58 protein-coding genes and 4 tRNA genes (1 of these 62 only partly in view) are annotated in these 55893 nt (G+C 58.2%); 9 read left to right on the top strand and 53 right to left on the bottom strand.

Translation table 11 applies throughout. The features are described 5' to 3' along the window. The 7 genes from JUE30_RS02050 to JUE30_RS02020 all read right to left on the bottom strand — a co-directional run. Positions 1–1846, bottom strand: the 5' portion of a protein-coding gene (locus JUE30_RS02050) for an ATP-binding cassette domain-containing protein (RefSeq protein ID WP_203623391.1). 488 nt of this gene lie to the left of the window's left edge; the window shows 1846 of its 2334 coding nt (coding positions 1–1846); it begins with the start codon at positions 1844–1846; its stop codon lies off the left edge, out of view. Between the two features lie 202 nt (positions 1847–2048). Continuing rightward, a complete protein-coding gene (locus tag JUE30_RS02045; RefSeq protein WP_239061340.1) occupies positions 2049–2582 on the bottom strand; it encodes an Asp23/Gls24 family envelope stress response protein in 534 nt (177 codons plus the stop codon). A 60-nt stretch (positions 2583–2642) separates the two neighbouring features. Further along, on the bottom strand, positions 2643–3038 hold the full coding sequence (locus JUE30_RS02040; protein ID WP_203623425.1) for an Asp23/Gls24 family envelope stress response protein: 396 nt from the start codon (positions 3036–3038) through the stop codon (positions 2643–2645). 6 nt (positions 3039–3044) lie between these two features. Further along, a complete protein-coding gene (locus JUE30_RS02035) occupies positions 3045–3245 on the bottom strand; it encodes a hypothetical protein (protein WP_203623390.1) in 201 nt (66 codons plus the stop codon). A 16-nt stretch (positions 3246–3261) separates the two neighbouring features. Beyond that, the gene (amaP, locus tag JUE30_RS02030) at positions 3262–3801 is read right to left on the bottom strand and encodes an alkaline shock response membrane anchor protein AmaP (protein WP_203623389.1); all 540 of its coding nucleotides are present in this window, start codon (positions 3799–3801) and stop codon (positions 3262–3264) included. A 26-nt stretch (positions 3802–3827) separates the two neighbouring features. Next, positions 3828–4094, bottom strand: a complete 267-nt coding sequence (locus JUE30_RS02025) for a GlsB/YeaQ/YmgE family stress response membrane protein (protein WP_125757317.1) — start codon at positions 4092–4094, stop codon at positions 3828–3830. Positions 4095–4358: 264 nt separating this feature from the next. Continuing rightward, positions 4359–5042, bottom strand: coding sequence for a hypothetical protein (locus JUE30_RS02020; protein WP_203623388.1), 684 nt, complete (start codon positions 5040–5042; stop codon positions 4359–4361). A gap of 122 nt (positions 5043–5164) precedes the next feature. Here JUE30_RS02020 and JUE30_RS02015 point away from each other — a divergent pair. Further along, positions 5165–5238, top strand: a tRNA-Arg gene (locus JUE30_RS02015). 86 nt (positions 5239–5324) lie between these two features. Here the strand turns inward: JUE30_RS02015 and JUE30_RS02010 are convergent. The 3 genes from JUE30_RS02010 to JUE30_RS02000 form a co-directional block, all read right to left on the bottom strand. Next, the gene (locus tag JUE30_RS02010) at positions 5325–5750 is read right to left on the bottom strand and encodes a DUF3284 domain-containing protein (RefSeq protein ID WP_125757321.1); all 426 of its coding nucleotides are present in this window, start codon (positions 5748–5750) and stop codon (positions 5325–5327) included. A gap of 81 nt (positions 5751–5831) precedes the next feature. Then, positions 5832–7127 (bottom strand): DEAD/DEAH box helicase, encoded by a 1296-nt coding sequence (locus JUE30_RS02005; protein WP_203623387.1) that lies wholly within the window; start codon positions 7125–7127, stop codon positions 5832–5834. 8 nt (positions 7128–7135) lie between these two features. After that, positions 7136–8116, bottom strand: a complete 981-nt coding sequence (locus JUE30_RS02000; protein WP_203623386.1) for a Gfo/Idh/MocA family protein — start codon at positions 8114–8116, stop codon at positions 7136–7138. A gap of 126 nt (positions 8117–8242) precedes the next feature. Here JUE30_RS02000 and JUE30_RS01995 point away from each other — a divergent pair, with 126 nt between their 5' ends. Further along, positions 8243–8620: a DUF4828 domain-containing protein gene (locus JUE30_RS01995; protein ID WP_225419396.1), complete on the top strand. Its 378-nt coding sequence runs from the start codon at positions 8243–8245 to the stop codon at positions 8618–8620. Positions 8621–8683: 63 nt separating this feature from the next. Here the strand turns inward: JUE30_RS01995 and JUE30_RS01990 are convergent, their stop codons facing one another. Together JUE30_RS01990 and JUE30_RS01985 are read right to left on the bottom strand one after the other, a co-directional pair. Next, positions 8684–9040 carry a YxeA family protein gene (locus JUE30_RS01990; RefSeq protein WP_203623385.1) on the bottom strand — a complete coding sequence of 119 codons (357 nt, stop codon included), beginning with the start codon at positions 9038–9040 and terminating at the stop codon, positions 8684–8686. A gap of 80 nt (positions 9041–9120) precedes the next feature. Further along, entirely contained in the window at positions 9121–9855 is a 735-nt protein-coding gene (locus JUE30_RS01985) for a GH25 family lysozyme (RefSeq protein ID WP_203623384.1), read from the bottom strand. Positions 9856–10040: 185 nt separating this feature from the next. Between JUE30_RS01985 and JUE30_RS01980 the strand changes: the two genes are divergently transcribed. The 3 genes from JUE30_RS01980 to JUE30_RS01970 all read left to right on the top strand — a co-directional run bounded on the left by JUE30_RS01980 (position 10041) and on the right by JUE30_RS01970 (position 12048). Further along, positions 10041–10232: a hypothetical protein gene (locus JUE30_RS01980; protein ID WP_125757331.1), complete on the top strand. Its 192-nt coding sequence runs from the start codon at positions 10041–10043 to the stop codon at positions 10230–10232. Positions 10233–10276: 44 nt separating this feature from the next. Then, positions 10277–11200 (top strand): SPFH domain-containing protein, encoded by a 924-nt coding sequence (locus JUE30_RS01975; RefSeq protein WP_056989310.1) that lies wholly within the window; start codon positions 10277–10279, stop codon positions 11198–11200. A gap of 119 nt (positions 11201–11319) precedes the next feature. Continuing rightward, positions 11320–12048, top strand: a complete 729-nt coding sequence (locus JUE30_RS01970; RefSeq protein ID WP_203623424.1) for a glycosyltransferase — start codon at positions 11320–11322, stop codon at positions 12046–12048. Between the two features lie 157 nt (positions 12049–12205). Here JUE30_RS01970 and JUE30_RS01965 read toward each other — a convergent pair whose 3' ends face one another. Beyond that, complete coding sequence (locus JUE30_RS01965; RefSeq protein WP_203623383.1) at positions 12206–13159, bottom strand: aldo/keto reductase family oxidoreductase; 954 nt, start codon at positions 13157–13159, stop codon at positions 12206–12208. Positions 13160–13246: 87 nt separating this feature from the next. Here JUE30_RS01965 and JUE30_RS01960 point away from each other — a divergent pair, with 87 nt between their 5' ends. Then, entirely contained in the window at positions 13247–13813 is a 567-nt protein-coding gene (locus JUE30_RS01960; RefSeq protein WP_125757338.1) for a hypothetical protein, read from the top strand. Positions 13814–13895: 82 nt separating this feature from the next. On the opposite strand, the gene JUE30_RS01955 is transcribed toward JUE30_RS01960, so the two are convergent. From JUE30_RS01955 to JUE30_RS01855, 21 genes are all read right to left on the bottom strand, one after another. Beyond that, a complete protein-coding gene (locus JUE30_RS01955; protein WP_125757340.1) occupies positions 13896–14540 on the bottom strand; it encodes a nitroreductase family protein in 645 nt (214 codons plus the stop codon). A 90-nt stretch (positions 14541–14630) separates the two neighbouring features. Then, complete coding sequence (locus JUE30_RS01950; protein ID WP_203623382.1) at positions 14631–15227, bottom strand: TetR/AcrR family transcriptional regulator C-terminal domain-containing protein; 597 nt, start codon at positions 15225–15227, stop codon at positions 14631–14633. Between the two features lie 19 nt (positions 15228–15246). Beyond that, positions 15247–15735 carry a GNAT family N-acetyltransferase gene (locus JUE30_RS01945; protein ID WP_203623381.1) on the bottom strand — a complete coding sequence of 163 codons (489 nt, stop codon included), beginning with the start codon at positions 15733–15735 and terminating at the stop codon, positions 15247–15249. Beyond that, positions 15732–16553, bottom strand: a complete 822-nt coding sequence (locus JUE30_RS01940) for a Cof-type HAD-IIB family hydrolase (protein WP_203623380.1) — start codon at positions 16551–16553, stop codon at positions 15732–15734. The genes JUE30_RS01945 and JUE30_RS01940 overlap by 4 nt, the downstream gene beginning before the upstream one ends. Positions 16554–16656: 103 nt before the next feature. After that, entirely contained in the window at positions 16657–17310 is a 654-nt protein-coding gene (locus tag JUE30_RS01935) for a histidine phosphatase family protein (protein WP_203623379.1), read from the bottom strand. After that, positions 17310–18074, bottom strand: coding sequence for a phosphosulfolactate synthase (locus tag JUE30_RS01930; RefSeq protein ID WP_203623378.1), 765 nt, complete (start codon positions 18072–18074; stop codon positions 17310–17312). The genes JUE30_RS01935 and JUE30_RS01930 overlap by 1 nt, the downstream gene beginning before the upstream one ends. A 130-nt stretch (positions 18075–18204) precedes the next feature. Further along, the gene (rlmD, locus tag JUE30_RS01925) at positions 18205–19563 is read right to left on the bottom strand and encodes a 23S rRNA (uracil(1939)-C(5))-methyltransferase RlmD (protein ID WP_203623377.1); all 1359 of its coding nucleotides are present in this window, start codon (positions 19561–19563) and stop codon (positions 18205–18207) included. Between the two features lie 129 nt (positions 19564–19692). After that, entirely contained in the window at positions 19693–20721 is a 1029-nt protein-coding gene (locus JUE30_RS01920; protein WP_203623376.1) for a diacylglycerol kinase family lipid kinase, read from the bottom strand. Between the two features lie 16 nt (positions 20722–20737). Further along, the gene (gatB, locus tag JUE30_RS01915) at positions 20738–22168 is read right to left on the bottom strand and encodes an Asp-tRNA(Asn)/Glu-tRNA(Gln) amidotransferase subunit GatB (protein WP_203623375.1); all 1431 of its coding nucleotides are present in this window, start codon (positions 22166–22168) and stop codon (positions 20738–20740) included. Further along, positions 22165–23625 (bottom strand): Asp-tRNA(Asn)/Glu-tRNA(Gln) amidotransferase subunit GatA, encoded by a 1461-nt coding sequence (gene gatA / locus JUE30_RS01910; protein WP_203623374.1) that lies wholly within the window; start codon positions 23623–23625, stop codon positions 22165–22167. The genes gatB and gatA overlap by 4 nt, the downstream gene beginning before the upstream one ends. 3 nt (positions 23626–23628) lie before the next feature. Then, complete coding sequence (gene gatC / locus JUE30_RS01905; RefSeq protein WP_203623373.1) at positions 23629–23925, bottom strand: Asp-tRNA(Asn)/Glu-tRNA(Gln) amidotransferase subunit GatC; 297 nt, start codon at positions 23923–23925, stop codon at positions 23629–23631. Positions 23926–24049: 124 nt separating this feature from the next. Then, entirely contained in the window at positions 24050–25204 is a 1155-nt protein-coding gene (locus JUE30_RS01900; RefSeq protein WP_203623423.1) for a CamS family sex pheromone protein, read from the bottom strand. A gap of 16 nt (positions 25205–25220) precedes the next feature. Continuing rightward, on the bottom strand, positions 25221–27236 hold the full coding sequence (gene ligA, locus JUE30_RS01895) for an NAD-dependent DNA ligase LigA (protein WP_203623372.1): 2016 nt from the start codon (positions 27234–27236) through the stop codon (positions 25221–25223). A gap of 15 nt (positions 27237–27251) precedes the next feature. Then, complete coding sequence (gene pcrA, locus JUE30_RS01890) at positions 27252–29510, bottom strand: DNA helicase PcrA (RefSeq protein WP_374706424.1); 2259 nt, start codon at positions 29508–29510, stop codon at positions 27252–27254. Positions 29511–29674: 164 nt separating this feature from the next. Continuing rightward, on the bottom strand, positions 29675–30982 hold the full coding sequence (locus JUE30_RS01885; RefSeq protein ID WP_203623371.1) for a PolC-type DNA polymerase III: 1308 nt from the start codon (positions 30980–30982) through the stop codon (positions 29675–29677). A gap of 121 nt (positions 30983–31103) precedes the next feature. Then, the gene (gene purB / locus JUE30_RS01880) at positions 31104–32405 is read right to left on the bottom strand and encodes an adenylosuccinate lyase (protein ID WP_203623370.1); all 1302 of its coding nucleotides are present in this window, start codon (positions 32403–32405) and stop codon (positions 31104–31106) included. A 1-nt stretch (position 32406) separates the two neighbouring features. Then, positions 32407–33531 (bottom strand): ATP-grasp domain-containing protein, encoded by a 1125-nt coding sequence (locus JUE30_RS01875; protein ID WP_203623369.1) that lies wholly within the window; start codon positions 33529–33531, stop codon positions 32407–32409. Then, the gene (locus JUE30_RS01870; protein WP_203623368.1) at positions 33524–34873 is read right to left on the bottom strand and encodes a nucleobase:cation symporter-2 family protein; all 1350 of its coding nucleotides are present in this window, start codon (positions 34871–34873) and stop codon (positions 33524–33526) included. The genes JUE30_RS01875 and JUE30_RS01870 overlap by 8 nt, the downstream gene beginning before the upstream one ends. A gap of 9 nt (positions 34874–34882) precedes the next feature. Then, positions 34883–35458, bottom strand: a complete 576-nt coding sequence (locus tag JUE30_RS01865; protein ID WP_203623367.1) for a xanthine phosphoribosyltransferase — start codon at positions 35456–35458, stop codon at positions 34883–34885. Between the two features lie 273 nt (positions 35459–35731). After that, entirely contained in the window at positions 35732–36322 is a 591-nt protein-coding gene (locus JUE30_RS01860; protein ID WP_203623366.1) for a glycoside hydrolase family 73 protein, read from the bottom strand. After that, the gene (locus JUE30_RS01855) at positions 36322–36822 is read right to left on the bottom strand and encodes a hypothetical protein (protein ID WP_203623365.1); all 501 of its coding nucleotides are present in this window, start codon (positions 36820–36822) and stop codon (positions 36322–36324) included. Before JUE30_RS01855 ends, JUE30_RS01860 begins: the two co-directional genes overlap by 1 nt. Positions 36823–36930: 108 nt before the next feature. Here JUE30_RS01855 and JUE30_RS01850 point away from each other — a divergent pair, with 108 nt between their 5' ends. Further along, positions 36931–37563, top strand: a complete 633-nt coding sequence (locus JUE30_RS01850; protein WP_203623364.1) for a hypothetical protein — start codon at positions 36931–36933, stop codon at positions 37561–37563. Positions 37564–37706: 143 nt separating this feature from the next. Here the strand turns inward: JUE30_RS01850 and JUE30_RS01845 are convergent, their stop codons facing one another. The 17 genes from JUE30_RS01845 to JUE30_RS01765 all read right to left on the bottom strand — a co-directional run bounded on the left by JUE30_RS01845 (position 37707) and on the right by JUE30_RS01765 (position 53965). Continuing rightward, positions 37707–38321, bottom strand: a complete 615-nt coding sequence (locus JUE30_RS01845) for an ECF transporter S component (RefSeq protein ID WP_203623363.1) — start codon at positions 38319–38321, stop codon at positions 37707–37709. A 97-nt stretch (positions 38322–38418) separates the two neighbouring features. Beyond that, a complete protein-coding gene (locus JUE30_RS01840; protein WP_239061339.1) occupies positions 38419–38970 on the bottom strand; it encodes an alcohol dehydrogenase in 552 nt (183 codons plus the stop codon). A gap of 444 nt (positions 38971–39414) precedes the next feature. Continuing rightward, positions 39415–39500: transfer RNA gene (locus tag JUE30_RS01835), tRNA-Leu, on the bottom strand. Positions 39501–39569: 69 nt separating this feature from the next. Then, positions 39570–40040 carry a SprT family protein gene (locus JUE30_RS01830; RefSeq protein WP_203623362.1) on the bottom strand — a complete coding sequence of 157 codons (471 nt, stop codon included), beginning with the start codon at positions 40038–40040 and terminating at the stop codon, positions 39570–39572. A gap of 12 nt (positions 40041–40052) precedes the next feature. Further along, positions 40053–40811, bottom strand: a complete 759-nt coding sequence (locus tag JUE30_RS01825; protein WP_203623361.1) for an ABC transporter ATP-binding protein — start codon at positions 40809–40811, stop codon at positions 40053–40055. Beyond that, positions 40804–41703, bottom strand: a complete 900-nt coding sequence (locus tag JUE30_RS01820; protein WP_203623421.1) for an ABC transporter permease — start codon at positions 41701–41703, stop codon at positions 40804–40806. Before JUE30_RS01820 ends, JUE30_RS01825 begins: the two co-directional genes overlap by 8 nt. Before the next feature lie 2 nt (positions 41704–41705). Further along, a complete protein-coding gene (trpX, locus tag JUE30_RS01815) occupies positions 41706–42701 on the bottom strand; it encodes a tryptophan ABC transporter substrate-binding protein (RefSeq protein ID WP_203623360.1) in 996 nt (331 codons plus the stop codon). A 304-nt stretch (positions 42702–43005) separates the two neighbouring features. Then, positions 43006–43443: a hypothetical protein gene (locus JUE30_RS01810; RefSeq protein ID WP_203623359.1), complete on the bottom strand. Its 438-nt coding sequence runs from the start codon at positions 43441–43443 to the stop codon at positions 43006–43008. A 24-nt stretch (positions 43444–43467) separates the two neighbouring features. Further along, the gene (locus JUE30_RS01805) at positions 43468–46101 is read right to left on the bottom strand and encodes a cation-translocating P-type ATPase (RefSeq protein WP_374706483.1); all 2634 of its coding nucleotides are present in this window, start codon (positions 46099–46101) and stop codon (positions 43468–43470) included. A 234-nt stretch (positions 46102–46335) separates the two neighbouring features. Next, the gene (gene nadE, locus JUE30_RS01800) at positions 46336–47163 is read right to left on the bottom strand and encodes an ammonia-dependent NAD(+) synthetase (RefSeq protein ID WP_203623357.1); all 828 of its coding nucleotides are present in this window, start codon (positions 47161–47163) and stop codon (positions 46336–46338) included. A gap of 44 nt (positions 47164–47207) precedes the next feature. Beyond that, positions 47208–48668 (bottom strand): nicotinate phosphoribosyltransferase, encoded by a 1461-nt coding sequence (locus JUE30_RS01795; protein ID WP_203623356.1) that lies wholly within the window; start codon positions 48666–48668, stop codon positions 47208–47210. Between the two features lie 127 nt (positions 48669–48795). Beyond that, a complete protein-coding gene (locus tag JUE30_RS01790) occupies positions 48796–49497 on the bottom strand; it encodes a GntR family transcriptional regulator (protein WP_203623355.1) in 702 nt (233 codons plus the stop codon). A 113-nt stretch (positions 49498–49610) separates the two neighbouring features. Continuing rightward, on the bottom strand, positions 49611–50402 hold the full coding sequence (gene proC, locus JUE30_RS01785; protein ID WP_203623354.1) for a pyrroline-5-carboxylate reductase: 792 nt from the start codon (positions 50400–50402) through the stop codon (positions 49611–49613). Positions 50403–50621: 219 nt separating this feature from the next. Next, positions 50622–51440, bottom strand: a complete 819-nt coding sequence (locus tag JUE30_RS01780) for a metallophosphoesterase (protein WP_203623353.1) — start codon at positions 51438–51440, stop codon at positions 50622–50624. Between the two features lie 215 nt (positions 51441–51655). Beyond that, complete coding sequence (locus JUE30_RS01775; RefSeq protein ID WP_125757195.1) at positions 51656–53125, bottom strand: peptide MFS transporter; 1470 nt, start codon at positions 53123–53125, stop codon at positions 51656–51658. A gap of 268 nt (positions 53126–53393) precedes the next feature. Further along, a complete protein-coding gene (locus JUE30_RS01770) occupies positions 53394–53621 on the bottom strand; it encodes a hypothetical protein (protein ID WP_203623352.1) in 228 nt (75 codons plus the stop codon). After that, positions 53615–53965 carry a hypothetical protein gene (locus tag JUE30_RS01765; protein WP_203623351.1) on the bottom strand — a complete coding sequence of 117 codons (351 nt, stop codon included), beginning with the start codon at positions 53963–53965 and terminating at the stop codon, positions 53615–53617. The genes JUE30_RS01770 and JUE30_RS01765 overlap by 7 nt, the downstream gene beginning before the upstream one ends. 49 nt (positions 53966–54014) lie before the next feature. Here JUE30_RS01765 and JUE30_RS01760 point away from each other — a divergent pair, with 49 nt between their 5' ends. Further along, on the top strand, positions 54015–54440 hold the full coding sequence (locus tag JUE30_RS01760) for a hypothetical protein (protein WP_125757199.1): 426 nt from the start codon (positions 54015–54017) through the stop codon (positions 54438–54440). A gap of 136 nt (positions 54441–54576) precedes the next feature. Here the strand turns inward: JUE30_RS01760 and JUE30_RS01755 are convergent. Beyond that, positions 54577–54649: transfer RNA gene (locus JUE30_RS01755), tRNA-Thr, on the bottom strand. A 219-nt stretch (positions 54650–54868) separates the two neighbouring features. Here JUE30_RS01755 and JUE30_RS01750 point away from each other — a divergent pair. Further along, positions 54869–55660, top strand: a complete 792-nt coding sequence (locus tag JUE30_RS01750; RefSeq protein WP_239061338.1) for a DNA/RNA non-specific endonuclease — start codon at positions 54869–54871, stop codon at positions 55658–55660. 98 nt (positions 55661–55758) lie between these two features. Here the strand turns inward: JUE30_RS01750 and JUE30_RS01745 are convergent. Then, positions 55759–55830, bottom strand: a tRNA-Asn gene (locus JUE30_RS01745). Between the last annotated feature and the right edge of the window lie 63 nt (positions 55831–55893).

The raw sequence follows: 55893 nt of genomic DNA, 5'->3' as shown, positions 1-55893 counted from the left end.
TCCACTGGTCCAGGTAGCTGAGCACCTTGTCCTTGAGCTTGAAGGTGGTCGGATAAATCTGGATGGAAATCGGCGTGCTGGTGCCGCCCAAAGTCGTCAGCATCCCCGCGCGTGTCGCTTGATCCATCGGCTGGCCGGTCATAACATTGGTCTGGCTGGCTTTTTGGGCGGCGACGATCGCCGAGTTCTTGTTGTCATTCAGAACCTGCTTGGTCAAAGCTGAACTGTAAGCGATGCCTGAGGACAGCAACCCATCGGAATTCTTGGACTTGACCCGCACAATGCCGCGAATGGTCAGAGTCTTCGTCGACGGCGCCGTTGCGGCACTACTCAGATCCTGGTTAGGCAGGTAGGTCCCGGTCGGCAGCTTCATGTAGTAGTGGTCGTTAGTGACCAGCTTGACCGTGGTGCCAATCAAATCGTCGTAGTTAAACTTCTGCCCTTCCATGACCGTGAGGCCGAGGTTCTTCAGCGCGTTGATGTTGACGTTATTCTTCTTGTCGACCACCAGCACAATGTCTGTGGCCTTGGTGGGGTAACGCCCGGCGAGAACCTTGTAATAGGTCTGCAGGAAGGTCTTGCCCGAGCTGGTGCGGCGAACAGGGTAAACCGCGCCGCCGACGCCGGTGGACGCAGCCATCATCGAACCGTAATCAGCACTGCTGCTGTCGGGGTTGGCCGTCGAAAAGCTGACGGCCTTGTACTTGCCGTCAACCTGGCGAATCAGGTTCATGCCCGTGCCGTAAGAAACGGCAATATTGCGCGCGTCGGCCGTCGGCATTTTGTCCAGGTAGTCCAGGTAGGACTGGCTCAGCTTGTTGGTGTGCTGGGCTTTATCGGCCGCACTCTTTTCGGCCATCACCTGTTTCGACTTGGAAAAAGTCTTGGTGTCCGTCCCGGTCATCAGCGAGTTGGTGTCCGTCCCGGTTTGCGAAATCGTTACCGGCATGGAGGCCATCGCCTCGCTTTGCGTCTTATCGATCTGCTTTTGGAAGCCGTTGGACAAGGCCAGCACCACCGCGATGCCGATGATCCCGATGCTGGAGGCAAAAACGGTCAGGAACGTCCGCCCTTTTTTGGTGCGAATGTTGGTCCAAGACAGCTTGAGCGCGGTCAGGTAGCTCATCTTGGTGCGCTTGAGCTGAAACGCCTCGGCCTTTTCCGCCTCGACGTGCGGGTGCGAATCATGCATGATTTTCCCGTCGGCGAAGTTGATCACGCGGTCGGCGTACTTCTTGGCCAGATCCGGGTTGTGCGTGACCATGATGACCAGGCGCTCGCGCGACAGGTCCTGGATCAGCTGCATGATCTCCTCAGAGGTCTCCGAGTCCAGTGCCCCCGTCGGCTCATCGGCCAGCAAAATCTCCGGGTCGTTAGCGATGGCGCGGGCGATTGCCACGCGCTGCATCTGACCGCCAGACAGCTGGCTGGGCTGCTTGTGCATGTGGTCTTTGAGGCCGACACGGATCAAGGCGTCTTCGGCCCGCTTCTTCTTTTCCGCCGCCGGCACGCCGGACAGCGTCATCCCCATCTCGACGTTTTCGATGATCGACAGGTGGGTGATCAGGTTGTACGACTGAAAAATAAAGCCGACCGAGTTGTTCCGGTAAGCGTCCCAGTCTGAGTCCTTGAAATCCTTGGTCGAGCGGCCCTTGATCAGCAGGTCGCCGGAGTCGTAGCGGTCAAGCCCGCCGATGATGTTGAGCATCGTCGTCTTCCCCGAGCCGCTGGGGCCGAGAATGGCGACGAATTCCTGCTTGCGAAACGCAACGGACACGTCATCTTGCGCCTTGGTCAGGGTGTCACCGACGTGGTAGTACTTTTTAATGTGTTTGAGTTCGAGCACAATTTTGCCTCCTAGCCCTTGATGGTTCTAAGCATACGCGTTTGGCAAGGGGTGCGTCACCTTTTTTCGCCGCAGCGTCGATTACCCTCAGATTATTATGACGGTTCGTCGCATCTTCAGCGTCCGTCGCAAGCCCGATTCTTATTAAAAATTGAAAAAGCCGCGCAGGGGGCTGCGCGGCTCGGGTTGTGGAAAACGCGATTTAGGCCGGCTGCATATCGCGGTCTAAATCCTTGTCGTCCTTGCTTGCTTTGGCCTTTTCGGCCGCGATTTCATCGTCCGTCAGCATATCCTTGACCGTCATTTTCACTTCGGTCACATCCATGCCAGTCATTTGCTTCACGTTCTTGACGATTTCGTCAGTGGCCTGGTCAAACACCTTGGGCGCGTCTTCGCCGTAGCGCATCGTCGCGTCCAGTTCCACCTTGACCTTCTGGTTGTCGTCCACATTCACGGCAACGCCAGCTTTCGGGTCGGCATCCTTGCGCAAAAAGTCGGTCATGTCATGGAACATGCCGCCTTCCAGGCGCAGCAAACCGTCCACGTCGGCGGCGGTGATGCCGGCGATTTTTTGGATGACCGCATCGTCAAACCGCAATTCCTTCTTTAGTTCTAAGTCGCGGTCTTCATCTGCCATTTCCGGCTTCTTGGTGTCCTGCAGACCCTGATCGCCGTACAGATCCGTGGTGCTTTTATCTAAGCGGTTCAAGTGCTTCTTCATGTCTTCGTTAGTCATCTTGGCCTCCTTTGGCAGCGGCCGAATCAATCGGCCTGTCAACAGTGGTCGGGTAAAGCGTCAAGCCTGGTGCTTCTGCCACTCACTTCTGGTCAAAACATCCGCGACGTGCAAGTTGAGCTCGACCAGCTGCAGGCCGGTCATACGCAGCGCCGCAGCTTGCACCGCCGTGATCAGCGCCTCGTGCACGGCCTTGGCGTCAGCGTCGAACTCGAGTAACGCCGTCATGTCAACGGCGACCTGGTGCTCGCCCACCTCGGCCTTAATGCCCTTGGTAATTTTCTCATCGCGGCCCAGACTTTCGGCCATTTTGTCAACGACATTGCCGTCCATGGCGAGAATTCCCGGGATCTGCTGCGCGCAGATGCCGGCAATCTTCTCCAGGACGTAGGGTTCAAAGGTCAGTTTGGAGCTGGTCGCCGCCGTGGTGCTGGCAGGCGCGGGCGTAGTTTGCATTGGCAATCACCTCACCTCCCGCCGGCGGTTCACCGCCCCATTTTGGAAAAAGGCCATCAGATACGCGCGGCGAGGCCAAAGGTACTTTTCAACGGCCCAGCCGCCGGTCGCCATCAGCGCGACAAACAACATTCCCAGAAAACCGAAGCGCAGCCAGGCGAGGGCAATGCCGCCGCCAATCAGCGCGCCTGTCAGGTATTTTGGCATGGCGTCTCCTTTCTCACTACAGCACCCGGGCGGCATTGTCCGGGGCCTTCGTGCCAGGGTGAAGGTTGACCTTGATCTTCTTCACCGGAACGCCAAGCAGCCGCTCAAGCTTGCCTTGCGCGGTCGCCTCAATGCCTTCAACTTGCGTCTTCAAGTTGGTGGGCTCAAGGCTGTACGCATCAATGGTCGCCTGCTTGACCTGCGTCTTGTGCATTTTTGCATCCACGGTGACGCCTTTGACCGGATGCGCGGCGGCGACAGCCTTCGCCACCGCATTTTCGACCGCCTGCTTGGACACAGACAAGTCGCCGCGGTCATTGGCCAGCACCAGCTTAGTCGTCGTTGACGGCCTCAGCACGGCGACCAGCAGCATGATCAAAAACGCGAGGCCGACAAACGCAGCTAGGCCGAACAGGACCCAGTGCGCCGGCTGCCAGTACAGCAAAAGCCAGGTGCGAACCCCAGCGAGCGGCCAGGTCAGCGCCATGACGGCCAGGGCCTGGACAAGCCCGATGATGGCCACCATGCCGAGGCCTGCTTTGGTCAGTGGTCGCATCGTTTTCCCTCCTTCAGCCGCCGCGGTCAGGCGCGGTCACGCTTCTTGCCGAGGGTGCCGATCAGCAGCGAAACGATGAGCACGACCACAATTGCACCGATGATTGCCGGAATCACGGCCATCCCGGCGACATTCGGCCCCCAGTTGCCGAGCAGGCTGCCGCCCACCCAGGCCCCAACGAGCCCGCCGATGATATTCCCGATCCACCCACCTGGCAGATCGCGGCCGACGATCATCGAACCGATTGCACCAATCACTGCCCCAATAATGAGGACCCAGATCAGATGTAACATAGTTCCCACTCCCTTCAGTGGATTGTCGAGATGGCCGCACCACTCTGGCACTGCACCATCCAATGTCAACAATCGAGAGCGGCCGCCCGCGTTGCCTAGGACGAGCGCGGTCGCATTAGCACCGGAAAAGCGGCTCTTCCGGCTCCTCGGGGATACGTTGTGGCAGGGCTCTCCCCTGCCTAATATAAGCGTAACTGAATATATCGGCCTTGCGCAATGAATATGATTATTAAAATAATCAACTATCACTTATATTTGAGACGATCAGCGCCACACCAGGTGACTGAGCACGTTCATCCCCAGTGCAACCAGTGCCAGCAAACCGGCGATCCAGCCCGCCAGCACATTCAGGCTCACCCAAGTCAAAAGGCCAGCGGGGGCCACAAGCCTCACCAGTCCAGCTGCCGCCAGCAGCAACACCGCAAACACCGGCAGCCCGCGCATCATGGTGCGCAGATCGGCGCTCGACAGGCTGGCTCCGAAACTCAGGAGCAGCGTGAGCAGCAGCCATGCGCCGACCCAAGGCCAGGCCGGCATCATCGTGCCCAGCCCGACCAGCGCCAGCGGCTGCCCCGGCCAAAACGCCCGCTTGCCAACGGCCAGCACCACTGCCCCAAACGTCCACACCGGCGCGCCGCCGGCAAAAAACAACCCCAGGCGCTGCCACAAGGAGTGTTTGTTGAAACTGAACGTCACGTGCCCTGCCGAGCGCCGATCTGCGCTTTGGTGCACCGAGAATTCTTGAATCTGAAGACCAAACAGGCGGCCCACCAGCGCGTGCGCCGTTTCGTGAACCCACAACCCTGGCAACATCTGCCACAACTGTGCGTTCGACTTGCCCGTCACATTGACAATGTGCTGAATGGTCCGCGCGTTGAGCCAGGACAAAATCATGGCCGATGCGAGCAAAATCACCAGCGTGGCGCCAACTGTTTGCAGATAGATCACCAGATGACCCCCTTTCGGTTTATTTTGGCCATTGTACCACGCCGGCCAGGCGCCTTTGGCCGAATCCAGTGCCCCCCGGCCAGTTGACAGCAATTCAGCTTTAGCGCAGAATTATCGTATTCGCGCTCTTAGCTCAGCAGGATAGAGCAACTGCCTCCTAAGCAGAAGATCATCGGTTCGATTCCGATAGAGCGCAGCACCGAACTAAAGCGAGACCAGAAATCTAATTTCTGGTCTTTTTTGATGTAATTAAAAAGACCCGCCTGAGCGAGCCCCATTTTGTTATTCACCGTCTTGATACGACGCGGCAACCGAGTCCCACATTTTCTTCATGCGGCGCTTCTTGCTCCAGCCGATCAGGATCATCATGATCGTGTTGTTGGTTTTCTTGATGTCATCGGCATATTCGGCGTTTTCGTGATAAACGACGTCGGTTTTATCATCCTCAGTGCCGGCCAGATCGTAGCGCGTGTGATAAGTATCACCGCCGGCAATCGTATCGAAGGCGTAAGTTTGATTTTGCACCAGCTTCGAGATTTTGATCCGAATCGTGCCGCGCGCGCCAACCGACTTCTTGTATTCAAAACCCGCCAGCTGGGCAAACGTCAAGTCTTGCCCGGTTTCGTGCTTAATGTCGTACAGCACCGAATCAATCAGTTTCTGATAGAAAAATGACACGGGTGCATCAACAGTACTGGTTACTTTCATTAAAAAGGCCTCCGAATATTCGCGCACATCGCGTTGTCTATACCACTATTATCAGCTAATGGCAGCGCTGACGCAAGGGGGCTAAGCTTTTCGCCGCTTGCCCTTGTTCTTGCGATCCCGCAGCCGATTCTTGTGGTGTTTCTTCCTAGCCGGTGCGGCCTTGACCGCTTCAACCGGCTGGCCTGAAGCCACCGGCGCGGGCGTCTGAGCCGCTGGCACGGTGGGTGCAGTCCGCGGCGCCTTGGCAAGTTTCAGCGTCGCTGCTTCTTCCTTCGGCGCTTCCGTGGACATTTTGCCGTCGTTCAGGTAGCCGCGCACGATGTCGTACTGCGGCACCAACTTGCGCAAATCGCGCAGGTCGTGGTCGTCGCCCAGCGTCACCACCATCCCCTTGGCGCCCATGCGGCCAGTCCGGCCGGCGCGGTGAATGTAGGCCTCCGCGCGGGTTGGCGTCTGGTAGTTGATCACGGCCGGCAGGTGCGGAATGTCAAGCCCGCGTCCGGCCAAGTCCGTGACCAGCAGCAACGTCACCTTGCCTTTGCGAAAGGCATTCAAGGCGTTGGCGCGCGTCGTCGAGCGGTCGGTGCGGTTCAACACCGCGAATTTGACGCTTTGGTGGCTGAGTGTGCGCGCAACTTTCATCATCACCGCATTTTGATTGAAGAACACCAGGGCCTGGAACTTGTCCAGGTGCGCCAGGTGCCGCAGCCAGACCTCGCGGTGGGCGTTGTCGGTTTGCACAAAATAATGCATGACCGCGCCTTGGGTGTGGTCGATATCGCGCACGTCAATGATTTCCACTTCCTGGCCGAACTCTTTGGCCAGGTCCTTGAACAGCGGACTTTCCGTCGCGCTGAAAAAGGTCAGCTGAACGTCTTCCGGCGCGGCCTGGGCCAGCTCGCGGACCTGACTGAGGCCCGGCTCGCGCAGCATTTCATCCGCCTCGTCGATGACGATGGTCTTCAGCGCGGCCAGCTTGAGGCGCCGGGATTGCACGAGCTCCAGCAGCCGCCCGGCCGTGGCAATGATCACCTCGGGTTTCTCCTCGAGCTGTTCAAGCTGGCGCTTCACATTCGCCGACCCGGTCACCCCGACCAGGTGCAGGCCCGCCGCCTGGGTGTATGGCCGCATCACGTCGCGGGTCTGGATCGCCAGCTCCTGAGACGGGCTGATCACCAGCAGCTGCAACCCGGCGCCTGGCGTGGTCTGCTCGAGCAGCGGCAGCGCAAAGGCCAGCGTTTTGCCCGAGCCAGTCGGGGCTAATCCGACCAGTGACCGTCCGTCCTTGAGCGGCTGATAAACTTGTTCCTGAATTGGCGTTTCGGCCTTGAAGCCGGAAGCGTCCCACAGGGGTTGAAACATCGAAGCTATTGGCATGTTGTCTCCTATTCCGGGTCTGTCCCGAAGTGAATGTCTGTCGTCGCACGCAAGCGTCCCATCACCGTGTGCACCTGCTTGGCCAAGTTAAACGCTTTGGCACAGGCCGCATGGTCGCCGGACTCGATGGCGCGGCCAAAGAATTCTGCCTCATAGGCCAAGGGGTTGTCGACCTGCGGCTTGGCCAAGTCTTGCGCATCAGCGCCAAAGGTGTGCGCATGATCAAGCACGCCGGTCGCGCCAAAACTCAGCGTTGTTTTGCCAAAATAGATCTCGCTTGGGGCCTGCGTGATGTAATTTTTCCCAGTCAGCAAAGTCACGTTGCCAAAATCGTAGGACAGGCTGGCCACCCCGCTGCCGTCGACCCCGCTGGACAGGACATTGGGCAGGTAAACCACCTCACTGGGCAGGCCAAACCAGCCAATGGCCGCGTACACGGAGTAAACGCCAAGGTCCATCAGTGCGCCCCCGCCAAAGCGTGGCGAGAAGATGTTAGGATCATCCCCAGCCAGGTAGGCATCGTAACGCGAGGAGTACTTGGCATTCACCAGCGTCGCACCGTTCAGCGCGCCCTTGTGATCCTTGACGTAATCGGCGATCACTTGGAAGTTAGGATCGTAGACGTGCCGCGCCGCCTCAAAAACCAGCAAGTCCGGATGCGCGTCCTGCGCCTCTTCCAAAGCGGCCAGCTGACTGCGATCGGTCACCATGGGCTTTTCCACGATGGCGTGCTTGCCGGCATTTAGCGCCTGAATCGCCTGGCCGGCGTGCAGACCGTTCGGACTGGCAATGTACACGACGTCGATAGCGCTGGCAAAAAACGCGTCCAGGTCCGTGTAAATGGCCGCCTCGTGCGTTTCCGCAATGAAGTGCTGGGCCGTTTCTTCGCGGCGAGAATACACCGCGGCCAGCGTGAACTGTCCCGTCGCCTCGGCCGCCTGCACAAACTGGACCGTGATGCCGTTGGTGCCGATAATTCCTAATTTCAAAGTCCTCCCACCTTTCTCATTATTAACAAATGCTTTTAAAGATATTGTAACAGACCGATTTGATTCTGATACGTCAGCGTAACAACTGCATGCTATGATGAGGGTATCATAAACGGGGGTCAAGAGATGCCATCATTCGTGCACAATCTCATCAGCGGATTAAAAAACAGTGTGCCGCACCGGCATCACCATCGCGGGCAGACGGCCCCAACGCCCATGGAGACCTTGGCGCAGCAGTACACAGGCCGCTATGCCTTTCTGGACGAGCTGACTAACAAGACTCACCAAATCGTCGTGTCCAAGGACCTCGCCATCAAAATTGACGGTCGCGTGCTGCCCGGCACGGTGACCGGCATTTCGACCGACCGGCTGACCTTTCTGGATCACTACGGCTACCAGCTGATCATCACCAGCGGTCCCACTGGTCCAACTAAGGTGTACGACGAGGCCGAGGACACGACCTACAACATCATCACCCCGGCCGCGCCAACCGACTCAGAATAACCACCGCGCATGCGAAAGGCCGTGCACTTCGTCTGAAGTGCACGGCCTTTTCTGGTAAGTTAGCTAGTTAAGGCGGCTGAGGGCCGGCTCTGGCACTAAGCCCTGGTCCACGGCCTGCCAGCTGGTAACGCCCTTATTGGCGTTGTAGACCAGCTTGAGGTAAGCGCCGCGCTTCAGGGGCCGCGCCTTGTTAGCGTTAAAGTCGAGCAAGCGGCTGTGCCCGGTTTTGTCGTACCCGGTCAGGCGATACCGGTAATCCGTATAACTGCGGCCCTGATCACTTTTCTCTGTGATCTGCTCGCCGCTGGTCGTGACCTTGGTGTAGTACGAAGTGCCGCCGTACGATAGCACTGCCACGAGCTTGTAGCCGCCAAATGCCAAGGCGACCACGACGATCAACCCGACCAACAATTTTTTCATCTTGTCTCACCTCACTGCTAGTATCGCTTGCCGAAAGCCGGCCAGCCATCGATTCAGCTAACAGTTTGGTGACGATTTTGTTAGTTCGCCAGCTTCTGAAGCGCCGCCTTCGTACCCAGAAAGGCCACGGCCGGGTAACTGTCGCCGGCAGCCTCAAGCTTGCCGTCCTGCCAAAACGCGGCGCCGGCAAAGCGCGGCCGGCGCGCGCTGATCACCCACCGCTTGGCGCTGCTGTCGATACCTTTGAGGGCACCAAGCACCGCAGGACTGCCGATGAACACGAGCGGGCGGGTCGTGTAGCGGCGCAGCTCCACGACAAACGCCTGGACCTTAGCCCGCAGCACCGCCGGCTTGGGCGGGCGGATCGCGTAATCCCCGTAGTAGGCGATGTGCAGGCCAATCGGCAGCGTACCTACATTTTTTCCGACCTTGGCGGCAAAATAATCCGCCTGGGCCGCCGGGTTGCTGTCAAAGGAAAAATAGTGATACACGCCGACGGCCAAGCCGCTGCCGCTGGCCTGCTGGTAGTTGGTGGCAAAACTGTCGTCAAAAAAGCTCGCCCCTTGCGTGCTTTTCAGGTAGACAAAGGCCAGCCCGGAGCTTTGCAGGGCCTGAAAGTCGGCACTGCCGTCGCTTTGGGACAAGGCGACGCCGCGCACCGGATACTTGGCCACACCGGTTTTGCGCTGGGCCCATAGCCAGCCGCCCAGGGCCAGCGCAAGGATGAGCACCAAAGCCCCCGCCGCCGTCCAAATGCGGCGGCGCTTGATATAGGTATTTGAGTAGATGGGCCGCTTGCGCCTGCGCCTTGCCATGCCGGTTGCCCCTTTCCGCAAATTACCCCTATTATACCGATTTGCTGGCAAGCCGTCAGAATTACTGTAGAATGGAAGGTGTTGATCGTTATTGTACCGGGTCTGTTCCCGGTAAAATCAGCCCCAAGACTGATTTTACCTTGGCCAAACAGACTATGATGTGGTCAGTTGCAAGGAGGCAGAGCATGCTAGACGAGCGCTTGATTGGCACGACTTTCACCCTCACCCATGAAGGCAATGGCGAGGTCGTCTTGTTTGGCATTCATTATCACTACTGGCTGCTCGACGCCGCCACCACCGGTGATCTGGTGGTGGTGGCAGAAGCTTCAGCGCTGGGCTTGGGGGTCCGCCTGGCCAAACGGCAACTGCAGTATTAGCACAGCTGAGCGCCGCGCTCGCGGCAATCAAAGGAGGAGTTAACATGTTCGGAATTATCATTTGGGCAATCGTGATCATCGTTGCCATTTTTCTACTGATTATCTTGTTCTCCAGTATGGCCATTATTCATACCGGGGAAGTCGGCATCGTGGAGCGGCTGGGGAAGTATGTCCAGACGCTGCAACCAGGCTTCCATGTGGTACCGCCGTTCATCTACCGCATCACCGAGATCGTCAACATGAAGCAGATTCCGCTGAAGGTCGACGAACAAGAAGTCATCACCAAGGATAACGTTGTGGTGCGCATTTCCGAAACCCTGAAGTACCACATCACCGACGTCAACGCCTACGTGTACCAAAACAAGGATTCCGTGCTGTCCATGGTCCAAGATACTCGCGCTAACCTGCGCGGCATCATCGGGAACATGGACCTGAACGACGTCCTGAACGGCACCGAAACGATCAACCAGACCCTGTTCCAGCAGATCGCCACAACGACTGCCGGCTATGGCCTGAACGTAGACCGCGTCAACATCGACTCGATCCAGGTCGACAAGACCATTCAGGAATCCATGAACAAGCTGCTGCGGGCTTCGCGTGAAAAGGAAGCCAACATCATGGAGGCGGAAGGCCTGAAGCAGGCTGCCATCGCCAAGGCCGAAGGGGAAAAGCAATCTGACATTCTCCAAGCTGAAGCCAACAAACAGACCCAGATTCTGGAAGCTCAAGGTAAAGCCGAGTCTCAGCGGCTGATCGCCGAGGCCGTGCGCGACCAGATCAACTCGATCAACGAAGGGCTCAAGAACAACGGCGATCTGTACCTGACGTACAAGAACGTCGAAGCGCTGGAAGCTTTGGCCAACGGGTCCTCAAACACCGTGGTCATGCCAAGTACCGCCATCGATTCACTGGGCCAGATCCCAGCCGTTGGCAAGGTCCTGGCCAGCGCCAAGCACGTCGAAAACTAACTGAACGTTCCGCAAAGTGCCGCCATCGCGAGATGTCGGCGCTTTTTTGTGGCCACTTGCCAATGGGCCAAGCCAATTATTTGTCTTCAGCGCTGTCCCGCGGATAATTACCCGTGGAGGTGAGTAACATGGCTGAATCATTGACAATCGTGATCCCGACTTACCAGCTTGGCGCCTACTTTGAGCCGCTGCTGGCCGATTTGACGCACCAAACCGCCGACTTTACCCTGTGGCTGGTGGACGACGGCTCCACCGACGGGACTGCTGAGCGCGGCGCCGCCTTTGTCCGCGGCATCCCCAATTTTCACCACGAGGCGTTTGCCGAGCACCGCGGCGTGTCGGTCGCCCGCAACTTCGGCCTCGCCCGCGCGACGACTAGTGCGGTGGCCTTTGTCGACGGTGATGACCGCATCGCGCCGACCTTTGCGGCGGTGATGGCACGCGCGATGACCCCCGGGATTGCCGCCGTGGCAGTTGGCTACCGGTGGTTCCGCGGGGCCCCACCGCGGCAAGCACAGGAAACGCTGCTGACCCAGCGCGAAATGTTCGACCAGGTCGCCCACCACGGCACTGAAGTCGGCGGCTACGTCTGGAACAAGGCGTTTCGCACGGCGGCGATTCACGCGGCGAACCTGCACTTCGACGAAACCCTGCCGATTGCCGAGGACTACCTGTTCACCGCCAGTTTTGTCGCCGCGACGCCCGGCCCTTACGCCTATCTGCCAGCGATTTTGTACACCAAGGAGAACCGGCCCAACAGCACAATTCACACGGCCGGCTGGGCGGCCAGGCGCCAGGAAGACGCCGTGTTCGCCCGCATCCGCCAGCTCGGTCGCACGCTGGGCTAAAAAGAGGCTGAGACATAAAGCGGGTTTAGCCCAAAACACAAGCGCCCCTGCGCCACGATTGGTTTAAAATCGCGGTGCAGGGGCGTTTGTGCGCTTGGGCGCTGCTTTATGGAACGCGCCTAGGCAATTTTGACTTACTTTCTTAGACAGTTGCGCATTAAGGTAGGTCGTTGCCTGCCGCAAAGTACACATCGTACCACTCCTGGCGTGTTAACGTCACGTCAGAGCCGGCGGCCGAGTCCTTGATGTGGGCCGGATTCATGGTGCCCAAAATGACCTGGAACGGCACCGGCATGCGCAGGATCCAAGCGACCGCGATGCCATTTTTCGAGACATGGTATTTGTCCGCCAGCTCAGCAAGCTTGGCGTTCAGCTTCGGGAACTTGTCGTTGTCGATGTAGACCCCGGCAAACATCCCATACTGGAACGGCGACCAGGCCTGCAGAGTGACGTGCTTGCGCCGCGAAAAGGCCAGCAGCCCGCCGTCGTGATTGACCGAGCGCGGATCTTCCATGTTCACATGCATGCCGGCGTTGACCATGCCGGTGTGCATGACAGAGAACTGAACCTGGTTAATCAGGAGCGGCTGGCTGACATTTTCCTGCAGAAATGCGAACTGCTGCGGGTCAAAGTTGGACACCCCGAAGTGCCGCGCCTTGCCGGCCTGCTGCAGCTCGTCAAAGGCCGCGGCGACCTCGTCTGGTTCCATCAAGGGATCCGGCCGGTGCAGCAGGAAGGCATCCAGGTAGTCGATGCCCATCCGGGAGAGCTCGCCGTCCACGGCATCGATCAGGTGCTGCTTGGAAAAATCGTAGCGCTTGCCGAACACCAGGCTGCCGTGCGAACGCGCCGGGTCGACAATGATGCCGCCCTTGGACTGAATGAACAGCTGGTCGCGCCGGAGGCCAGACTGTTTCAGTGCTTCGCCAAAGACCTTTTCCGACGCCCCTTGCCCGTAAATGTCAGCCGAATCAATGAAGTTGATGCCAGCGTCCACCGCCGCGTTCAGACTCGTGGCGGCCTCAGCTGGGGACAACGCGTCCATGCGCATGATGCCCAGCGCGACGTTTGACGCCGTCCAGTTCGTGTTACCAAGCTTTACCGTTTTCATGTCACAATCACCTCACCTCGGTTTAACCACAGTGCCCTGCCGCCGTCAAGCCGGGTTCTGGTACAATAGCCTAAACGAGGTGACATCATGGCAAAAATTCAACTGGCCGGCGGGATGCAGATCGACGCCCGCAGCCGGCACTCGCAAGTCAAAATGCTTTCGGCCCTGCAGCGGCTGCACGACCAAGGCGTCCCTTTTTCCAGTCTCAAGGTTGGTGAGTTTTGCCGCCTGGCCGGGGTGTCGCGCGCCACGTTTTACCGCCACCACCAGGATCTCAAGGACATTTTGGCCGTCGAGCTGCTCAAACAAATCGGCGCCTTCGAACACCGCGTTGATCAAAGCACCATCAAGGACTTTCAAAGCGGCTCCGCGCTGATCGTGTCCGCGCTGCTGGAAGCGCGGCCGCTGTGGCAGCTGATCATCTGGGCGAGCGCGGCAGACCGGGCGCAGGACCTGATGATCGGCGCCGTGCAGCGGGTGCTGATCACGCGCGACTACCCGGCGCAAGACCGCACGTTCATCAGCGGCTGGCTGGGTGCGGCACTGCTGCGGTTTGCCTTGCAGACGGCGACCACCGAGCCTGCACTGCCGCAGCCCAAGGCGCTTAGTCTTTACCGCATGCTGATCCCGGACCTGCCGCCGATTGTCGACTGACTGCCGCGAGCTAGCGCGATCAAAAATACCTCCGCCAAGTTAGCAGCTAGCTAACCAAGCGGAGGTATTGTCGATTTTTAGATTAGGCGAACTCGATAACCTGAGATGCCGGGTAACGAGCGGACTTCATCTCGTCCTTGCCGTTCTTGGCCGGCTTGCCCAGCGCAACGGCCATGACTGGCACATAGCGCTCCGGGTCGAGACCGAAGACCTTGGCCGCCTTGGTGGTGTCATAGCCGCCAATGGGGTTGGACTCATAGCCGTGCGCCCGGGCGATCAGCATCAGCTGCGTGGCGGCAATCGTGCTGTCAACCGTTGAATCGTTGACCAGCATGGACTTAGGCGCCTTTTCGTACAGCGGCAAGAAGGTGTTGAGCACCTCATCACGCTTTTCCGGGGTGATGCGGCCATCTTCGCAGGCCTTGTTCCACAAGTCGCGGTAGGCCTTGAAGGCCAAGGTATCGCCGAAGATCTGGATCATGGCGCTGCATGAATCCAGTTGCGGCTTGTTAAACTTCATGAAGTAGGACCGAAGCTTGTCCTTGCCAGCCTCGTCGTCGACAATCACAAAGTGCCAGGCCTGCAGGTTGCAGGCTGAGGGCGCCGTGATTGCTTCAGAAATCATCTGCTGAAGCTCTTCGCGAGGAATCTTGACACTCGGATCAAAGTCCCGCACTGATTCGCGGTGCAACAACACGTCACCAAAATCATTATTCACAAAAGCCATAAACGCTCATCCTTTCTGTTCATGAATTCGCTTACATCTTTATTGTAAGCAACCCATTCGCATTAAAGAATGTTCAATCGCTACCGTATGTTAGACATCTGACAAATTCCCGGTTTTGTTCGCCTTTTCCAGCACCTGGACAATGATCTGATCCATCGTCTCGTGCAGCTGCTGCCGCAGCGCCGCCGGCGACTCTGGCAGACCGGCCTTCAGCCAGCGCACCAGCACACTGACAAAGCCGCCGACAAAAAACTCGGCGACAAACTGCTGAGTCGCAGCGCTCACCGTCAGCTGCCTCGCCGTAATCACGGCCTGAATGTAGCCATTCAGGATTTTTAACATCGGCGTACAGAAAATCGCCTGAACTTGCTCCAACGTGATATTCGCATAGAAGTTGGCATACAAATCAGCGTTGTTAGCCAAATACACCAGCAGCCGGTAAACATCTTCCTCCCAGTGAGTGTAATCCGAATCCTTCTGGAGCAAGCTCAGCGCCTCGTCGGCAAAGGTCCATTGCAAGAGCCCGAACAGATCATCAAAATGATAATAAAAAGTCGGCCGCGCCATGCCGGTGGCAGTGAGCAGCTGTTGCACCGTGATGTCTTCAAACGGCCGGGTGCGCAGTGCCGCCTTTAACGCCGCTGAAAAGCGCCGATTCGTGGCTAGCGAGATTGCTTCATTTTTCATTGTGTCTTCCCCCACGCCTTTAGAGCTGTTTCACCATGTCGAACCACACTTCACCAGCATGAGTTGAAGCCGACTGACCATCGCTGACAAACCCATTGCGCGTGTAAAACGGCACGAGTTTGGCCAGGCAGGTCAGCGTAAGCCCGCGGCGGTGTTGCCGTTTGCCCAGGTCAGACAGGGCAGCCAGCAGCGCGGACCCAATGCCTTGGCCCTGTACTTCCGGGGCCACCGCCAGGCTTAGGATGGCCAGGTAAGGCGCCGTCTTTGAATTGGGCTGCGCGATTTCAAACAAGTCGTCCGTTAAGTGACGCCGCTGAATCGCTGGGCCGACCACATAACCGACCAAGCGGCCGGCCTGATGCGCCGTGATGAAAGTTTCCGGGTAGGCGGCAATGCGCGCCGCCATGCTGGCCTGACTGGCCGCCTCTGCAGGCGTGAAGCCGGCGTGTTCAATTGCCATGATGGCAGGCAGGTCCGCAGGCCGGGCCGGCTGAAAAGTTATGCTCATGACCGGGCCTCCAGCACGTATTTTTCGACCGCAGCGGCCACCCCGTCGTGGTCGTTGTCGAGTGTGACATGCGTGGCCGCCTGCTTCACCGCGTCAATGCCGTTGGCCATGCCGATCGCGCACCCGGCCCACTTCAGCATCGGGAGGTCGTTGGCCTCGTCGCCGCACGCCATCACTTCGGCAGAAGCAAGCCCCAGGCGCTTGGCCAGTGCCGCCAGTCCGCTCCCCTTATTGGCCTTTGGATTCATGACTTCCAGGAAAAATGGCGTCGACCGCACCACGTAGTATGCGTCGCCAAAAGCCGCCCGGGCGCTGGGTTCGATCGCGTCAAGCACCGCCTTGGGCGCCGTCAGCATGCCTTTCACGTAGCGAAAATCCGCCGGGACTTGGCCCGGCGTCAGGCGCGTGATACCCACCTGGCTGTCGTACGCCTGTCGCACCGCGTAGAAGCTGATATTATCGTCCGGTGTGATGACGGCACCTTGGGCGTCTCGCAAGTTATAGGTCAGCTGATGGGCCTTGGCGAACTGATCCAGTGCCGCAAAGTCGCTGCGGCCCAGGTCAAAGTTGCTGAACTGCTCGCCGGCAAGCGACACCGTCACCGCCCCGTTGAAGGTGATGGCGTACTCATCGGGCCCGCTCAGCCCCAGCTGATCCAGCAGCGGCTGGACTGCCTGCACCGGCCGCCCGGTGCACAGCACCACCTTGATACCCTGCGCGGAAGCACATTTCAGCACGTCAATCGTGTGCGCAGTCAGCTGCCTGTCGGAATTCAGTAAGGTGTCATCAATATCCGTCGCGATCAGTTTGATTGTCATAGCGGTCCCCTTTGGTTAAACATGGGTCAATTATATCGCAGTTTCCAATTAGCCAGCAGCCAAGAAAAAGCCGCCTGCGCGCTGCAGGCGACTCATTGCGGCCTTAAAGAATCGACACATTGCCCTCGTTTAAGTCAACATGCGGCAGGTACGCGGTTTGATTGTAGACATCCACGTAATACTGATTGCCCACCACGCCCACCAGTGAGGTGGAGAGGTTCTTCAGCCCCAGTAAATGGTCATTGCCGGTCAAGTGGCGCATCCCCAGCTGGGCAATGCCGCCGTGTGTGACGATCAAGGCATTCGCATCCGCCGGCAGGGCCGCGGCAATGGTCTTGAGCGCCTGTGCAAACCGTTCACCTGCCGCGTTGAAGTCCTCGACCCCCACTGCGGTCAAACCCGGATCGTTTTCGCGCCGGGACAGCTTCTGAAACAAAGCCAGGTGATCGTGGACTAATTCGGCCCGCTTTTTGCCTTCCCACTGGCCAAACCCGATCTCGGTCAAACCGGCCACTGGCTGCAGCTTCAGGCCGGCATTGTGCGGCATGCGCGTCAGGATCAGCCTGCCGGAGGTCACCGCTCGCGGCAGCGGACTGGTGTAAGCGGCCGCAAAGCGGTACTGGTCCAGGTAGGCGGCCAGCTTCTCGTACGGGGTCAAATCATCCTGCAACACTGGACTATCACCGCTTGCGCCTTGCAACCGCTTTTCGACGTTCCACTGCGTCCGGCCGTGGCGGACGATGAACAGTCGCTTCATTACAGCTGACCCACGGTGTCGCCGCGCAGCCCGCGCCGCAGCGTTTCAAGCGCAGTGACTTCATTGCTGGCGATGTTCCCAAGGTTAATGCCAACGCCAAACTGGCGGATCAGCGCGACCTGCTGACTCTTCAGCGGTGCCTCAAAAATCAGCTGGTCGGTGCCGCCTTTGGCTAATTCTTGCAGCTCGTCTTCAATGATGTTACCCTCTGCGTCGTAAATACCGATGTTCTTGCCGGCCTCGCGCGCCTCAATGATGACGTAGTTGGCACCGCTTTGCAGGTCAGCTTGGATCTGCATCAGCCGCTCGTGGATGGACAGCTCATGATCCAGCGTCGGATCTTTTTTGCCCACCTCGGAAATGACAAAAAGGCCGGCGTCTTTGGCCTGCTGAATCACCTGCTTGCGCGTGCTGCCCGCGATTGTGGTTGAGCCATCACTGACCTCAACGCCGCCAAACCCCAGCGCCTGCGTCTCTTTCAAGAAGTCGTTAAATTGCCCGTTCATCAACGCGACTTCCAGCAGGGTGCCGCCGGGGTACGGAATCACGCCGGCATCGCGATACTTGGCCGTCTTCTGCTGAATCAGCTCACGGTCCATCGTGGCCGCTGTGCCCCAGCCGAACTTGGCGTAATCCAGGTAATCGCCGGCCGTCGCCAGCAAATCTTCAGTTTCGTTCAGCCCGAGTCCCTTGTCCAGCATCATTGTCTTGCCGCGCGGGGTCGTGGTCTTCGGTGTGTCTTTCAAAAATGCGTAGGCTTTCATTGATCAAATTGCCTCCAAGTTTTAATGACTCCTATTTTACCAGTTTACTGAAAACAATATGTGACAATCGTGTGAAACTTCTCATGCAAAAAGGCCGCCCGCCGGCAGCCTTCCTGTGATTTTAATTGAATTAACGGGTCAACGCCGTGACACTTTCAATGCTGGTCGTCTGGGGAAACATGTCGACCGGCTGAGTTTGCGCCGCGTGGTAGCCAAAGGCCTCAAGCGCCTTGATGTCGCGGGCCAGCGTGGCGGGGTTGCAGGACACGTACACCAGCTTGGGCGGCAGCAGCACACCCACCGCGGCGATAAATTCCTTGGCCAGCCCCTTGCGCGGCGGGTCCACCATCAACACGTCGACTGGCAGTTCTTCTTGTTGCCACTGCTGCATGGCGTCTTCGGCCTTGCCAACGGCGAAGGTCACATTGGTGATGCCGTTGAGCTTCGCGTTATCGCGCGCGTCAGCCACGGCCTCGGGCACGATTTCCACGCCGTACACCTGCTTCGCATGCTTGGCCATGGCCAAGGAAATCGTCCCGATACCAGAATACGCATCGATCACGGTTTCCTTGCCGGTCAGACCGGCCGCCTCGATGGCCTGTGAATACAGGACCTCGGTTTGCAGCGGGTTGACCTGGTAAAAGGACAGCGGCGAAATGTGGAAGGTATTGCCCAGCAGCTGGTCGGTCAGATAAGAATGTCCCGCCAAAAGCCGTGTCTTCTTGCCCAGAATCACGTTGGTGCGCTTGTCGTTGAGGTTCAGCATGATGCTGGACACTTCCGGCAGCGCCGCCTGGATGCCGGCAACGATGTCGTCTTGGTGCGGCACCGCCCAGGATGTGACCACTAGCACAATCATCATGTCCTTGGAGTAGTAGCCGCGGCGCACCATGATGTGGCGAACCAGCCCAGAGTTGGCCTGCTCATCGTACCCGGTCAGGTGGTATTTGCGCAGCAGATCGCGCACCACGATCACCGCGGCGTCGATCTTCGGGTCTTGAATGTAAAAGTCCTCCAGCGGGACCAGCTCGTGGCTGCGGCGCTTGAAAAAGCCAGTGGTCGCCTGGCCATTGATCTGGCGCACCGGGATCTGGGCTTTGTTGCGGTAGCCGGTTGGGTTGTCCATACCAAGCGTGGGCCGGACCGGAATGTGGAGATCCTGCTTTTTGAACAACTCCTGGATCTGATGCTGCTTAAATTTCAGCTGGGCCGGGTAAGCCAAGTGCTGCAGCGGCGCGATGCCGGTTTGCGTGTAAGTGTGATCCACGGCTAGTGCGCGGTCAGGCGAGCTCTGCTCAAGCTTCTTGAGCTTGGCAAAACCGTACTGCTTTTCCGTCTTGAGCACGTGCACCAGCGCCTTTTCGCCTGGCAGCGTGTCTTCGATGAACAGCGGATAGCCATCGATCTTGGCCACCCCCATGCCTTGGTACGTCAGATCTTCAATTTCAACTTCAAGTTCTTGGTTCTTGACCACTGGGGTTTTCGCCACCATGGGCCTCCTTTCGCCGCAGCGCGGCAACGCGAAAAATGACTCCACTCACTGTACCAGACCGGTTGGCAAGCCGCAAGCCGCAAAACAGGCTCCGGCCAGTGTTCACTGACCAGAGCCCGTCTGTTGCTACTGTTTATCGTCGCCGGAGATCTGCCCGTCGCCGTTCAAGTCCTGATGGGAAATGTGCTCCACTTCCTCCAGGTAGCCTTGCTGGCGCACCAGGTCGATGTCGAGGTTCTTCTTTGGAATCTCGTCGACGTTGGCGAACATTTCGATGTGCTGCTTGAGGTTCAAGAACGTCATCGGCGCTGAACCGCCGTAGTCGCCGTCGAGGTTGATCTTCATCTCGCCGCCGTCAGACCGCGTCGCAACCAGCTTGGACGTCTTGGTGTAGATGATGTTGGAATCATCGACGTGGCGCCCGCCGTTTAAGACCTTGGCAATCAGCACCAGCATGTCGCCGAAGTTGCCCGTCTTGACGACAATCAGCGAGAACTTGCCATCCCCCATGCTGGAATCCGGCACGATCTGCTCAAAGCCGCCGACACTGTTGGTCATCGCCAGCAGGAACATGGAGGCCGGGCCGTCGTAGACCCCGTCATCGTACTCCAGGTGCATCGGCACCGACTGAATCGCCGGCAGCATCTCTGCCGCCTTCACCACATACGCGAAGTAACCAAAAATCGACTTAAATTCCGATGGCACCTGATAGGTCAGCTCGGTCAGCAGGCCGCCGGCGGCAATATTCATGAAGTAGTGATTGTTGGCCTGACCGATGTCCATTCGCAGGGTCTGGCCCTTAAGAATGACCTTGGCCGCCGCGACCGGGTCTTCGCGCGGAATGCGCAAGGCGCGGGCGTAGTCGTTGGTGGTGCCGGCGGGAATGATGGCCAACTTGGGGCGGTGCTTGTGCGGCGCAATGCCGTTGACGACCTCGTTGATGGTCCCGTCACCGCCTGCCCCCACAATTAGGGCAAACCCGGCCTCGGTGGCCCGGCTGGCCTCTTTTTTCGCCGAAAAGGGTTCAGCCGTAGTCTGGAAGGCTGAGGCTTCGTAGCCCGCCTGCTCCATCACGTCTAAGATGTCCGCGACGTACCGCCGCATGCCTTCATTGCCCGAAGTCGGGTTATAGATCAAACGTGCGCGTGGGCGCATCGCGATCACCTCCTAATTACCGTTTTTTGATTTCCGTCATCAAGATGCTGTTGACGACCTTCGGATTGGCCTTGCCGTGGGTCTGCTTCATGATCTGCCCGACCAAAAAGCCGATGGCGCGCGACTTGCCGTTCTTGAAGTCATCAATGCTTTGGGCATTGTTGTCCAAGATGTCATTGACGATCGGGGTGAGCTTGGCTGGATCAGACAGTTGAACCATGCCCTTTTCCTCGACCCACGCCTTCGGATCGACGTCTTCCTTGATAATTTCCTGAAAGACCTTCTTGGCGATCTTGCTGGAGATAGTGCCGTCATCGATCAGGTTGATCATGCCAGCCAGGTGGGCCGGGGTCAGCGCAACATCCTTGAGCTCCAGGTGCTCAGCGTTCAAGTAACCGGACACCTCGCCCATCAGCCAGTTTGAGGCCTGTTTGGGATCGGCCCCGGCGGCCACCGTCGCCTCAAAGAAGTTGGCCATTTCCATGGTCAGGGTCAACACACCGGCGTCGTATTCCGGAATGCCCCAGTCCTTGACGTAACGCGCCCGGCGCTTGGCCGGTGCCTCTGGCAACTTCGCCTGAACCTCATCGATCCATTTCTGCGACACAAACACTGGCGGCAGGTCAGGTTCTGGGAAGTAGCGGTAATCGTCCGCGCCTTCCTTGACTCGCATCAGAATGGTTTCCTTCTTGGCCGGATCCCAGCGCCGCGTCTCCTGACGCACCTCGCCGCCTGCCATCAGCAGCTGGATCTGGCGCTTTTGCTCGTAGGCCAGGCCGTCGCGGACATGGTTGAAGGAGTTCAGGTTTTTGATTTCGGTCTTGGTTCCAAAACCGTCCTGGCCAATCGGGCGCACGGACAAATTGGTGTCCACCCGCATCGAGCCTTCCTCCATTTTGACGTCTGAAGCCCCGGTGAACTGCACGATTTGGCGCAGCTGCTCGAGGTACTGGTAGGCCTCTTCAGGCGAGGCGATGTCCGGTTCGGACACAATCTCGACCAAAGGCGTCCCTTGCCGGTTCAAATCGACGTAAGAATACCCGTCGTCTTCATGCGAGTTTTTCCCGGCGTCTTCTTCGACATGCAACTCGTGGATGCCAATTTTTTTCTTCTTGCCGTCCACTTCAATCTCAACGTAGCCGTTGGTGCCCAGTGGCGTCTCGCTTTGCGTGATCTGGTAGGCCTTCGGGTTATCCGGGTAGAAATAGTTCTTGCGGTCAAAATGCGTGTGGCGGGTGATGTCCGCGTGCAGCGCGAGCGCAACCATGATGCCGTAGGAATACGCCCCGCGGTTGATCGTCGGCAGCGTGCCTGGAAAACCCCAGTCGATTACGTTGGTGTTGACGTTCGGTTCGGCACCGTATGACACCGGCGTCGGTGAGTACATTTTGGACTTGGTTTTCAGCTCAACGTGGACTTCAAGCCCGATTGTGGTTTCAAAATTCATTCGTTCGCACCTCCCGGGATCGCATCCTGGTAGCCGGTCGCGCTTTCAAACGCGTCGGCCGCCTGAAGCAAGGTCTGCTCATCGAACTGCTTGCCGATCAGCTGCAGGCCAACGGGCATGCCGTCAACCAACCCAGCTGGGATCGACAGTGCTGGCAGCCCCGCCAAATTGACCGGAATGGTCAGGATGTCGTTCATGTACATCGTGAGCGGGTCGGTGACTTTGGCGCCAATCTTGAACGCCGTGGTCGGCGTGGTCGGACCGATGATGAAGTCGTAATCTTCAAACACCTTGTCAAAGTCCTGAGCAATCAACGTGCGCACCTGCGCGGCCTTCTTGAAGTAGGCGTCGTAAAAGCCGGCGGACAGACTAAAGGTCCCCAGCATAATGCGCCGCTTGACCTCGGGGCCAAAGCCCTCGGAGCGCGAGCGCACGTAAACGTCTTCCAGGTTCTTGACGTCCTTAGCCCGGAAACCGTAGCGAATCCCATCAAAGCGCTGCAGGTTCGAGGAAGCCTCGGAGCTGGCGATGATGTAATAGGCCGGCACCGCATACTTGGTGTGCGGCAAAGAAACCGTCTCGACCGTCGCCCCCAGGGCGCGGAACTGCTCGGCGGCCTGCTTGATCTGCTCAGCCACGGCCGGATCGACGCCTTCGCCCAGGTATTCCTCAGGCAGGGCGATCTTCATCCCGTGAATCGACTGGCCCAGTTTTGCCGTGTAATCCGGCACAGCCAGATCAGCAGTGGTGGCGTCCTTCTCGTCATGACCGGCAATCACGTTCAGGGTCAAAGCCGCGTCGCGCACCGTGTGGGTCAAAGACCCAACAACGTCCAGACTGGACGCAAAGGCAATCACGCCCCAGCGGGAGACCCGGCCGTACGTCGGCTTCAGGCCAACAATGCCGTTAAAGGCCGCCGGCTGGCGAATGGAGCCGCCGGTGTCGGTGCCCAGCGCCATCGGCAGCTGACCTGAGGCAACAGCGGCGGCAGAGCCGCCTGACGAGCCGCCTGGCACCTTGGTCTGGTCCCACGCGTTTTTGGTGGTCTTGAAGGCGGAGTTTTCCGTTGATGAGCCCATCGCAAATTCGTCGAGGTTCAGCTTGCCGGCGATGATGGCGCCTGCCGTCTGCAGTTTTTCAACCACGGTGGCGTCGTAAACCGGCACGAAGTTGTTCAGAATCTTGGAGGCCGCAGTGGTCTTCAGACCCTTGGTGACAATGTTGTCTTTGATGCCGACCGGCACGCCGGCAAATGGCTTATCTGCCGCGATCCCGGCGTTGTCTTGCGCCGCAGCGGCTTTTTTGGCCGCTGCTTCGTTCAACGTCAAAAAGGCGTCGATCTCGGGGTCGACTCGCTTGATGTCGGCAAAGGTCTGCGCGGTCAAAGCGGCCGCGGTGATTTTGCCAGATTGAAGCTGGTCGTGCAGCTTGGTGATGTCCAGATTATCGTAACTCACGGCTTAGTCGTCCTCCTTATCGATGATCGATGGTACCTGGATCAGCGTGCCCTTCTTAGTCGGCACGTTGGCCAGCAGGTCCTGAACGTCGGTGTCATTGACGGCGACGTCCTCGCGCATCACATTTTCAAGGTGAATACTTTGCGTCGTCACCGGCACGTCGGTGGTATCGACGGTTTCCAGTTGGGCGACCATATTCAAGATCTCATCGAGTTGGGCCGTGTACTGCTGCAGCTCGTCTTCCGAAAAGGCCAACTTCGCCAAGCCGGCAACGTGCGCCACACTGTCTTTTGAAATCATGTTCTCTACCTTCTTCGCTTTTGCTTAGGGATTTAATCATCTTAGTTTACCATACGAACCTGACTCGCCTGCGCGCCGCCGCCAGTTTTTTACCAAAAAACGCCCGGTTGCCCGGACGTGAGAGTCAGTAACTGTCGAACACGTGCGTGGTAAAGTCCTTGGCACCGCTGGCGCGGGCCAAGAAGGCCTGCATGCCCTGCGTGGACTGGACAGTGATCTGGACCTGCACGCCACTTGGCAGGTACTTGGAGGCCATGGCGCTGACGTACTGGGTAAAGCTTTGAATCTCGGTCAGACCGTAGAACTGCGTGTTGATGGTGACGTTGAGCCCGGCGAGCTGGTTGTCCTCGTAGTGCGCCTGCGCGGTGACGCCGGCCAAGGTCGGGAAGAAGTTCTCAACGTTGCTTTGGAAGTTGTTAAAGTCATCCGCGACCGTTTGGTTGATCGGCTTCTTGTTGTCGATCGTCGGCAGGACCTCATTTTGCTGGTTGACCGGCTTCCAGGACTGAAGCGAGGTGCCAGAAGTGGAAACCACATAATCAAAGTAGGTGCCGCCGACCAGCGAATCGCGCGCCGCCAGCTTGTACAACCCGATCACGATTGGCGTATCGTTGGCCACGCCCTTCATTCGCCGCACGCGCGCGACCACTTCCTGCGCCATGCGCCGGCCCTGCTGCGTCATGGCCGCATCCGTGATGTGGGTGGTGTAGGTAGCGCCGTACTGCTCTTTTTCGTAGTAGTCGTACTCGTTCATCCCCAAGCCGATGGCCACGCCGCCCAGACTCATTGACGAACCGCTTTGGGTCATGTAATCCTGCTCCAAAATCGTTTGCAGGTACGTTGGGACCCGCTTGTCGGGATCAGTTTCCTTGTTGCTCTTCGGGTTTAGGCCCTCGGCGTCTTGATCAGAGCGGTGGCCCAGCCACTTTTTGGCCGTCGCCGTGGAAAGCAGTTGGCCTTCTTCAAACAGGTACTTGGAGGTCGAAAACTGCTTCTTGGAAATTTCCTGCAGCCCCGCTTCCATGCTCTTGATGTTAAAGGCGTTGCCGTCCTGCTGATTCTGCGTCAGCTGAAGACCGCGGGCACTGGAGGTCTGATAACGACCGCCCTTGATGACCCCTTCGTAGGTGCCGGAATCCGAGGTGCCGGTGGTCGTGTATTTGCTCGTGCTGCTGCCGCTAGCCCCGCTTGCCCCGCTGCCCGAATTGAAGTTCAGGTTGCCGCACGCGGCAAGCAGGACGGCGGTCGCCAGCAGCGCCGCGGTCAGAATTTTCTTCATCAACAAAATGCCTCACTTATAGTTTCGTCTGTAATTCCTGTTCATCCATCACTGGCACGTTCAGAGTCTGCGCCTTGGTGAGCTTTGAGCCCGCCTTCTCGCCGGCAACCACCAGATCAGTCCGCTTGGACACGGAACCCGTGACCTTGGCGCCTAGCGCCTGAAGCTTGGCCGTCAGCGCCGGCCGGGTGAAGGCCGCAAACGAGCCGGTGATCACGACAGTTTTGCCAGAGAAAAATGAATCCGTGGCCACCGGCGCGCCGCCCTTAAAGGTCAAATTGACGTCGGCCTGCCGAAAGTCCTCGATCAACGCCCGGGCCGTGTCGCGCTTAAAATACTGCACAACGCTCGCGGCAATGGTCGGACCGATGTTTTCCACGTCGGCAATGGTTGCCTCGTCGGCGGCCATCAGCGCGTCGATATCGCCAAAATGCGCCGCCAAAAGCCGCGCGGCCTTGGCGCCGACGTGGCGAATGCCTAAGCCAAATAGTAGGCGTTCCACAGAGTTCTGCCGACTGTTGTCGATGGCCTTTAACAAATTATTAATCGACTTTTCCTTGAACTTGTCCAACGTGCTGAGGTCATCTGCCGTCAGGTGGTACAAATCGGCGACGTCCTTGACCAGCCCTTTGGCCTGCAGCTGGGCAATGATTTTCGGGCCAAGGCCGTCAATGTTCATCGCCAGGCGGCTGGCAAAATGGGTCAGTTGCTCTTGGACCTGCGCCGGGCACATCGGGTTGATGCACCGCAGCGCGACTTCGCCGTCGACGTGCACCAGCGTTTGGCCGCAAGACGGGCACGCCGTCGGGATCGCTGCCGGCACAGAATCCGCCGGCCTTTTGCTCAGCACCACCGCCGAAACCTCGGGAATGATGTCGCCGGCCTTGTGCAGCAGCACGGTGTCGCCGATGCGAATGTCCTTTTCGGCGATCAGGTCTGCGTTGTGGAGCGTGGCCCGCGCCACCGTGGTGCCCGCCAAGGCCACCGGATCCATCACGGCCGTCGGCGTCACCACGCCGGTGCGGCCAATCGTCCAGTCAATGTCTCGCACCACTGTTTCCGCCTGCTCAGGCGGAAACTTGTACGCGATCTCCCAGCGCGGCACCTTGACGGTGTTGCCCAGCTCCTGTTGAAGCGGCAGGCTGTTGACCTTGACCACGATGCCGTCGATGCCGTAAGCCAAGGCGTCGCGGTCCGCGGTTTGAGTGGCAATGTAGCTGTCCATTTGCTTGAGGTCGCCGGTCGTGATGGAGCTGGGATTGGTGACGAAACCCAAGTCCTGCATGAAGGCAATCGCGTCGTGCTGCGTTTGGATGTTGAAGCGCTCTGGATCGATCAGGGTGTAAATGAACGTCGCCAGTTCGCGCGCCTTGGTCACCTTGGGGTCGAGCTGGCGCAAACTGCCCGCCGCTGCGTTGCGCGGGTTGGCAAACGTGGCCAGCCCTTGCGCCTCGCGCGCGGCGTTCAGCTTGGCAAAAGCATTTTTAGGCATGTAGCACTCGCCGCGCACCTCAATGTTCAGGGGCTGTTTCAGCTCATGCGGAATGTCCTTAATGGTCATCACGTTAGCCGTGACGTCCTCGCCGACATTGCCGTCGCCGCGCGTGGAGCCCTGCACCAGCTTGCCGTTTTCGTACACCAAGGACAGCGACAGCCCGTCGATTTTCAGCTCGACGTTGTAGTCGACCTGTTCTTCCACGCCGCCTTCGAGCCGCTCGGCCCAATCCTGCAGCTCTTCCAGGGAAAAGACATCCCCCATCGACAGCATGGGAATCGGGTGCGGCACCTTGGCAAAGTCGGTGTCGACGCTGCCGCCGACCGCCTGGCTGGGCGAATCCGGCAGCACCAAATCCGGGTACTGGGCCTCAATTGCCAGCAGCCGCTGATACGCCATGTCGTATTCATGGTCATCGACCGTTGGTGCGTCCTGGTCGTAGTACTCGCGGCGCCACTGGTTGAGCTGATCGACCAGCGGTTGAATGGCCGTCGCTGCGTCGCTGTGCGTCATTGCCGAAACGTCCTGCTCTGCCATCTTGCTGCCTCCTGTCTAGTCCACGTGTTTGGTGATCGGGGCAAACGCGGCCAGCAGCCGCTTGACCCCCATTTCCGGAAAGGCAATGTCCAGCTCCTGGTCATCGCCCTTGCCAGAGACTTTGACGATGGTGCCAACACCCCACTTGCGGTGCGCCGCCTTGTCGCCAACGGTCCAGGTGACCTTGCCGGCGGTGCTGGTCGGCGCCGCCGCGTTGTCCACCACCTTGGCCCGCGTGCCCTGCGGGTGCCGCGAGTAAGTTGGCGTCACGGCCCGCGCTGTGCGGTTGGCCTCGCGGTCGAACGGATAACTCGACTTCGGGGCCTGCTGCCCGACCGTTTCGAGCAGCTCAGGGTCGATTTCTTCGATGAAGCGACTTGCCGGATTGTTTTGGCGCTGGCCATACAGCATCCGGGCATACGCATTGCTCAGATACAGCTTCGACTTGGCCCGCGTGATGCCGACATAGGCCAGCCGGCGCTCTTCTTCCATTTCCTTTTCGTCCATGGCGGAGCGGGAAAGCGGGAAAAGGCCTTCCTCCATGCCCACCATGAACACGACTGGAAATTCCAGGCCCTTGGCGGCGTGCAGCGTCATCAGGGTGACTTCCTGCGCGTCTTCTTCGACCTCGTCTTGATCCGAAACCAAGGCCAGATCGGCGATGAAGTCAACAAAAATGTCAGAGTTTTCGTCCTCGGGTTCGTAGCGTTCATCGAACTGCTGCGTAACAGAAAGCAGCTCCTGCAGGTTCTCGATGCGCGTGTCGGCCTCGACGGTGCCGGCGTTTTTCAGCGTTGGCAGGTAACCGGTGTCGTCCAAAATTGCCTGCATCAGGTCGGTGACGGTGCCCTTGTCCTTTTTGGCCTGGATCTGCTTGATGGTCGCGCCAAACTTGGCCAGCGCCCCGCGGGCCTTGCCCGACACATCAGAAAGCTCGGCATTTTGCGCCGCTTCCAGCAGCGACCAGCCGTTTTGAGTGGCGAAGGCCTGAAGCTTGTCCATCGACGTGTCGCCAATGCCGCGCTTGGGCTCGTTGACGATCCGGTTGAAGCTCATGTCGTCATCCGGGTTGATCACCAGCCGAAAATAGGCCAAGGCGTCGCGAATTTCCTTGCGGTCGTAGAACTTGTGGCCGCCGACCATTTTGTACGGGATGTTGCTTTTGACGAAGGCCTCTTCAATTGCCCGTGATTGCGCGTTTGTGCGGTACAGCACCGCGAAGTCGCCGTACTTGCGCTTGCCGGAGCGGATGTCCTGCTCGATGGTCTTGATGACAAAATAGGCCTCGTCGAGTTCGCTTTGGGCCCGGTAGTAGGTGATCTTGTCGCCGGTTTGATTTTCGGTCCACAAGGTCTTCACCTGACGCTTTTTGTTGTTCTTGATCACGGCGTTTGCCGCCTGCAAGATGGTTTTGGTCGAGCGGTAGTTCTGCTCGAGCAGCACGACCTGCGCATCCGGGTAGTCCTTTTTAAAGTCCAGGATGTTTTGCATGTTCGCGCCGCGCCAGCCGTAAATGCTCTGGTCGGCATCCCCGACCACGCACAGGTTACGGTAGCCATCCGCCAGCATGTGGACCAGCTGGTACTGGGCCTCGTTGGTGTCCTGATATTCGTCGACGTGAATGTACTGGAACTTATTTTGGTAGAACTTCAGCGTTTCCGGATCTTTCTGAAACAAGATGATGGTCTGCATGATCAGGTCGTCAAAGTCCAGCGCCTGGTCCGACCGCATGCGCTTTTGGTACTCGGCGTACACCATCGCCGTGGTTTGCTCAAATGGCGTTCCAGCGGTCTTGGCGTACTGCTCGGGTGTTTTCAGGTCGTTTTTGGCGTTGGAGATCGCCGATAGCAGGGCCTTGGGGTCGTAGCGCTTCGGGTCGATGTTTAAGTCGGCCAGGATGTGCTTGACCAGCGTCTTTTGCTCGGCCGGGTCGGCAATGGTGAACGCGCGGTTCATGCCCAGTTTTTCGATGTCGCGGCGCAGGATGCGCACGCACAGTGCGTGGAAGGTCGAGACCCAAACGTCGCGGGCCAGCTCCGGGTCGAGCATCCGGCCGATTCGCTCCTTCATTTCGCGGGCGGCCTTGTTGGTAAAGGTGATGGCCAGGATGCGCCAAGGGTTAATGCCCTTCTCCTCGATCAGGTAGGCGACGCGGTGCGTCAACACGCGCGTCTTGCCGGAGCCCGCCCCGGCCATGATCAGTAGTGGGCCCTCAGTGGCCAGCACCGCCTCGGATTGTTTATCGTTCATGCCTTGCAGAAGTGCATTCGCCATGATATCGTCCTTCCTGCTTTATCTTTGCTTTTCCCATTGTACCAAAAAAGCCGCTGCCAAAACAGCGGCCGCACCGCGCGAAAACGGCTTCACGCTGGGCTTTTATGGGCGCAGGCGCAGTGAGACCCCGGCCCGGTTAAAATTTAGGCTCGGCGCCTAGCGCCTCACTTTTTCTGCTTCAAACTGGTCGCTTCAAACACCCGGTCGAACTCCTTGACTAATGCCTCGGGATCGCGCGCGTCCTCTTGAAGGTACGCATACAGCGCATACGTGGTCACCGCGTCATACAGCGCCCCATGCGCGAGCAAACTCAGCCCCAGGTAGTGGCGGTAGGTCGTCAGACTGACTTCCGGGTTGCCCGGCATCGGGCCGGCCTGCTTAGCCAAAAGCGCGACGTCGATCAACCGATACGGCTGCGGGTACAGGTTGAACTGGCGGCGCAGCACCGGCAAATCGCCGCCGTGCACCGAAAAACCCAGCAGGCTGTCCTCGCCGATGAAATCAATGAACTGGCGAATCGCCTCGTTGGCCGGCAAGCCGTACTGCTTCAAGGTCTCCTCATGAATGCCGGTGACGCGCTGCGAATAGGTATTCAGGTGGCGCCGCGCCGGCACCTGGACGAACACGTTGAAGGTGTCGACAATGTGGTTGGCCTTGACCTTGACCGCGCCAATTTCCGTGATGAACATGCCTTCACGCGCGTTGCCACTGGAAAATTCCAGGTCAAACGCCGTAAAGTCGCTCACCGCCGTTTTTCCGTAGAGGACCTCGCGCTCGCCGCGGTTCAGCGCCGCCGAGCGGGTGCGCGGAAACTGCCGGCGCCGCAGATTTTTCGCCCGGGCCAGGACTTCCTGCTGCTGGCCGCTTCCGGCGCGGCCGCCCTGGCTGCGGCGACCCGCCACGATCGCCGGCATCGGCAAGCTGCCCAAAAAGCCGTGAAGCCATGGCTTGGCCAACTTGGCCTGAGTGACTTTGACACCAGCGAGGCCGGCTGCCTTAAGGGTCCCGCCGGCCACTGGGCCGTAAAGGGTGACACGCACCGGCGCGCCGTCTTCCTCCAGCCGCCACTGGTGCAAGATGGCCTGCAGCATCAGCAGTTGATTTTGAATCTGCCGGATCTCGCGCCAGCGCGGGTACAGCTCCTTGGGCAACTGCGTCAAATCCCGTAGCGTTAAAACGTAGCTGTTCAAAACCCCGCGCAGCAGGCGGTCTGCCGCCTGGCCAGGCTTGGGTCCCTGGGGCTGGATCACTTGGGCCACCAGCGGCAGCGGTATGCCCTGAGCAATCGCCCGCGGCCACAGCCCCTGCAGGTGCATCGTCAGATCACCATCTTCACCTAGTGCGCTGGTGATCTGCTCAGGGTCGCCGCCGGCAAACGCAGCCAACAGCCGGACAGCGGCAGTCAGCTGCTTGGGCCACAGGTCCTCGTCCAGCGGTTTTTGCACTAATTGTTTAACTTCCTCGACGTCCATGTTGTCCCACTCCATTCGGCTTCAGCCTACCGAAAATCGCGCTGCTTTGCAACCGCTCACGGCACGCAAAAACCGCCAGCACAAGGCTGACGGCCCGGTTGCCGAACCATAGGCGCGGCTTTTAGGCCTCGCCCAGGCCGATCCGATCAAAAATCTCATCCACATGGCGCAGATGGTAGTGATAGTCAAAGGCATCGTCCAGCGCCGCCTGATCCAACCGATCGGTGACTTTCGGGTCGGCCTCAAGCAGCTGACGGAAGTCGCGGTGCTCATCCCAGGCCTGCGCGGTCTTGGGCTGCACCAGATCGTATGCCGCTTCCCGGCTCATGCCCGTTTCAATCAGCTTGAGCATGACGCGCTGGCTGAAGATCAGGCCATGCGTCTTTTGCATGTTTGCCTTCATCGTCTCCGGGAACACATCGAGATTTTGGACGATTCCAGTGAAGCGGTGCAGGATGTAATCCAATAAGCCTGTGGCGTCGGGCAGCATGATACGCTCTGCCGAGCTGTGCGAAATGTCGCGCTCGTGCCACAGCGGGACGTCTTCCAGTGCGGGAGTCGCGTAGCCGCGAATGATGCGGGCCAGCCCGGTGACATTTTCGGAGCTGATCGGGTTGCGCTTGTGCGGCATGGCCGAGCTCCCCTTTTGGCCGGGATTGAAGTGTTCCTCGACCTCGTGCACCTCGGTGCGCTGCAGGTGGCGAATCTCCAGGGCAAACCGCTCGATCGATGTTGCAATCAGGCCCAGGGTCTGAATGTAGTGGGCGTGCAGATCACGCGGCAGCACCTGCGTCGAAATTTCCTGAGCGCGGATGCCTAAGTGCTCGCAGACGTACGCCTCAACGGCCGGTGGCGTGTTGGCAAACGTCCCCACTGCGCCGGAAATTTTACCGGCTTCGACATCGGCAGCCGCGTCATTAAAGCGCTTGAGGTCGCGTTTTAATTCGGAGTACCAGGTCGCCAGGACCAGGCCAAACGTCGTCGGTTCGGCGTGGACGCCATGGGTGCGACCCATCATCACGGTGTGCTTGAATTCCTTGGCGCGGCGGCCGACCACGGCGAGCAGCGCCTCAAGGTCGTCGCGCAGGATGACGTCGGCCTGCTTGAGGACGGCGCCTTGCGCGGTGTCGACCACGTCCGTGCTGGTCAGGCCGAAGTGCACCCATTTTTTCTCCGGGCCAAGGGACTCGGACACGGTGCGCGTGAAGGCCACAACGTCGTGCCGGGTGACGGCCTCGATCTCGTGAACCCGGTCAACGGTGAAGCTGGCGTTTTGACGCAGCGCCTTCACGTCCGCTGCCGGGATCTCACCCAGCTGGCTCCACGCCTCGGCGGCCAGGATCTCAACTTCGAGCCAGGCCTGGTAACGATTCTTCTCTGTCCACACGGCGGCCATTTCAGGGCGGCTGTAGCGATCGATCATGTTAGTCCTCCTCTGTCAGGTTCAAGTGAAAGTGATCCGTTGCGTTCAAAAGCTGCGCCGCCTCAATCAGCGGCTTGTAGATCGTCATTGTGCCGATCAGGTCATCCCCGCTCGGATAAAACTCAAACTGCCAGTCCGGCTTGATGCGCACCTGTGTCATCGCTGCGGCGGCATCGGCCGCGCGCAGCGGGATCATGACCCCTGGCCGCAGCAGCGAGAGCTTAGGCAGCGGCCACCCAAGCAGCGCGCGCAAGTGCATCGCCACTGGGCTGAACCCGGTGGTGCTGGCCAGCACGTGGTTGGTGAGTTGCGGCGCCGGGTACAGGCGCTTGACGTACAGCGACTGGTTCGCGGTCATGAAGAGTTCAATGCCAAAGGCGCCAGTGTAATTCAGGTGCTTAGCGATCAGCTTGGCCACCCGCTGGATCTCCTGGTGCACCGCGTCGCCGCCGGTAGCTGGCACGAACGCCGCCTTCAGCTGATGATGGGCAAAGACGGTTTGCACCACCGGCATGACCTTGATGTCGTCACCATTTTTGACCACGGTGACCGCGTACTCGGTCGGATGATCAAGCCAGGCCTCCAGAATGTACGGCCGCTGCTGCAAGAGCTGCTGGGCGTGCACCACATCGTCCGGACTGGTCAGACGCAGCTGCTGGTCGGCGCCCATGTCCTTTTGAATGGGTTTCAGAATCGCTGGCAGTCCGACCGACTCGATTGCCTTGGCGATGTCGCTGGGGCCGACCACCTGCGCGTACGGCAGAATGTTGACGTTGAGGTCGTCCAGGAAGACCATTTCCAAGTACCGGTCCTGGGTGACGGACAAAATGTCCACCCCGGAGGGCAGCTGGTGCTTGGTGGTCAGCTGCTGCAAGGCGTTGCCGTCGACGTTTTCATTGGCGAACGTCACCACCGTGGCCACCTCGGCCAGGCGCGACAGCGCCGCCGGATCAGTCGCCTTGCCGACGAGCGGAATGTCGGCCAAAGACAGCGCAATATCGCTTTCACTCGGCGCCAGGATGATGGTGTTCATCCCCATTGCCTTCGCCGCGGCGGCCATGCTGTAACCAAGCGGACCGCCGCCGATGATGCCGATCCCGGCACCGGGTTGAATAAAATCAGTCATGTTTGTCGACCTTTCGTGCCTGCGTCGCTTTTTCATTCAACCCGTCCGACTCTGGCAGCTCGGCAGGCGGCGTTTTGGCGTTAAAGAGTAAATTCAAGCCAACGGCGGACACGCTCGCCAGCAAAATACCCGAGGAAAATAGCAGCTGCAGGGTCTTCGGCAGCGCCTGAACGATCTGCGGCTGAACGGTCACGCCCAGCCCCAGCCCGATCGAAATTGCGGCGACCAGTAAATTCTTGTCGTCATGAAAATCGACCTGCTGCAGCATGCGGATTCCCTGGACCGCGACCATGCCGAACATGACCAGCATCGCCCCACCCAGCACGGGATTGGGAATGATCGTGGCCAGCGCCCCAATTTTGGGCAGAAGTCCTAAAAGCACTAAAAACAGTGCGGAGAACATCACCGGCTTGCGGGTCTTGATACCCGAAAGCTGCACCAGGCCAACGTTTTGCGAGAAGGTGGTGTACGGGAAGGTATTGAATATCCCGCCGAGCATCACAGCCAGCCCCTCGGCGCGGTACCCTTTTTTCAGATCCGGCTGCTCGATTTTGCGGTCGACCACATCACCCAGGGCGAAAAAGACCCCGGTTGATTCGACCATCGAGGTCAGGGAAATCAGGATCATGGTGACGATCGAGCTCCACTCAAAGTGCGGGACCCCAAAATAAAACGGTGTCGGCACGTGGAACCAGCTGGCTTCGATTACCGGGCGAAACGACACCATGCCCATTAGACCGCCCAAAAGAGACCCGCCAATAAGCCCGATCAAAATGGCGATTGAGCGCACAAACCCTTTGCCCCACACGTTGAAAGCCAAGATCAACAGCACCGTAAACATGCCGACAATCAGGTTGGCGCCGGAACCGAAACTTTTCGCCGCCACATTGCCACCGCCGAGATTCTGAAAGGCCACCGGGATCAGAGACAGCCCAATGACCGTGATCAGACTACCGGTCACCAGCGGCGGAAACAGCTTCCGCAACTTGGCGAAGGGCCCGGCAATCAGGTAAACGAAGACCCCGGCGGCAATGATCGCGCCGTACATCGTTTGAATATCGAATTTCTGGCCAATCATGATCAGCGGCGCCACTGCCTGCACGGCACACCCAAGCACCACCGGCAGGCGAATGCCGAAGAACTTGTTGCCGAAGACCTGCAAGGCCGTGGCGATCCCACACATGAAAATATCGATCGACACCAGGTAAGTCATTTGTTCACTGGAAAACCGCAGGGCCGAGCCGATCAGAATTGGGACCAGGACCGACCCGGAGTACATGGCCAGCAGGTGCTGGATACCCAGCACTGCGGCCTTGGGCGCAGAGACGTCAGGCTGTTTCATTACGACCTCCTAGTCTTCTTTGAAAATCACTTGGCCATCTTCAAACGCTGCGATTCGGGCCAGCGCCTCCACCCGGATGTGGCGCTGATCAAGCAGTGCGCGCCCCTTTTGAAAACTCTTTTCGATCACGACCCCGACGCCTTCCAGGTGCGCCTGCGCCTGGGCAATGATGTCGATCAAGCCCTCGACGGCTTGGCCATTGGCAAGAAAGTCATCAATGATCAGCACATGGTCATCCGGCCCGAGGAACTTGGTCGCAATGGCGATCGTGTTGGCGCTCTTTTTCGTGAAGGAGTACACCTCGGCTGTGTACAGGTGGTCCTTGAGGGTCAGACTCTTGTGCTTGCGGGCGAACACCACCGGCTTGTGGAAGGCCATCCCCGCGGCCAGCGCCGGCGCGATGCCAGAACTTTCAACCGTCAGAATTTTCGTGATTGGCGTGTCCTTGAAGCGCGCGTAGAACTCGGCACCCAGTGCCGTCATCAGATCCGGATCGATCTGGTGATTCAAAAAACTGTCTACTTTCAACACATCGGCGCCCAAAACCTGGCCATCCTGCTTGATCCTGTCCTCAAGTAATTTCACTGCGTGTCCCCATCCTTCTTCGCGGTATGCCGCACTTAGTTGGTCAAATTCTACCATAGTTTGACACCCATCACAATTTGCCAAACGGCGAATGTGTGACTTTTCCAATTGGTCAAAACTTGCCCAGAGACCTGGATAGTCCGTGACAGACGGCCAATTTGACCGGCTGGTACCGAGCCATGGCCCACTTTAAAAAAGTCCCGATAATTCGTCTTTCGAGGAATTTATCGGGAAAATCAGCATAAAATTGAAAGCATTGGACGAATAATCCGATCACTGATCATATCGGCTCAGGTCATACGTGTTGATCAGCCGGATCAGCTTGGCCGCATAGGTGGGGTCGGTCGCATACCCGGCGCTTTGCAGTGCCTTGGCCGCGGTTTCAAAGTCCGTCGCTTGCCGCACGCCGTCGTATAGGTGCGGGTTCCACTGCGGCCCGTGAACCAGCAGTTCGGCGTGGGCCTTCATCGAGGCCTGGTCGCTGGGATATACCCGAAACCGGGCCGACACCGTCACCCACTTGCCATTTTGATACTCCTGGGTCTTCAGCAGCCGCGAATTGGCCGGGTCGTCGTCCTTGATGCCAAACAAGTTGTGGTAATCCTTCGCGAGCGTGGATTCGCCCCAGTCTGACTCCAAAATGGCCTGCGCCAGCGTGATGCTGGGCAGGACCTGATACTGATTCTGCAGTGTCTGCGCATAAGGCGCCAGGCGCTTGATGAAGGCGGTGTGAGTGTCCGGCTGCGGCGGCGCGGCCTCTGGCTTGGGCCGCAGGTTCAGGCTTGCCCCCACCGCCACGGCGATCAGCAGTGCCGCCAGCAGGACCCAGAGCGGCTTCGGCAAAGACTTTCGGCGTTTGGCCATCAGTCGGACTCACGCGGCGCCGGCAGCTGCTTTTTTGTCCACTCGAGCAGGGTGAGCTGCTTGGTTTCAAGCTTTTGCAGGTCCTTGGCCGGCACGATGAAATCAAGCAGGTCGACCAGCCCGTGGGCGCCGTAGTCCATGCGAATCTGCAGGTGCGCCGTGCTGCCGGCTTCATCTTTGGTTTCCTTGACCGCCGTCTGCACCCCGCTTTGCCGCAGCCAGGCTTGCGCAATCGTCGCCTTGGCCTCCTGAAAGCGCCAGGCAACGCCTTCCTCGCTGGGCGCAGTCGCGTTCAAGACCACAATTTTTTGCGCAAGCATCCATTCGTAATCCGTAAACAAGTAGCGCAGTCCATCGCGCTGCTTGGCCGTCAGCGCGGCATCGCCTGACGCCACCGCGGCAACCGGAATATGCAACTTGGCCGCCAGCACCGCATTGCCCTTGTCCCGGCGCGGCTGCAGCATCATCGCGGCTAATTCCAGTAATGTTTGATCGTCCATAATATCACCTCGAGTCTATTTTAACAGACTGAACACCGCCGAGACACGCAGTCGCGCTAGTATTTAGTGAGCAAATCGATTACCATTAAAGCGACAGGAGGTGGGCGTGTGAAAAAAATCGGCATCATTCTACTCGGCTTGGTCTTTCTGGCCGGCTGCAGCGGCGTGGGGTTCAACCAGAAAGCGCAGCTGCAAGGCGCCACCAGCACCCTGAAAACGCAAGTCGCCGTGCAAAGCAACCAGCTGGCCCTCATTGATGCAGACGCCGCGGCTTTTCCGTCCACTTTCCAAAAGGCCTACGCCAAGGACAACCGCCAGACGTTCGACCAAACCGGCCCGGTGAACGCGCTGATTCAGCGCCGCACCAAAGCGTACAAACGCCTCGAAAGCGCGCAGACGGCCATCGAAACGGCCACGACCACACTGACCAAGGCAAGCTCACAGCAAACTGCCAACCTGCCGACGGCGGCCTTGACCGACACGCTCAACAGTCTGAAACTGGCCAAGCTCGATCACAAGACCTTCGACGCCTATTACCGCGAAATGACCAGCGCCGAAACCGCCTTTTTCGCCGCCGTGGCCAAGGACCCAAGCGATACTGCCGCGATCAACGCGGCGCTGGGCCGGCTTAATGAGTACAGCAGCTCGCTCAGCCAACAGGCCGAGATCGTGCAGGCCAACCTGCAAATGGTCAGCCAAAATGTCGCGACGCTGAGCAAAGCAGTCGATAAGATGAAATAGTTTTTCTCGAGGCTGAGACATCAAGTGATTTTAGTGCAGAGGACAAGCGCCCCTGCGCCGCGATTTAGAATCGTGGTGCAGGGGCGTTTCTACCCTTGGCGTCGCTTGAGGGAAAGCGACAGCCAATCTGGTCTTATTTTCGATTACTTTGCCCGCCGCCGCTTTTGCACGACCAACAGGGCCTGCCCCAACACCGGCGTGACCACTGCCGCCATGGCCGCTTCTGCCACCGCGTTGATGGCAAACGCCCCGGCCAGGACCAAGCCCAAATTGCCGGCGTCAGCACCAGGCACCACGCTGCTTGCCCGCTGCGCAAAAAAGAGCCAGGTCAAAAGGATCACCAAGGCGGTGTTCGTCAGTGCCCCACAAATTCCTGCCAGACTCAGTTTGACGGTGGCCAGACGCCCACTGCGCCGATTTTTGAACACGTGATTGAACAGCACTGCCGCCACGACGCCTACTAGCACGCGCGGCACAATGGCGATGACCGGATTTTGAAAGAGCAAGAGGGTCATGGGATCGCCCGGCGCAGTGTAGGCCTTGATCAGGCTGACCACGCCCCAAAGCAGCCCCGTCGTCGTGCCGCCAGGCACATCCAGCAGCACGCCGGCGAGAATGACGGTCAGATGAATGGTCGAAATCGCCGGCCACGCCGAAAACAGGCGAATGTAGCCGACCATCGGAACATACGCCTGCAGAATAATGAGCGCCCCAAAAATGCCCAGCAGCGTGATTGTGTTCGTCGAATGGGTTCGCATGGCGGCACCTCCGAATTGATGATGTCATTAGTTTACCCCATAAACAGGCGTTTGGACACAAAAAAACGGCTCATCACCGTTATCATTTACGCTCAGATTAGGCCTCGCGCGCCGCGGCTTGCTGGAGCTTGGAGACTGAAGCTGCCGGTTTCTGGCAAGGCACGACCTTGGCTTCCAGACGCTCGAGCAGCGGCGTCAGGTACGTGCGTTCGGCCTGGTGCCGCGCGGCCACTGCCTCTGCGAACGAGATGTAGGTGCGGTTGAGGACCAACCGGCCCTTAAAAAATAACCGCGCGTTCCACTTTCCGGCCTGCTTATCATAGGAGACGCCGGTGACCCCGCTCTGGTTGGACGAGCGCAGGTTAAGCGTCGCCGTCAGGTTGACCCCTTCGGTGGCGGCAAACTGATCTTTTTGCCCGATCTTCGCAGCCGTCTTCGGATTCGTCCGAATGGCCTGACGCATGACCTCGCGGCGGTAGCAACCGCACGAGGTCGTGGTGCCCTTGCGCAGCCGATAACCGTCGACCACCGTCTTGTTCCCACAGGTGCATTGGCAAAGCCAAGTTGCATTGCCATTCTTGGCTGCGCCTGCGTATGACAACACTGTTAGCCGGCCAAATTTCTGACCGGTTAAATCCTTTCTTCTCATTGCAAACACTCCTTACACTATAACTTTAAAGTTCCCCGCTGATTATTTTGACTGTTTGCCCTCTCCACGTCAAGAGAAAAGAAAAGATTATATATGTATTCTACGTATCCTATGTTTTCAAAACATTATTGCTATTCTGCCCGCAAATCATAGACAAGCCCGCTAAATCACGGGTTTGTATGGCGGAGAATCTGGCACACGAGCCCTGACAAGACACTGGCATCAGCTCAACCGGGAAAATAAGCCAGGTCGCTCCCGCCATTATCCAACTATTTTGATTTGGTGTTATTTTCTATCATTTTTAAAACTCCCCCAGGCGAATTTTACCCCCATGCCTTCAAGGGGCCTGGCCTAGGCCGGTTATTGATGTCCGTCACAATGCCCCGCGAATGCAAAAAAGACCCAACCCCGATGACTCGGAGCTGGGCCTTACTGCGCTTACAATGCGGGTGAAAAGACTCGAACTTTCATGATCGATAATGATCACAAGATCCTTAATCTTGCGCGTCTACCAATTCCGCCACACCCGCATGACGCTAAGAAGCACAAGAAATAGTATATGGGACTGCCGCGGCAATGTCAACGGCCGTCGCGAATTTTCACGCCCGCAATGTGCCTCCAGCTGCGGGCGAAGCGGCCACTAGGCGGTGGCCGCACCGGCCGCAGGCATAGCGCCGCAAATCAAGTCGGCGCTGGCGCGGATACAACTGCCCGCACCCAGTGCACTGGTACAGGTACTTTGGCGGCTTGATGGGCGTAATGCGAGGGGCATACCGCAGGCCGCCCACCGCTGCAAGCAGCTGTTTAAACGCGGCGTCGCGGTGGCGGTACCCCTGATGCGCTCGGTAGAGGTGGTAGTGACACAGCTCGTGCTTAATAATGCCCTGACGGGTGGCGGCGTCGATGTGGGCGAATAGGGTCGGATTAAAGTCCAGGTTTTCATCCGGCAGGTGGAACCGCCCGCCGGTCGTGCGCAGCCGCGCATTGAAGCGCGCCTGATGCACGAACGGCCGGTGAAACGCCGCCAGACTCACCTGTTCCACTAAGCTTTGGAGTTCTTGGTTCGACATGGGGCCTCCCGTTTAGGCAAAGTACTGAAGCAAATCGGCGCGGGTCAGCGCCGCCTTTTCTGCCCCTGAGTAGTCCGCCACCAGCTCACCGGCCTGCAGGACCACCAGGCGGTTGCCGTACTTCAGCGCCTCTTCGAGCTGGTGCGTGATCATCAGGCAGGTCAGCTGTTCCTGGCGCACGATCGAGTCCGTCAGCGCCATGATCTCGGCGCTGGTGTGCGGGTCAAGCGCCGCAGTGTGCTCGTCCAAAAGCAGCAGCGCCGGCTCCTGCATGGTCGCCATCAGCAGGCTGAGCGCCTGGCGCTGGCCACCGGACAGCGCCTCAGTCGGTTTATCCAAGGCCCGATCCAGTCCGTTGGTGGTCTGCTTGGTCAGCGCCAAAAACTCGTTTTGCCGAGCCTTGAGCCCACGGGACTTCAAGCTCAGGCGCTGGCCGCGGTGGCTAGCCAGCAGCAAATTCTCCGCCACGGTCATTCGCGGGGCAGTGCCCATTTTCGGGTCCTGGAACACCCGAGCGATCAACTTCGCCCGGTGCTCCGGCCGCGCGCGCGTGATGTCCTCGCCGGCCAGCGTGATTTTGCCGCTGGCGACCGGCTTGTCACCGGTGATGGCGTTAAACAGGGTCGATTTGCCGGCCCCGTTCGCCCCCAAAACAGTAACAAAATCTCCCGGGGCGACGGTCAAGTTGATGTTTTGCAACAGTGCCCGCGACGTCTCCCCCACGGCGACGTTCACGCCGACATTACTCAAGGTCAATTGTGCTTCAGCCATTTGTCTTCACCCCATTTTTCAATACTCGCCGAATCTTGAACCGGTGCTCAAAGGCCGGAATCATGATCAGGATTGCCAGGACGATCGCCGAGATCAGTTGCAGGTCGTTCGGCGAAAAGCCCAGGCGCAGGACCAGCAGCAGGACGAACCGGTACAAGATGCTGCCCAGCACCGTCGCGACCAGCCGCTGGCTCAAGGTCAGCTCGCCGAACAGCACCTCGCCGATGATGATCGACGCCAGCGCGATGACAATGACCCCGATGCCCATGTTCACATCCGCGTAGCCGTTGTTTTGGGCAATCAGGGACCCGGACAAGGCGACCAAGCCGTTGCCGACAATCAGTCCCAGCACTTCCTGGCGGGCCGGCGCGATGCCCAGGCTGCGTGCCATGGTCGGGTTATCCCCGGCCGCGATGAAGCCCTGCCCCAGCTGGGTGTTCAAGAACAAGATCAGCAGTGTGACCACCACCAAGGCGACGATCAGCCCCACGACCACGCTGTCAAAATAAGGCGGCAGGCTTTTCAAAAATTTGGCGGCAAACAAGTTCGGCTTGTTCAACAGTGACAGGTTCGCGCGCCCCATGATCCGCAGGTTGACCGAGTACGCCCCAGTCATGACCAGGATGCCGGCGAGCAGCACCGGCACCTTGCCCACCGTGGTGAGAAACCCGGTGATGGCACCGGCGGCCATGCCGGCCAGCATGCCTAAAAGCGTGGCTAGCAACGGCGTGATCCCGTTGGAAATCGTCGCAACGGTGACCGCTGCCCCTAACGGGAAGGTCCCTTCAACCGTCATGTCAGGAAAATCCAAGATGCGGAAGGTCAAAAACAGCCCGACCCCCATCAGTCCGTATAACAACCCTTGCCCAATGGCAGAAACTCCTAAGCCCATCATTATTCGATCACCGTCCCATTCTTGCGTGCGTCATCGACAACGGCCTGCGGAATGCTCAACCCCAGGACCTTCGCCTGCTTCAAGTTAATGATCAGCTCACCCTTCTTGGCAAAATGAATCGGCGTGGTGGCCGGATTTTTGCCTTTGAGAATGGCGGCGGTCATTTTACCGGTCGATACCCCAAGGTCGAACTGGTTCAGCCCGAGCGTTGCGACCCCGCCCTGCTTGACCATGGTATCAACCGTTGGGAACACCGGAATCTTCTGGGTGTTGGCAACTTGAACCAGCGTCGGCATCGCAGAGGCAATCGTGTTATCAGTCGGCACGAAGATCGCATCGACCTGGGTCACCATTTGCGCGGCGACCTGGTGCAGGTCATTGGTGTTAGCGATGGTGAAGTTCTTGACCGTGAAGCCTTCGTTTGGCGCTTCCTTGGTCACCATCTTGGCCTGGACCTGCGCGGAGGAGTCACTCGACGTTGAGATCACGCCAAGCACTTTCGCCTCCGGCATGATCTGCCGTACCAGCTTGAGCTGCGCCTTGATCGGGGCCTGGTCGGACACGCCCGTGATGTTGTTACCCGGCCGTTCATTATTCTTGACCAGGCCCGCCCCTTTAGGATCCGTGATCGCGCCCAGCACGATCGGAATCTTGGTGGATGCATCCGCCAGCGCCTGCGCGGATGGGGTCGCGATGCCAACCATCGCGGCCGCCTTTTCGTTGACGAACCGCTCCGACATCGTCTTCATGTTGCTTTGGTCGTTTTGCGCGTTTTGAAAATCAATTTTGACGTTCTTGCCGACTGTGTAGCCCTCGTCGGCCAAGCCCTTAATAATGCCCTTATGGATCGCATCCAGCGCCGGGTGGCTCATCAGCTGCAAAATGCCAACGGTGGGCACCTCAGCTTTGGTCTCGGCCTGCGGCTTGCCCGTTGAAACAAAGGCAATGCCCAGAAAGCCAAGCAGGATGACGATCAAACCAATCATACGTTTCATGTGCGAATTCCTCCTAAGAAATCAAAAAGGCAGATCCAACCGCGCAGGCTGCGGAGATCTGCCGAAACAAAAATCCGCACAAACTCAAAAGTTCAGAGTCTATGCGGACATACTGCTTGAACGCCAACATAGACACGACCTGCGTGTGGCAGGTCGTGTCAGCGACCTACCTAGTGTTGGCTTTGCCAGCGAACATTGATCTGGGTAGTGTGGTTAGTCATGTGGCGTTCCTCCTTAAATGATTAATCTGAGAATACGTTTCTCACCGCGCCATGTCAAGCCCCTGGCCAAAAATAATTTTGACTTAGGCGATGCGCGTGATTTTGCTCAGCTGCGTCATGATGCGCTCGGTGGCCGCGTCCTGAGCCTTTTCGGCCGCGTCAAACGCTGCCTGGTCCAATTGAGCCGGGCTGTCTTTGAGGCTGTCGGTCATCGCCTGGCAGCCAGCGACAAAATCTCGGTAAGCTGAGATCAGCAGCTTGTGCGTGCCGATGAAGCGGGCCGGCGGTGTGGTATTGGCCAAGGTGGTCAGCAGATCGCCGTACTTTTCGGTGCCATCTTCAAATAACTGCTTGGTCGCGCCGTACTCTTGCGGGTCAAAGTCGGCGATGGTGCCGGCGTCGATCGCCTTGCGCAGCGCGGTGAACTTGGGGTTGAGCAGGTCCTGCTCAGCCTCGGTGCCCCCCATTACCTGCTGCATGACGTTACTGAAGTGAACCATTTTTTGCTGATTTTTATTCATCGAAAAATCCTCCTGTTCACCAGTTTACCGCTTTTGCGCGTGGCGTTGGCAGAATTTCACGATTTCCACAATCACGACCATGGCCACACCTGCGCCGAGCACCGTCGCCCACTGGAACCCGTCCAGTTCGGTCACATGGAACAGACCGTTAAAGCCTGGCACTAAAATGGTGACCATTAGCAGCAGGGCGGACACGAAGATTGCCCAGTTGAACGCCTTGTTGCGGAAGAAGCCAACCGTGAATAGGCTCTGGTGGACTGACTTGACGTTGAAGGCATGGAACAGCTGGATTAATCCCAGCGTCGCGTACGCCATGGTCAAGGCATCCGCGTGAATCGCGGCGTTCGTCGTGTGAATCGGCCAGGTAATGGCGATGAAGTACACCCCTAGGGTCAAGAGCCCTTCCAGAATGCCCTGCCAAATTACAGCCTGACCGACGCCGCCGGTGAAGAAGTTAGACTTGCGGCCGCGCGGCTTTTGCTTCATGATGCCGGGTTCGGTCGGCTCAACGCCCAGCGCGATTGCCGGGAAGGTGTCGGTCACCAGGTTGATCCACAGAATGTGGACCGGCGCCAGCAGATCCCAGCCCAGCATGGTCATCATGAACAGGGTCAACACTTCACCTAGATTGGCAGACAGCAGGTACTGAATCGCCTTTTGAATGTTGGAAAAGACTTTCCGGCCCTCTTCCACCGCGATCACGATGGTGGAGAAGTTGTCGTCGGCCAGCACCATGTCGGACGCGCCCTTGGACACTTCCGTCCCGGTGATACCCATGCCGATGCCGATGTCTGCGGCCTTGAGGGCCGGCGCATCGTTCACACCGTCGCCGGTCATCGCGACGACCTTGCCACGATTTTGCCAGGCGTTGACAATGCGGACCTTGTGCTCCGGCGCCACGCGGGCGTAAACGGAGTACTTATCGACGTTTTTTTCAAATTCCTCGTCAGACTGCTGGTCCAGCTCGGCGCCGGTGATGACCGCCGCGTCATCGCCAGGGGCAATAATCCCAAGGCGGCCGGCAATCGCCTCGGCGGTGTCCTGATGATCGCCGGTGATCATCAGCGGCCGGATACCAGCCGCCTTCGCGTCCGCCACGGCCTTCGCCGCTTCCGGCCGTTCCGGATCGATCATACCGATCAGCCCCGCGAAGATCAGGTCTTGCTCAACCGTGTCGGAATTAACCGGATCAGGCACGGCATCGATCACCTTGTAAGCCGCGCCCAGCACGCGAAGCGCCTGCTTGGCCATGCCGGTGTTTTCACGCAGAATGGTGGCCTCGTCAGCAGCACTCAGCTCGCGTGCCGCATCCCCCTCCGCCAGCTTGGTGGTGCGCTTCAGCAGCTGGTCCGGCGCGCCTTTGGTCGCCACCAAAAAGCGGCCGTCTTTTAGCTGGTGAATGGTGGACATCAGTTTCCGCTCAGAGTCAAACGGCACCTCGGCAACGCGCGGCTCTGCTTGAAGCTCGCCTTTCAGGTCAAAGCCGTGCTGCTGCCCGTAGGCGACCAGTGCGGTTTCGGTGGGGTCACCCAGCATGACGCCATCGTCTTGAATCTTGGTGTCATTGGCAAAGTTCATGATGCGCATGATCGGGTTTTGCGACTGCACGCCGTCCTTGGCGTCGTGCAGCTGGCCGTCGTAGTACACTTTTTCGACCGTCATCTTGTTTTGTGTCAGCGTCCCCGTCTTATCCGAGGCGATGATTTCAGTCGAGCCCAGTGTTTCAACGGCCGGGAGCTTGCGGACCAGCGAATTGCGCTTGGCCAGCTTCTGCGTGCCCAGCGCTAGGATAACGGTGACAATAGCCGGCAACCCTTCAGGAATCGCAGCCACGGCCAGCGAAATCGCGGTCAGGAACATTTCCGGCAGGGTCTCGGCACCGCGCCAGACCCCGACCACAAAGACGAAGGCGGCGATGACCAAAATCATGATGGTCAAGGTCTTCCCCAGCGCTTTGAGGTTTTCGGACAGCGGTGTAGTCGTCTCCTGGGCCGCGTTCAGCATCCCCGCAATGCGGCCCACTTCCGTCTGCATGCCGGTAGCCACCACCACGCCGACCGCCCGGCCGTACGTGATATTCGAGTTCATGAACACCATGTTGGTTCGGTCGCCGATACCGATGTCGGTACCTGCCAGCGGCTCAGTTTGCTTTTCGACCGGGACGGATTCCCCCGTGAGCGCCGACTCTTCGCTTTTCAGGTTGGCAGATTCCAAAAGCCGCAGGTCGGCTGGCACGACATCGCCAGCTTCCAGCAGCACAATGTCGCCGACCACCAGCTCGGAGCTCGGCACGGTCAGGACCTGGCCGCCGCGGCGCACATGGGCGTTCGGGGTGGACATTTTCTGCAGCGCATCAATGGCTTCCTCGGCCTTGCTTTCCTGGAACACGCCGAAGACCGCGTTCAAAATGACCACCGCCAAAATGATGAAGGCGTCGGCCCATTCGTGGACAATGAACCCGGAAATCAGCGCCGCAACCAGCAGGACGATGATCATAAAGTCCTTGAACTGATCCAGAAAGCGCATCAACAGCGTCTTCTTCTCGCCTTGGGCCAGGGCGTTCGGGCCGTTTTGCGCCAGCCGCGCCTGCGCCTCTTGCGCGCTCAGGCCCGTCTCGTCATTCGTCTGGAGCCGCTTTAGTGCTTCGTCGTTCGTGATGGCGTAGAACGCTTTTTGCTCTGCCAATAAAATTTCCTCCTTTAGCGATTAACTAATTTTAGCTTACCATGTTTAGTAAAAAAAAGACTTACACTGCCTCATGGCAGCATAAGTCTCACAGTTTCAGGTCACACCAGAATTTTGCCTAGCTGATGACATGACCACGGCAAGCGCCGTTAGTTACTCCCTTATGTGTAGGATAAGTATAACTAATTAACCACTTTGGGGCAAGGCTTATTTCCAAAAGTCGTCAAAGACCGTGATTGGCAGGTGGCGCTTGTGTGCGGACCGCTTGTACCAGCGCTCGATGGTTTCGGCGGCCTGATCGGACACGGCCTTCCCTTCCAGGTAGTCATCGATGTCGCGGTAAGACACGCCCAGGGCGACCTCGTCCGGCAAGGCCGGCCGGTCCTCTTCCAAATCGGCGGTCGGCGCCTTCTCGTAAAGGTGCGCCGGTGCGTCCAGCAGCTTTAAAATGCTGGCCCCCTGCCGCTTGTTCAGCCGCCACAGCGGCGTCACATCGGCACCGCCATCGCCAAACTTGGTGTAAAACCCCGTGACCGCCTCGGCGGCGTGGTCGGTACCGACCACTGCCCCGCTGCGCGCGCCGGCAATCGCGTACTGCGCGATCATCCGCGCGCGGGCCTTCATGTTGCCCTTGTTGAAGTCGGACACCGTCAGGCCGTTAGCCGCAACGGCCTGTTCCATCGCATCGACTGAATCCTTGATGTTGACGCGCATGGTTTCGTCAGCCTTCATAAACTCGATGGCGGCCATGGCATCGGCCTCGTCGGCCTGTTCCCCGTATGGCAGACGCACCGCAATAAACTGGTACGCCGAATCCCCGGTTTCCTGGCGCAGCTCCGTCATGGCCCGCTCTGCCATCGCACCGGCGAGCGTTGAGTCTTGGCCGCCGGAAATGCCAAGCACATAGGTCTTCAGCCCCGGGAAGCGGCTGATATACTGTTTCAAGAAGTCGACCGAGCGCCGGAATTCCTTTTCCGGGTCGATGGTCGGCTGAACGTGCAGGGCGGTGATGATTTCTTTTTGTAGTGGACGCATGGTTTTCTCCTTCAAATCAGGCCGGCGAACGGTCGCAAAATTGGTTACAGCTGCTGCTTTTGGACCTTGACCTTCACGTGCTTGATCAAATCCATCTTGTCATCCCAAAGCTGTTGGGACAAATCGACCGGGTACTCCTGCGGGTTGAGCACGCGCGTGTATTCGTCCCACAGCGAGTCGACACTCTGGAGGCAAAAGGCGCGAATCGCATCAAGCGTCGGCAGCTGATAGACCAGTTGACCGTGGTCAAAAATGGTCGTCAGAACCGGCCGCGCGTTGAAGTCCGTGACTGTTTTGTTGATGTACGGGTAGCTTGGGTGGAACATGTACAGCTCGTCCTGATCGGCGACTTCCTCCTCGTCGCGGGCGATGAAGTCGCCTTCGGACTTGCCGTTGGAGCGGCGCGTGATTCGCCAGACCTGTTTCTTGCCTGGCGTCGACACCTTTTCGGCGTTGGACGACAGCTTGATGGTGTCCACCATTTTGCCGGTTTCGTCCTCAATCGAGACGAGTTTGTACACGGCCCCGAGTGCCGGGTGATCGTACGCCGTGATCAGCTTGGTCCCAATGCCCCAGATGTCGATCTTGGCGCCTTGCATCTTGAGGTTTTGGATCGTGTTTTCGTCCAAGTCGTTGGAGGCGACGATTTTGGTCTGCGTGAAGCCGGCCTCGTCCAGCTGCTGGCGGACCCGCTTGGAGATGTAGGCCATGTCGCCAGAGTCGATACGCACCCCTTGGAAGTCGATCTTGTCACCCATTTCCTTGGCGACCTTGATCGCCGCCGGCACGCCGGAGCGCAGAGTGTCATAGGTGTCAACCAGGAATGTCACATCGTGGTTGACTTCGGCGTACGCCTTAAACGCCGCGTAATCGTCGCGGTAAGCCTGCACCAGCGCATGCGCGTGAGTGCCGGCAATGGGAATGCCAAACAGCTTACCAGCGCGCACGTTGGAGGTCGAGTTGAACCCACCGATATACGCGGCCCGGGTGCCCCAGATGGCGGCGGAAGTTTCCTGCGCGCGCCGGGTGCCAAATTCCATCAACGGGTCGCTTCCGACCACGGCGCGGATCCGCGCCGCCTTAGTGGCGACCAACGTCTGGTAGTTCAAAATGTTGAGCAGCGCGGTTTCGACCAGCTGCGCCTGGGCCAGCGGGCCTTCCACCTGCATCATGGGCTCGTTGTTGAACACCAGGTCGCCTTCGACTGCCGAGCGCACCGTGCAGGTGAACTTGAGGTCCCGCAGGTAATCCAAAAAGCCCTGCGGATATTCCGTGGATTCCTTCAGGTAGGCCAGGTCGGAGTCGCTAAACCGGAGCTGTTGCAGGTACTCGACCGCGTGCTCCAGCCCGGCGAACACGGCAAAGCCGCTGCCAAACGGCAGGTCGCGGAAGTAGCATTCAAACACCGCGTTGCGCTCTGAAATGCCCTGCTGCCAATAGGTGTACATCATGTTCAGTTCGTAAAAGTCTGTATGCAAGACTAAACTGTCGTCCGCATAGTCCATTGTCTGCTCCTTTGCGCACGGGGCTGCCGTGCGACTGTCTTGGGTTGGAATGATTGCTATTATACCAAAAAAGCGAAGCGCGTGCTTTTACGCACGCGCTTCGCTAATCAGTCTTAACAAACCGGCCTTAGCGCTCAAGATAAAACTCGAACCGCTCACCCACGTACTGGGTCCGGACGTACTCGAACGGCCTGCCGTCCTGAAGAAACGAGGTCTGGTGCAGCCGCAAAATCGCGTCCCCGCGCTTGATCGCGAGGTACTCGGCGATTCGCTCTGAGGCGGTCATCGCACTGACAGTTTGCTGCGCGCCGCCGAGCACGTACCCGCCTTTTTTCTCCAGCGTGTGGTAGAAGGACTTGGTGACTTCACTTTTGGAAAAATCCTTCACCAGATCATACGGCACCGTGGCCACCTCGAAGCTGATCGGGACATCATCGGCGAACCGGATTCGCTCCATCCTAAGCACCTGGTCGCCGTCCTTGAGCTTCAGCTTTTCACTTTCCGAAAGCGAGGGTTTGGCCACGTGGTAGGAAATCGTTTTGCTCGACGGCCGCTTGCCCTGCGCAATCATGATGTCGGTAAAGCTGGTCACCCCGGACACGCGCTCTTGCACCTTCTGGTTGGCCACAAACGTGCCAGCCCCGATGCGCCGCTCCAAGATACCTTCATCGACCAGCGTCTGAATCGCTTGTCGCAGGGTCATCCGCGACACATTGAACGTCACGGCCAAATCGCGCTCGCTGGGAATGCGGTCGCCGATTTGCCACTTGCCCGCTTCAATGTCCTTCTTGATCTGATTATGGATCTGAATGTATACCGGTGCTTCCATGAGCTTCGTCCTCCCTTGGGCTGCAAGGCCACGACCCGCTAATACCTATATGATAACTGGTATAGACCTAAAATACAAGGACACGGACCAAATTGGTCGGCCAAAGCCGCTGCTTACTGTTGGTCCTTGGCGATCGTCGCATCAACGCCAGCGACCACGGCCGGCATGAAGCCCGCTGCCTCCATTGCCAGCATCCCTGCCACCGTCGTGCCGCCGGGGCTGGCGACTTTATCGGCCAAATCCATGGGACTGTCCTTGCGATTTAGGACCATCTGCGCTGACCCGGCCACGGCCTGCGCGGCGATTTGCGTGGCGGCCTGCTTGGTCAACCCGTACTTCACGCCGGCGCGGCTGAGCGCGTCGATAAACATGTAGACAAACGCCGGGGAACTGCCAGCCAGGGCTACAAACGTCGAGAAATCCTTTTCCGGCAGCGCGATGGTCTCACCCAGCCGGTCCAGCAGCGCCACCACGTCAGGCAGCACCGCAGCGGCCGCGGTGTTGGCGGCATAAGCCGTCATGCCTGCGTTCAGCGCCACGTTCAGGTTCGGCATCACCCGCACCAGCGGTATGGGCAGGATTGCCCAGGTCGCAAGCGTCTTTAAATCAACCCCGGTCAGCAAGGACAGCACCGGCACCGGCTTTTGTTTCAACGCGTCGTGCACCTCCGCAAAAACCGGCTGGCCCACTGCCGGATCGACCGCCAGCACCACCCAGTCTGACGCTTCCACCACGGCGGCGTTGCTTGCGGCGGCCGCGGCGCCAATGCTGGCCGCATACGGTTCATAATTGGCAGGATGGCCGCCGTGGATGATGAGGTCAGCAGGTGCGAGCACCTTCGCCTTCAGCAGCCCGGAAATGATTGCCTGGGCCATGTTGCCGGCCCCAATAAAGCCAAGTTTCATCAGTTTTCCTCCTTTAATGCGTCAAGATGCAAAAAAAGCTGCCACACTGGCAGCTCGTCTGGAGGATCTAGTCGGCGAACCTAGGAACCCGAAGGAGCAGATTTACAATTCGTCGCGTTTAGCCGCTTCGCGAATCCTCCATGAATCAGCAGCTATTAGCATACAAAAAATGTGCACCAGACGCAACGCTTTTCCCGATGGGCTGCTTTTGCCTTTGCCTCACGCCTGCAGGGTAATCAACGTCGTCTGCCACTCGGTGAACCAGTCATGGCTCTCCCACTCATTGAGTCGGCGCAGGCCGTAGCCCATCGGCCGGTGATGGTACGTCGTGTGATTGACGACCACTTGCTGGTCGCGGTGGTGAAGATGGCCAAACACCACATCGGTGACCTGGCTCTGCTCGAGCAGCTCACCTAAGTGGCGCGACCCCATCAGCCCGGCGGCCATCTCCCAGCGCGAATGTGCAGGCGCAGGCATCATCATCAAAGGCGTCGGCACAAAATGAGTCACGTAAATGACCCGATGCCCGGCAGCCGCCAGCAAATCGCGTTTGGTCGTGGTCAGCACCCGTGCCATGCGCTCGCGATCGGACACCGGTTGATCGATCGCCGAATCGATCCAGTACGCTCGCTTCCACTGCGCAAAGTCCGCATCCGTCGCCTTTAGGTCCGCAGGCGCCAGCGAGTAATCATACCAGCCATTGTTGCCGATGATCACAGTGTTGGTGCCAGGCACGGTCAGCGTCTTTTCGTGAAGGTAAAGTGGTGACACCGAGCTTTGCGCGGTTTGGTACGACACATTTTTGACTAGATCGTGATTGCCTGCTAGGTAGCGGACAACCACTTTCGAACCGACCGCCTGCTGCAAGGCGCGATAGAACCACAGGGTCTTGGTAAAATCATTGAAGGTGTCCCCGGCGTTCACGTACACCTGATAGTGGTTTGCAAGCAAGTACCCCGCGATTTTGACCACCGCTGCCTGGGCGTCGATATGATTCACATCGAAATGATTGTCGACACTGAACGCTAACTTTACCATCGCCATCCCCCGTTTCCAGCCCGCCGCGGTTAGCCCACCGGCAGGTCGCGGCACCTGATGTTCGCCGCATGATTCATGCTTATCTTGGGGGCAAACTTGGGTGAATGTCAACTCTGGTCGGCCGCGTGATCAGCGACTGGCAAACAGTAGTAGCGCAATAAAAAACGTCCTGCTCAGACCAGACACGTCTGCCAGAACGGTTATTGAGTCGTCAATTAGTTGACGCCTTGCATCAGTTTTTCGATGCGTGGGACGATGAAGAACATTAACACCCCGAGCACCACGGTCAAAGCGCCGATGATGCCGAAGTAGGCCATCTCCGTGCCTGGCGTGTAAAAGCGGACCAGCTGAGCGTTGATCGCCTGAGCCGCCGCGTCGCACAGGAACCACATGCTCATCATCTGCGACGAAAATGCCTTGGGCGCAAGCTTTGTCGTGACGGACAGGCCAACCGGTGAGATCAGCATCTCGGCAATTTCGACAATCGCCCATGACAGCACCAGCCACAGCGGTGAGACCCGGGCGCTGATGCCTGACAGCATCAGCGGCAGAATCATCACCAGGTACGAAACCCCGGCAAACACCAAACCAGAGGCAAACTTTTTCGGTGAGCTTGGCTGCTTATCCCCCATCTTCACCCATAGGCGAGCAAAAATTGGCCCGTAAAGCAGGATGAACAGCGGGTTGAGCATCTGGAACCAGCCTGGCAGGATCTTGAACCCGGCAAAGTTAAGTTGCGTTTGGTTCGCCGCAAACACGGCGAGGACCGACGAGCCGGATTCTTCAATCGCCCAAAAAATCACGGCCGCTAGAAACAGCGGTACATAGGCCCAGACCCGAGAGCGCTCGACCTTGGTGACCTTTTTGGACCGCAGCATCATCCAGAAATAGATGATCGGAATCGCCACTGCGAAAATCGTGATCAGACTGATGACGTTCGTCACGTTGAGCGCACCCATGGCCGCCATGCCGACCAGCAGGATTGCCAGGACCAGCAAGCCGATGCCAATCTTGCTCAGCAGCGGCCGCAGTTCGGCCGCGGAAATTGGATCTGGCGCCTGATTGTCCTTGTGGTTGATGTACTTGCGCCCATCGATCACATAGAAAATCAGGCCGACTGCCATCCCAAATGCCGCCAGCGAGAAGCCAACATGAAAGTTGTACTTGGCCTGAAACCAGGTCACGACCAGCGGTGCCAGCAGCGAGCCAAAGTTGATCCCCATCACGAAGATGGAGAAGCCGGAGTCCCGCCGCAGGTCTTTCTCGCTATACAAGTTGCCAACCATTTCTGAAACGTTCGGTTTGAGGAGCCCCGTGCCCAGCACAATCAGAATGATCGAGCCAAACAAAGCGAGCGAGCCTGCCGGCAGGCTCAGCATAATGTGCCCCAGCATGATCAAAATACCGCCCCAGAAAACCGTCTTGCGGGCGCCCAGCAGCCGATCAGAAATGAACCCACCAATCGTTGAGCTCAGGTACACCAGCGAGCCGTAAATCGACATGATTGACAGAGCGGTCGGCTGACTGAACCCCAGCCCGCCCTTGGCAACGGAGTAGTACATGTAGTAAATGAGAATGGCCCGCATACCGTAATACGAGAACCGTTCCCAGAATTCGGTCATCGACAGAGTTAGGAGCCCTCGGGGATGGCCCAGAAATTGCTTTTCTTTTTTAGGTTTATCCATATAAAAATGCTTCCTCTCTCACTCAGCCCTAGTTAATTGCAAGAGGTTGCTGAGAATACAAGGAAACATTATAAGCGCGAATCATTATGCACTCAAATTGAATTTTAGTGGGCTAGCTATTTTCTCATTGCGCCTCTCATAATATCCTGATTGCGATTGATTGTCGCCGAGCAAGCGCCTGGAAGCAAGGCGGATAAAGCGACTACACGGAAAAACGTCGTATGAGGCGATTATGAGGCTGTAAGCGCTGCGAATGAGAAAATAATAATTATTCATTTTCGTCAGCCGTCACACTGCTGCTGGTGCTCGGCGCGCTGCTGCTCCCACTACCTGCGCTGGCCTGCGCGGCCGCCTGAGCCCGCTTGGTAAAGGCAATCACGCTCTTAGGGAGTTGCCCACAAAAATACTGCTGGCCGACGGTTTGACACTGCTTGAAGAAGTCTTTGCTAGCCGCGTTGTACGCGGCCTGGTCAGTGCCCACCATCGTCGTCAGCATCGCATCGTCTGGGCAGCCTTCAAATACGCCTGCAATGCCTTGGTCAGGTCCGGATTGGACTGATTGTCCGCCAGCTGGAGGCTGATTTTTTCCAGCGCGGCCTGGGCGGTTTTGGCACTGGCCTTGATCTGCGCCACCGGTTGCTTGTAGCTGGCCTGATTCAGCGGCTTGATCACGGCGTCTGAGGCTTTCACGTACCGCGCCTGCAACTGCTGTGTGGTATACTGTCTACTAGTGATGACCGTCTTGGAACTGCTTGACGCCTGCTTGGCCGGCTTTTTTGCACAGCCGCCCAGCACCAAAAACAGCCCCAACAATATCATCAACTGCCTAAATCTTTTCATGATCCGCCTCCAATGGTCATGATTATAGCATAGAAAGAAGGTGGCCCCCATGACGCTATGGCATCTGATGTTCAACAAACCCGCCTTTACGAAGGGTCAGGCCAAGCACATCGTGTACACACTCCAAGACGCCGGCAGCTTCGGCGGGTTTCCCCTTGATAAGATCGGGATCGTCCGCGACACCGAGGAGCTACTCTACTTGGACATGCAGTTCCGGGTCACTATTGGCCTGACCCAGGACACCTTTGAAAATATGCTCAAATACCTGCTCGTTCTGTCAGGCCGCTTGGACACTGCCCCGCTTTCCGTGTATTTTTCAATCATGCAGAAAAGCCTGGACGAGCTTCAAATCACCTACCAGCGCTATGAGGACCACAGCCTGGACGTCTTCTTTTGGCAGAGCCCACCGATTGTCGCGCCGGCTGAGGACAAGGAACGACTGCGGTTCCGCGAAGATGAGAAAAATAACGGTTAGTTTCACTAATCGTTTGATGGTCCATTTTTGTTCCACTCTTTAGAAATTAGTACAGTTTTGCATACAGTTAGAAAAAGCGGAAACCCTATTATACGGGGTTTCCGCTCTTTATGTACTACTGTAAATCTAATCAAAATGCCGTCTAAAGGATTCGAACCTTCGACCCTCGGTTTACGATACCGATGCTCTACCAACTGAGCTAAGACGGCATAAGTTTCATGACAACAAACGTAATTATACAGGAGCAAAAAGGCGGTGTAAACCCCTTTTTAAGCATTACTGGCCGCGGTTAGGCCAGGCGGGACTGCCCTATCTCAACGGTTGGTCTGTCAATCGCATCATTAACGCTAAGCCATCTTGCTGATTGACCCAGTTAGTTCAGCCAAACCCGGCTGCTATGCTAAACTATTGGTCTAAGGAGGATGCAGATGGCAAGAAGAAAAGGCAGCGCCCGGACTCTGGGGGTCGCAGTTGCGGTCATCGTCAGTCTGGTCGCTTGGGGGGCCAAACAACATAACTCAAACCAGCCCGCGCAACCGGCGACCACAACTCAAAGCCAAAACCAACCTGGCGACTACCAAAAGCTGGCCGCTTTGGATTACCAAGCCGGCGCCGCTCCGGTGATCACCGTTAACCGCGGCAATGCACAACTGAACATGCGCGACTGGGCAGGCCCTCGCATCATTTATGGCAATTTAGACCACCTGAACCGCACCACGACCAATGTGGGTTACCTCAACCGGCAAACCTTGATCCACTCGGCAGGGCGGCCCAGCCAGTATTTTGAACCGACGGGTTGGCACAACCGCTACACCGTCATCGACGGAAAACGTGTCAACCGGCAAAACCGTGGCCATCTGATTGCGTACACCCTGTCCGGCAACCTCAGCGTCGACGGCCACTACCAAGCTGGCGCGCTGGGCTCGAGTGATAACCCCAAGAACTTGGCCACGCAAACCGAATTTGCCAATCAAGTCCTCATGCAACCCTACGAGGAGCAAGTTCGCCAGGCTCTTGAAGATGGCGCCAAAGTCATTTACCGGGTCACTACCGTTTTTCGCGGCAACGACCTAATGCCTCGAGGCTATTGGCTGCAGGCCAAATCAGACGGTGGGCTGGACTTCAATGTTTACATATTCAATGTCCAATCCGATATCCGCTACGACTATGCAACGGGCCGCAGCGTTGTCGATCACAGTATTTCCGTTCCCGAGCAATAAGCAACCGCTGGACGTAAGCCCAGCGGTTTTTTGGTTAAAGATGCGAGTCAATACATGATGGTTACAAAAAAACCAGCCTCACAGGCTGGCTTTCTTAGCTCCGGATGTCAGGCTCGAACTGACGACACCCTGATTAACAGTCAGGTGCTCTACCACTGAGCTAATCCGGAATAAAAAAAGCGCGGCAGCTTCCTACCCTCGCAGGCAGTCACCCACCAACTACTCTCGGCGTA

Source organism: Lacticaseibacillus sp. 866-1 (genome assembly GCF_016861825.1).
Taxonomy (GTDB): domain Bacteria; phylum Bacillota; class Bacilli; order Lactobacillales; family Lactobacillaceae; genus Lacticaseibacillus.
The sequence above is the reverse complement of the archived record's forward strand: the minus strand, read 5'-3'. Positions and strand labels throughout refer to the sequence as shown.

Excerpts from the sequence above, each read along its gene's own strand:
- amaP (WP_203623389.1), bottom strand. The coding sequence starts at position 3,801 with ATGCGACCACTGACCAAAGCAGGCCTCGGCATGGTGGCCATCATCGGG.
- JUE30_RS01960 (WP_125757338.1), top strand. The coding sequence starts at position 13,247 with ATGGCAAAAATTCAACTGGCCGGCGGGATGCAGATCGACGCCCGCAGC.
- JUE30_RS01775 (WP_125757195.1), bottom strand. The coding sequence starts at position 53,125 with ATGGATAAACCTAAAAAAGAAAAGCAATTTCTGGGCCATCCCCGAGGG.
- JUE30_RS01985 (WP_203623384.1), bottom strand. The coding sequence starts at position 9,855 with ATGGCAAGGCGCAGGCGCAAGCGGCCCATCTACTCAAATACCTATATC.
- JUE30_RS01935 (WP_203623379.1), bottom strand. The coding sequence starts at position 17,310 with ATGAAGCGACTGTTCATCGTCCGCCACGGCCGGACGCAGTGGAACGTC.
- JUE30_RS02005 (WP_203623387.1), bottom strand. The coding sequence starts at position 7,127 with ATGCCAATAGCTTCGATGTTTCAACCCCTGTGGGACGCTTCCGGCTTC.
- JUE30_RS01920 (WP_203623376.1), bottom strand. The coding sequence starts at position 20,721 with ATGCGCCCACGCGCACGTTTGATCTATAACCCGACTTCGGGCAATGAA.
- JUE30_RS01860 (WP_203623366.1), bottom strand. The coding sequence starts at position 36,322 with ATGGCCAAACGCCGAAAGTCTTTGCCGAAGCCGCTCTGGGTCCTGCTG.
- JUE30_RS01810 (WP_203623359.1), bottom strand. The coding sequence starts at position 43,443 with ATGAATAAAAATCAGCAAAAAATGGTTCACTTCAGTAACGTCATGCAG.
- JUE30_RS01955 (WP_125757340.1), bottom strand. The coding sequence starts at position 14,540 with ATGGCTTTTGTGAATAATGATTTTGGTGACGTGTTGTTGCACCGCGAA.
- ligA (WP_203623372.1), bottom strand. The coding sequence starts at position 27,236 with ATGGCAGAGCAGGACGTTTCGGCAATGACGCACAGCGACGCAGCGACG.
- proC (WP_203623354.1), bottom strand. The coding sequence starts at position 50,402 with ATGAAACTTGGCTTTATTGGGGCCGGCAACATGGCCCAGGCAATCATT.
- JUE30_RS01770 (WP_203623352.1), bottom strand. The coding sequence starts at position 53,621 with ATGCTGACGACGATGGTGGGCACTGACCAGGCCGCGTACAACGCGGCT.
- JUE30_RS01965 (WP_203623383.1), bottom strand. The coding sequence starts at position 13,159 with ATGAAAACGGTAAAGCTTGGTAACACGAACTGGACGGCGTCAAACGTC.
- JUE30_RS01840 (WP_239061339.1), bottom strand. The coding sequence starts at position 38,970 with ATGAGAAGAAAGGATTTAACCGGTCAGAAATTTGGCCGGCTAACAGTG.
- JUE30_RS01750 (WP_239061338.1), top strand. The coding sequence starts at position 54,869 with ATGGCAAGAAGAAAAGGCAGCGCCCGGACTCTGGGGGTCGCAGTTGCG.
- gatC (WP_203623373.1), bottom strand. The coding sequence starts at position 23,925 with ATGATTTCAAAAGACAGTGTGGCGCACGTTGCCGGCTTGGCGAAGTTG.
- JUE30_RS01900 (WP_203623423.1), bottom strand. The coding sequence starts at position 25,204 with ATGAAGAAAATTCTGACCGCGGCGCTGCTGGCGACCGCCGTCCTGCTT.
- JUE30_RS01870 (WP_203623368.1), bottom strand. The coding sequence starts at position 34,873 with ATGAAACAGCCTGACGTCTCTGCGCCCAAGGCCGCAGTGCTGGGTATC.
- JUE30_RS01830 (WP_203623362.1), bottom strand. The coding sequence starts at position 40,040 with ATGTCGAACCAAGAACTCCAAAGCTTAGTGGAACAGGTGAGTCTGGCG.
- trpX (WP_203623360.1), bottom strand. The coding sequence starts at position 42,701 with ATGAAACGTATGATTGGTTTGATCGTCATCCTGCTTGGCTTTCTGGGC.
- JUE30_RS01950 (WP_203623382.1), bottom strand. The coding sequence starts at position 15,227 with ATGAAAAATGAAGCAATCTCGCTAGCCACGAATCGGCGCTTTTCAGCG.
- JUE30_RS01825 (WP_203623361.1), bottom strand. The coding sequence starts at position 40,811 with ATGGCTGAAGCACAATTGACCTTGAGTAATGTCGGCGTGAACGTCGCC.
- JUE30_RS01780 (WP_203623353.1), bottom strand. The coding sequence starts at position 51,440 with ATGGTAAAGTTAGCGTTCAGTGTCGACAATCATTTCGATGTGAATCAT.
- gatB (WP_203623375.1), bottom strand. The coding sequence starts at position 22,168 with ATGAATTTTGAAACCACAATCGGGCTTGAAGTCCACGTTGAGCTGAAA.
- JUE30_RS02035 (WP_203623390.1), bottom strand. The coding sequence starts at position 3,245 with ATGCCAAAATACCTGACAGGCGCGCTGATTGGCGGCGGCATTGCCCTC.
- JUE30_RS01875 (WP_203623369.1), bottom strand. The coding sequence starts at position 33,531 with ATGACTGATTTTATTCAACCCGGTGCCGGGATCGGCATCATCGGCGGC.
- JUE30_RS01945 (WP_203623381.1), bottom strand. The coding sequence starts at position 15,735 with ATGAGCATAACTTTTCAGCCGGCCCGGCCTGCGGACCTGCCTGCCATC.
- JUE30_RS01820 (WP_203623421.1), bottom strand. The coding sequence starts at position 41,703 with ATGGGCTTAGGAGTTTCTGCCATTGGGCAAGGGTTGTTATACGGACTG.
- JUE30_RS01995 (WP_225419396.1), top strand. The coding sequence starts at position 8,243 with ATGCCATCATTCGTGCACAATCTCATCAGCGGATTAAAAAACAGTGTG.
- JUE30_RS02045 (WP_239061340.1), bottom strand. The coding sequence starts at position 2,582 with ATGACTAACGAAGACATGAAGAAGCACTTGAACCGCTTAGATAAAAGC.
- JUE30_RS01975 (WP_056989310.1), top strand. The coding sequence starts at position 10,277 with ATGTTCGGAATTATCATTTGGGCAATCGTGATCATCGTTGCCATTTTT.
- JUE30_RS01990 (WP_203623385.1), bottom strand. The coding sequence starts at position 9,040 with ATGAAAAAATTGTTGGTCGGGTTGATCGTCGTGGTCGCCTTGGCATTT.
- JUE30_RS01940 (WP_203623380.1), bottom strand. The coding sequence starts at position 16,553 with ATGACAATCAAACTGATCGCGACGGATATTGATGACACCTTACTGAAT.
- JUE30_RS02010 (WP_125757321.1), bottom strand. The coding sequence starts at position 5,750 with ATGAAAGTAACCAGTACTGTTGATGCACCCGTGTCATTTTTCTATCAG.
- JUE30_RS01795 (WP_203623356.1), bottom strand. The coding sequence starts at position 48,668 with ATGGACTATGCGGACGACAGTTTAGTCTTGCATACAGACTTTTACGAA.
- JUE30_RS01885 (WP_203623371.1), bottom strand. The coding sequence starts at position 30,982 with ATGGACGTCGAGGAAGTTAAACAATTAGTGCAAAAACCGCTGGACGAG.
- pcrA (WP_374706424.1), bottom strand. The coding sequence starts at position 29,510 with ATGGCGAATGCACTTCTGCAAGGCATGAACGATAAACAATCCGAGGCG.
- JUE30_RS01855 (WP_203623365.1), bottom strand. The coding sequence starts at position 36,822 with ATGGACGATCAAACATTACTGGAATTAGCCGCGATGATGCTGCAGCCG.
- JUE30_RS01845 (WP_203623363.1), bottom strand. The coding sequence starts at position 38,321 with ATGCGAACCCATTCGACGAACACAATCACGCTGCTGGGCATTTTTGGG.
- nadE (WP_203623357.1), bottom strand. The coding sequence starts at position 47,163 with ATGCGTCCACTACAAAAAGAAATCATCACCGCCCTGCACGTTCAGCCG.
- JUE30_RS02025 (WP_125757317.1), bottom strand. The coding sequence starts at position 4,094 with ATGTTACATCTGATCTGGGTCCTCATTATTGGGGCAGTGATTGGTGCA.
- JUE30_RS01765 (WP_203623351.1), bottom strand. The coding sequence starts at position 53,965 with ATGAAAAGATTTAGGCAGTTGATGATATTGTTGGGGCTGTTTTTGGTG.
- JUE30_RS01980 (WP_125757331.1), top strand. The coding sequence starts at position 10,041 with ATGCTAGACGAGCGCTTGATTGGCACGACTTTCACCCTCACCCATGAA.
- JUE30_RS01930 (WP_203623378.1), bottom strand. The coding sequence starts at position 18,074 with ATGAAAGCCTACGCATTTTTGAAAGACACACCGAAGACCACGACCCCG.
- JUE30_RS01760 (WP_125757199.1), top strand. The coding sequence starts at position 54,015 with ATGACGCTATGGCATCTGATGTTCAACAAACCCGCCTTTACGAAGGGT.
- JUE30_RS02040 (WP_203623425.1), bottom strand. The coding sequence starts at position 3,038 with ATGCAAACTACGCCCGCGCCTGCCAGCACCACGGCGGCGACCAGCTCC.
- JUE30_RS01790 (WP_203623355.1), bottom strand. The coding sequence starts at position 49,497 with ATGGAAGCACCGGTATACATTCAGATCCATAATCAGATCAAGAAGGAC.
- purB (WP_203623370.1), bottom strand. The coding sequence starts at position 32,405 with ATGATCGATCGCTACAGCCGCCCTGAAATGGCCGCCGTGTGGACAGAG.